Raw genomic sequence first — 56845 nt, forward strand, 5'->3', positions numbered from 1 at the left:
AAGAAATGCCGAAATTAGTTCGCAGGTTGACATTTATGAGATTGACCAATCCGATACCTTGATTTGGAAAGAGGAGAAATTAATTGAAAATGCTTATAAAATTCCCGACAATTTACATTTCGTTCCTGTGGACTTCGAAACTACGTCGTGGTGGACTGGGCTTTTAAAAAAAGGTTTTGATACGAACAAGAAAGCCGTTGTTTCTTGCACAGGCGTCACACTTTACTTGACAAAAAAAGCAATTACAGACACATTGAAAAAAATGACTTTGCTTGCTTCGGGTTCGACGATTGCAATAGCATTTTATTTACCGTTGGAGCAACTTGATGAAGAAGATAAACCAATGCAAGAAATAGCAATGAAAGGTGCAGCAGCTTCGGGAACGCCATTTGTAAGTTTTTTCAGTGTTGAAGACATTGTAAAACTTGCAGGCGAAATAGGTTTGAAAGAAATCCAAACCGTTTCAACAAAAGATATGATAGAAAAATATTTCAAGGGCAGAACAGACAATCTTGTTCCCGCAAGTGGCGAATTCTTCTTGGTTGCAAAAACATAATAAAAACTAACAGTCATATAGACTGCTGGCAGTTGCGGATCATTCTTCGCTGCGTGTAGGGCATATTGGGGGGTATAACGGGGAATATTATTGTGTTCGAAGAAGAATAATTGCGGGAGGAGTACCCTCCTGCAGTTATTAATAAAAAGTAAATGAGCTCAATAAGCCAGATCTTGAGATCCAGAGAGACTAATCCTATTGAAGGAATGCACCGTCAGATCCGAAAAATAAGGAAGTCTAAAGGTGCATTCAGTTCTGAGCAGGCTCTTATGAAGCTGATGTTTCTTATAATAAAGGACATCTCTAAAAAGTGGACAATGCCAGTGCATAACTGCGGCTTGACCATATCCCAACTTTACATTAAATTTGGGGATAGGCTCAAACTTGATAGAGGCTTTTAGATTTTGGTTAATTATCCAATGACACAGTTCAGTTTACACTCCCGCAACAAGAAATTAGGGTAAATAATACTTTTCTCATGTTAAACAACAAGATAGCAAAAATTTATACTAGTTATTCCAGATGTATTTTTTATTATAATCAATAACTTTAGCTTTTTGTTAACTCATATTTATGTCATAAACAGGCGAATATGATGTTGAATCATCTTTTTCCAAAGTATGCTTTATCTTTGCAGTATTGTTTGAAGATGAGATATGAAAAAGTAAAAAAGCTAGGTTGCTCTGGTTAATTGTGCTAATTATTTGTCTTTTGCAACTGTTTTTTAAGTTCTTCTCCGGAACTTGGTCTTTTTGCATCATTAGTAATCAGTGTTCCTTGTTTATCAACTATTGCATAAATGGGTATACCTCTAAATTGTTTTTTGTTGTCGAATAAAAGTAGGTTTTCCAAATCCGTTGCAAATTGATTAGGTTTTCCGTCCGGAGCCTGGTATGTTACAAAATATCCTTTGATGTTCTCGGTTTTTAGAATTTCTATCGCTTTATCTGTCTGTCCAAAATTGTCGATACTAATATAAAGTTTGACTATATTTTCCTTAGCGAAAAACTTATCAAGTCCTTTAGAAATTTTAAGTTCCTGAATACATGGTTTGCACCATGAGGCCATGATATCTATATAAATAACCTTCCCTTTAAACTGCTTAATCAAATCACTAAACGATGAGGGATGCTCCAAAATGGTGAGTGTATCTTCAGGTTTCGTAAAGTCTGTCTGTCCATGTAGCTTTCCTAGTATTAACATGAAGAGGAATAAGGAAGTTAGATATTTTTTCATTGTAGTAGTGCCAATAATTTTATTTTTCATTTTTTCTAATTTAATTGATTTACCTAATTATTCTCTTTGCTGTATATATCCTTTCAACAGCGTATATTTAAAAAACTTTATTATCTAATATATTTTTGTTGTCCTCCTTTCATAATTTAACTGTACTTCTTTGGTTTTGTTGACGCAAAACCTATTTTTTAACCCGCTTCAAAAGAAGGAATCTTATACTTAATCACCAAAAAAACGGTTGAATGAATTCTTTCTCAATTCTTTTTTGTTTGTTTCTGAAAAGTTGTACTTTAAAATAAAGAATACAGTCTATCCATAATAAAAATATAATAATGGGGGGCCTTTAAGGAGGTTATGAATTTAGATTATAAAGAGTTAAAAATCTGTCTTGGAATAATTCTACTATTCATTGGGATAGGTCAGGGAATGTGGGTTTACAATATGTATGAAACATATGAATCTCAGTTGTCAATTGGTGTAAACAGGTCTGTTGAAGAAGCAGTTCTAAAAGAAGTTTCTGAAAGGCACGAGAGTCTTGGTGGCACCATTGTTTCTGTTCCGTTTGTTAATAATACAGATACTACCAGATATATTACCAAAACAGTAAGGGCAGAAGATACCACTTTTCAGGTGACCATCGATAGACAGGATCCAAATTCTGAAAAAAAATTATTTCAATTTTTGTTAAAGGACATTTTACCTTTAAGCACAGAACGTCTTGACCAATTGTTTAAAGATGAACTGAAATTGCGAAAATTACCTGTTTCAGATTCCTACGTCGAATTACTGGATCTAAAAACTAATAAGATTTTGGGTAAATCCATGCCAAAGAGAGTTGGCAATAAGGAGTTTGTGTCCTCAGATTTGCTTTCGATAGATATCATGAATTCAATGGGAGTGAGAGGATATGTTTTTAGCAATGTCTTAGCAATTCTGAACATGATGGCCTTTCAATTGTTTCTTTCCCTGGGATTGATTGCTGTGTGTTGTTTTTTCCTCTTTGCTATCGTGAAAAGTCTTTTTTGGAAGGAAAGAATGGAAGAAATGAGACAGGATACAATAAGTGCAATGACCCATGAATTTAAGCGGCCAATTTCAAGTGCAGTAGCTCATGCCTCATTAATACCTCATTTTATCAGAAAGCTGGAGAATCATAAAGTATTAGAGTATTCTGATAATATACTCATAGAATTGAATAAGCTGAACTTATACATCGACAGGGTTCAAAAATTATCCAATAATAGCAGGGAAAGAATTGATCTTACTAAAGAAAGTATTGAAATAGAGGAGTTTTTCCGGCAATTGATACAACATAATTATAGTACCAAAGAAAAACAAGTCACCATTGAGCTCGAAATAAGGAACTGTCACCCGTACCTGTATGTTGATTTTTTGCATTTTTCCAATGTAATTGATAATATCATAGAAAATTCAATTAAGTATTCGAAAGATCACGTTAACATATCTATTGTGGTCTATGGAAATCAAAAGGGTATAAATATCAGTATATCCGATAACGGATTTGGAATTTCTGATAAGGATATTCCGAATATTTTCAATAAGTATTATAGAAGTAAAAATAGTATTGTTCAGAAAAAAGTTGGATTTGGCCTTGGGCTGACTTATGTCAAAACCTTGGTTGAGGCTCATCAGGGAATGGTTATTGTCAATAGTGTTTTAGGTAAAGGAACAGAATTTTGTATTATTTTTCCAATTAAAGATGAAAGTAAAGAAGATACTGATTATTGAAGATGATAGTAATTTAGCAATTCCTCTTAAAGATTTTTTTGAGAATCATGGATTGTCGGTGGAGGTAGCTTGCTCAGGAGAAGATGGACTGTTGCTTTTTGCAAAAGAGAATCCGGATATTGTATTGTTGGATGTGATATTGCCAAATATGGATGGATTTTCAGTAATTTCGGAGATTAGAGTTAAGAATTCCCATGTTCCTATCATTATGATTACTGGTACCGAATTTAGCGAAGAAAATCAAACCACGTTTTATACCTCAATAGAATGGAAATATTAGAACAAATATTAAAAGATAAAAATAATCGCAGTAGCCTAATCAAACAGTTCCAGGAACTAATATGGAACGATGAAAATGCAAATGAAATACTTTCAGAACTGGCTTACGATTTAGATTTTTATGAACCTAATGAAGAATGGCGAAAAAAAGAACCTAGTTATTATGGTGATGATAGATTGGAAGAAGAAATAAAATCAGCAATACAAAAATTACAAGAGCAAAGCCCGCAATAGCGGGCTTTTTCATTTATTAAAGGCTTTCTTAGTCTTATTGTTCTGGATAACGTTATCAATGAGGAAAAACAGGTATTGCTTAGTGACTTCGTCCAGTTTTTCAATATCCTCGATACGTTTTAATAAATCCTTGTCCAGGGTAGCTAGTTCACCCTTTCCGATAATGTAATCTACGCTTACATTAAACACCTTCGCCAGTTTTAATATATGCCTATGACGCGACAGGTGGAAAGCTGAGTAAATATTTTACGGTTGGTACTACTACAACCAATACTTATTATGCCGGAGGGGCTGAATATTCTTCAATAGGAACGGGAGCAAAAAGTCTGAAGCTGTTCCAATTTTCCGATGGAGAAGTGAGACCCAATGGAGCCGCATTTGATTATCTATATCATGTTAAAAATCAAACGGAGAGTCCATTGATGACGCTTGCTGTGAATGCTGCAACAAATGCTCATACGATGTCCCAGATCAATAACTATTATGCATTCGGTAATGCAGCTCCTTATGTTGAAGGTAATTTGGTTTCGGGAACAAAATATAATTATCTTTATGGAGAGAAGGAGATACAGGATGAAACGGGGTTGTATGATCATCACGCACGGATGTATGACCCTGCGATAGGCAAATGGAATATACCGGGCCCCTTAAGTGAATATTTTTCGAACAAGAGTCCTTATAATTATTCGAGTAATAATCCAATTAATTTTAGCGAACCAACCGGTTTGGAGTATTCTGATAATATACTCATTGAATTGAATAAGCTGAACTTATACATCGACAGGGTTCAAAAATTATCCAATAATAGCAGGGAAAGAATTGATCTTACTAAAGAAAGTATTGAAATAGAGGAGTTTTTCCGGCAATTGATACAACATAATTATAGTACCAAAGAAAAACAAGTCACCATTGAGCTCAAAATAAGGAACTGTTACCCGTACCTGTATGTTGATTTTTTGCATTTTTCCAATGTAATTGATAATATCATAGAAAATTCAATTAAGTATTCGAAAGATCACGTTAACATATCTATTGTGGTCTATGAAAATCAAAAGGGTATAAATATCAGTATATCCGATAACGGATTTGGAATTTCTGATAAGGATATTCCGAATATTTTCAATAAGTATTATAGAAGTAAAAATAGTATTGTTCAGAAAAAAGTTGGATTTGGCCTTGGGCTGACTTATGTCAAAACCTTGGTTGAGGCTCATCAGGGAATGGTTATTGTCAATAGTGTTTTAGGTAAAGGAACAGAATTTTGTATTATTTTTCCAATTAAAGATGAAAGTAAAGAAGGTACTGATTATTGAAGATGATAGTAATTTAGCAATTCCTCTTAAAGATTTTTTTGAGAATCATGGATTGTCGGTGGAGGTAGCTTGCTCAGGAGAAGATGGACTGTTGCTTTTTGCAAAAGAGAATCCGGATATTGTATTGTTGGATGTGATATTACCAAATATGGATGGATTTTCAGTAATTTCGGAGATTAGAGTTAAGAATTCCCATGTTCCTATCATTATGATGACTGGTACTGAATTTAGCGAAGAAAATCAAATCCGAGGGTATCAATTAGGTACGATAAATTATATGAAGAAACCTGTTATCCCTTATGCAATATTATCGTTAATCCAAAATCTATTGCTAATCCCTAGCGATGTCAGAAAATTTAATATTGGTACTAATTCAATCACTATTCAGGGGCAACTTGTAACCATAGGTGATTTAAGTTACGATGTTAGAGAGAAAGATTCGAAAGTGCTTTTGTTTCTATTGGAGCGAATTGGCCAGATAGTCAACCGTTCGATTATTTTGAATCATATTTGGTATGATGATCATCCTGATAAGAACAATCTGTTAGATAGCTCAATATTACGATTGAGAAAATTAGTCAAGGAAATTCCTGGAATGAAAATAAAGTCAATATATGGTTTTGGATATATGATAACTACAGAAAATGTAACATAAATGAGGCGAGTAAGATAAAACAGAAATTTAAAAAAAGCCAACTTACGCGTTAATTACTACAAAATTAAATCCTGTAAATAAGTTAATCATCAGTAAGTTGGCTTGTTCTATTTTACCTGTTTACTTTCCAATACAAAACTTGGAAAAGATATTATCCAATAAATCGTCTGTAGAAACGCTTCCCGTGATTTCACCAAGATGATATAAGGCTTGGCGTATATCCATCGCTAGGAAATCGGAAGTGACCGGATTGTCAATACCATAGATTACGCGTTCAAGTGAATCTGCTGTTTTTTGTAGCGCTTCTACGTGACGGATGTTGGTGACCATGACGTCGTCGGTATTTAAATTTCCTAAATGTACACGATTGATCAATTCGTCTTTCAGTTCCTCGACACCGATTTGTTCTTTCGCTGAAATGTAAAGTGGATTAAGAACATTGTAAACCTCTTTTTGCGCCTCAGAAAGCAAATCTGATTTATTGATAATGGTGACAAATGGAATTTGTAGGCGCTCGATTTCAGGTAATTGCGCTTGTACTTCTTCGACTTTGTCCTGTGTAGGGTCAAATAGGTAAATGATCAATCGCGCCTGTTTCATCTTTTCACGGGTACGCTCAACACCTTTTGCTTCAATAACATCTGCCGTCTCACGTATACCTGCTGTGTCAATAAATCGGAATGTGACGCCATGAATATTAATTTCATCTTCAATGGTATCGCGTGTTGTTCCTGCAATATCGGAAACAATGGCACGTTCTTCATTTAAGAAAGCATTCAATAGCGTTGATTTTCCTACATTTGGTTTTCCGGCAATGACAACAGGAACACCATTTTTTAGGACGTTACCCTGTTCAAAAGATTGCACTAATTTTTGAACAATAACCTGTATTTTGTTGATTAGATTTTTTAGCTGATCCCTGTTGGCAAATTCCACATCTTCTTCTGAAAAATCAAGCTCTAATTCAATCAGTGAAGCAAAGTGAATGAGATCTTCACGAAGGGATTTAAGCTGATTGGAAAAGCCGCCACGCATCTGCTGCATCGCCACTTGATGTGAGGCTGCAGAATTGGATGCAATTAAATCGGCAACTGCTTCTGCTTGGGATAAATCCATTCCGCCATTGAGAAATGCACGTAAGGTAAATTCTCCCGGACGGGCAGCGCGTGCTCCTTTTTTGATGAGTAAATTTACAACGCGCTCAATAATATATTTGGAGTTATGCGTTGATATTTCCACCGAATTTTCTCTCGTATAGGAGTTCGGGGCTACAAATAAGGAGACCAATACCTCGTCAATGATCTCTTCACCATCGCGTATGGTTCCGAAATGGATGGTATGTGATGCTTGTTGAAGTAGGTTCTTTCCTTTAAATATTTCGTTCGTAATTTTTATGGCGTTCTGGCCCGAAACACGTATGACAGCAATAGCGCCATTTGTTCCGGAAGATGTCGCTAATGCAACAATGGTATCTTCAGTGATATATCCTGTATTTGACATGGTACAAAGATACGTTAAATTGAAGTAATGGATTCTATATATTGCGGCACAAATTAAATTCGTCGCGATCGATTAAACCTTTGTTCAAACATTGAAGTCATACCCATAGAAACGCTTGTAAAAAAGAATGGAACACAGGCGGAGTGGAATTGATTTTTAAATTTAAATTATACTGTTATGAGAAAGATGATATACTTCGCGTTGGCAATTGGAGGACTGGTTTTAATCGCTCCTCAACAATCTTCGGCTCAGCATCGTGGACATGAACGTGAATGGAAACAGGACAAAGAGCGTAGAAAATATGAAGAGAAAAGGGATAAGGAATATCGAAAATATTTAGAAAAACGCGAAAAAGAAGACCGTAAGTATCATAAAGAAGTAGCTAAGTCATACCGAAAGGCATACCGTCATAGAGCACCGGCCTGGGCAAGCGCACATCGTTACGATAGTAGACACCATGTATACTTTAGAGATTACAAAACATTCTACGATCCTTACAGAGGAGGTTACGTGTATATGCGCAATGGTCGTTGGAATTTTTCATCAAACGTGCCTTCATTTATGCTGAATGTCAACTTGGGAGCAGCCAATATCCGGATTGTAAAAGATGTTGCAATTAGCAGACATCCGGAAGATTTTTACAACGACTACCGTTGGGATTAGAAAGAATTTATCTTGTTGTTTGAATAAAAAAGCCTCACTCCTTAGGGAGATGAGGCTTTTCTTTTTGCTAATCTTCTTCGAAACTGACTTTATTCACTTCTAGCGACCTTATCTGCGCTAGCGATTCTATTCTTAAATCGGGCAATTCTCGTAATCTTTTGCCACCTTCCTGGAAGGATTTTTCGATAATAAATCCCATGCCCAATACTGAAGCCCCCGATTGTTTAACGAGATCGAGCATACCAAAAGCAGCATTCCCATTGGCCAAAAAATCGTCTATAAAAAGAACATTGTCGCTCGGCGTAAGAAACTCTTTGCTGACACAGATGTCGTAGGTTCTATTCTTGGTAAATGAATGCACCTGGCTTACATACATATCAGCCATGGTGGTCGGTTTTGCTTTTTTTACAAATACAACCGGTAATTCCAAAAGGTAGCCAAGCATGATCGCTGGGGCTATTCCGCTCGCTTCAATTGTAATGATTTTATTGATCGGGAGGTCTGCAAAACGACGGACAAATTCCACCGCAATAGATTTCATCAATACGGGGTCCATCTGGTGATTGATGAAGTTGTCTACTTTAAGTATGCCTCCTGCAAGACTTTTACCGTCATGAAGGATTCTATCCTTTAATAATTTCATGTTTTACTCGTATAAATATAGCGCGCTATGTCAAAATTTTGATTTATTAAACCTTAATCCATCTCCATCTGATAGAGGTTATTGAACTCTTCTTGATGATGTTCGAGAATTACCTTTCGTTTCATTTTCAAGGTTGGTGTTAACTCTCCATTTTCAATAGTAAATTCATCTGTTAAAATAATTGGTTTCTTAATCTGCTCCCAGTTACCAAAGTGCTGGTTTGCACGACGTACCTCTTGATTAACTTTTTTTACTATGGCAGGGTCAGTCAGAAAATCATCCTTTGTCATGCTTGCAAGTTCAGGAGCATCTGTTCTGGCCCAATCCAACAAATGGGCATAGTTTGGTACAATAAAGGCAGAAGCAAACTTCATCCCGTCACCGATAACCATTGCCTGTTCAATAAATTTAGATTCAACAAGCTTGGTTTCGATAGGTTGTGGTATGACGTACTTCCCACCTGAAATTTTGAACATCTCTTTTTTTCGGTCAATGATTTTCAAGAATTTTTCATCTTCCCACTTTCCAATATCTCCGGTATGCAGCCATCCATCAATGATCGTTTTATCCGTTTCGGCCTTGTTCTTATAGTATCCCATCATGACATTAGGGCCTTTTACTAATATTTCTCCGTCTTCAGCAAGTTTTATTTCAACAAAACGGACAGGAAGGCCAACAGTGCCTATGCGTATTCCTTTGATATAGTGATTGACTGAAATGAGTGGGGAGGCTTCGGTCATGCCGTAACCCTCATATAATGGAATTCCTGCGGCTAAGAAAGCGCTTGTTAGTTTACCATGAAGAGAAGCTGATCCAGAGGCAACAGTAAGTAATTCGCCACCCAATGCTTCATACCATTTGTTAAGGACAAGTTTCTTGGCTAGCTTTAGTTTGAGATTATAGGATAGACTTCTTTTCTCAGGATTTGGATCATATTCTTCTGCAACTGAAACAGCCCAATCAAATACTTTGCGTTTGAAACCACTGAGATCATGACCTGTTTTCATAATTTTCTCATAGACTTTTTCAAGAATACGAGGGACAACGGTCATGATATGAGGTTTTACTTCCTTCAGATTATCACCAATCTTGTCAAAAGATTCTGCGATATAGATCGTAAAGCCAAGATACATATAGGTATATAAAACCATACGCTCGTAGGCGTGACAAGGAGGGAGGAAGGTCAGTCCGCGGTCATAAGCTTTACAAGGGGTAATTTCTGCTGCGCCCAATACATTGGAAAAGATATTATTGTGTGACAACATGACGCCTTTTGGTTTGCCCGTAGTACCGGAAGTGTAAATCAGGGTAGCGAGATCTTCAGGTTTAACCTGGTCACGTAGTGCTGCTAGTTTTTCTAGGGAGCAATTGGAACCTATATCATTCAGTTCTTTCCAGCTACGTGTGCCTTCCTGATCTGCGATACAAAAAATATACTTCAATGTATAGATTGAGTCGGTTAGATTCATTAGGCGATCGTACAGGCTTTTGTTGCTGACGATACAAACCCTGATTTCGGCATCATTAAAGATATATTGATAGTCTGTATCCGTAATATTTGGGTAGATGGCGACCACCACTGCACCAATTTGCTGGATTGCAAAGTCAATCAAATGCCATTCCATACTGCTACCGGCAATGAGACCAACTTTCTCGTTGGGTTTCACGCCAAGTTCAATCAGCCCTTTGGAGAGGCTGTCTACTTGTTCAAGAAAATCTGCTGTTTTGATATAATTCCACTTGCCGTCCACTTTGTGGGCAAACATATCAAGATCGGGGTATTTGCCCATCTGTTGACGTGCAAGATCAAATAATCTAAGTTTTTCTTCCATTTCAAATCGTATTCTTTTAAGCTCCGGGGGAGCACCCTTCCAGTATGAACTTTGTTTTAAGGGAAAAGTTTGCAAACATAAATAATAGTTTCAAGAATATGGAATGATTTTGTAATTAGCTTGTTTCAAAAGGACGAAGGGGAGGTGAGTGATAGGTAAAGTGCTTTTGTGCTTTTCAAAAGTAAAGTGTTTCCTGGAAACCATTTGAGCATAGTTCCTTGAGTAGATGGGCTTGATGCCCGCCAATTATAAAAAAAGCTAGTCGTTATCGACTAGCTTTTCTTCTTTGTTTTTCTTTGATCAAAAGCCCGAGCTCCCGACCTGTCGCTCCTGCGACGGAAGTATTTTCTTGTGCTCTACGGAAAAGATATGGCATCACCGCTTTAACCGGTCCATAAGGCATGTATTTAGCAACATTATAGCCATGTGCCGCCAAGTTAAAGCTAAGGTTGTCAGACATACCCAATAATTGCGCAAAGAAGATGCGATCGGTGGATCTATCGATACCACGTCTGTCAATTTCCTTCGCCAATAACATGCTACTGTCTTCATTGTGTGTACCCGCCATTAGCCCAAAGTTGTCCAGGTGGTCCAAGATAAATTCAATAGCTTCATTATAATCTCTATCTGAAGCTTCTTTATTTGGCTGGATAGGATCGGAATAACCTTTTTGCGCAGCGCGAGCACGTTCGATCTCCATGTAGGCACCACGGACGATCTTAGCACCCATGTGAAATCCTCTAACTTTTGCATATTCAAAGTCGGCTTTCAACGATGCCAGCTTATCACTACGGTACAATTGATAAGTATTATATACAATTGGTTTCTCCATATTGTATTTTTCCATCATTTCACGTGCAATATCATCGATCGCATCTTGAATCCATGAATGTTCAGCATCTACCAAAACTTTTACACCTGCGGCATGACATGCTTTACAGATACGGTCAGTACGATCCAACATGCGCTGGTATTCTCCTTGTTCTGCCGCTGTTAAAGTTTCTTTGGCATTGACCTTTTCAAATAACTCAAAACGTCCTAATCCAGTTGGTTTAAATACCGAAAATGGAATGTATTTGTTTTTACTTGCCGCAACTACGGTACGTAATACCTCTTCGCAACAGGCGTCAAATGCACTTTCTGTTTCCTCTCCTTCAACAGAATAATCCAGGATTGTCCCTACACCATTTTCTCCCAATTCGTTGATTGCTGCTTCGCAACCCGCGATGGTTTCTCCACCACAAAAATGTTTGAAAATTGTTTTACGGATGATACCTTGGATAGGCAGTCCTATGTTCAGGGCAAAGTTGGTCATTGACGGACCTACTTTTGTCAAGAAGTTATTCGCTATTATTTTGAATAACCAATACGCTCTTTCCAAATCCTTATCGCTTTTACTTTTAAAAGCAATCTCTGTATTATCAAAGGATAATGTTTTGGGCTCAGAATTCTCAATCATAATCTTTATTTGCAATAAGGCAAATGTAGCAATTTAGTAAGCATTAAAACGATGATAATTCTTGTATTCCTCAGTGAAACCACTATTTTTGTGAAATGCAAGAATTTAAAATCGAGGGCGAATATATCCAGCTTATACAGTTACTTAAAGCTTTAAATTGGGTAGAGCATGGTGCTATGGCTCAATGGGTTGTGGCGGAAGGGTATGTGAAGTATAATGGGCAGGTTGATTACCGGAAAAGACTCAAATTAAGACCGGGAGATGTTGTTGAATTTGATGGGATGCAAATAAAATTGGTGTAATATTAAACAATATTGGTAAATAGAAAACTTAAACCTTAAAGAATCGTAGAATGGAAGTCATAGAAAGTTTGGGCTATCAGGTGTATTTTGATGATACGTTGGCCTCTTTAGAGGCGTTTTTAGCTGAGCGCAATTACTCAAAGATCATCGTATTGGTGGATACCAATACCTTGGATAATTGTTTGCCGCTATTTCAGCAAGCTTTACCCAATTTAGCGAATTATGATGTGATAGAAGTAGATCCGGGCGAGGAAAATAAAAATATTGATTTCTGTATTGGTGTATGGCATAATATGCTCGATTTCGGAGCAGATAGACATTCATTGATGATCAATCTTGGCGGTGGTGTGGTGACTGATATGGGTGGATTTGCAGCATCAACTTTCAAAAGAGGGATGGATTTTATTCAAATTCCGACGACTTTACTTTCCCAGGTAGACGCATCAGTCGGAGGTAAAACCGGTATTGATATGGGAAGTGTGAAAAATATTATTGGAACTTTTGCACAACCCCAAGCTGTATTTATTTCAAGCCAGTTTTTGAAAACCTTAGATCAACGTCAGTTAATCTCAGGTTTTGCTGAAGTAATTAAACATGGACTGATCTTCGATCGGGCTTATTATGAGCGAGTGAAAACGTTGGAGATCGATCAAATCGACAATTCTTTAGTCAAACATTCTGTTTCGATCAAAAACCATGTTATCCTTGAGGATCCGAAAGAAAAAGGACTGCGTAAAATTTTAAATTTTGGCCATACAATTGGTCATGCTATTGAGGGCTACTCGTTGTTGAACGATGCTTCACCTTTATTACATGGAGAAGCTATTGCAGTAGGAATGATTTGTGAGGGGTACCTATCGCATAAATTGAATGGTTTGCCTTTGGATGAATTAAACGATTTGATCCAAACTTTTAGAAAATATTTCAACGACTACACATTTGATTCTTCCATTGATACAGCCCTGTTGGATCTGATGCGAAACGATAAGAAAAACCTGTCCAATCAGATCGGTTTCGCATTGCTTGACCAAATTGGCAGTTGTCAATATGATATCTACGTTTCTGAGGAAGATATTATTGAAAGTCTTGATTTTTACCGTGAGCTAATCACACAATAATAAAACAGAAAAGCCGTGTATCGGGAGAATGCACGGCTTTTCTTTACAGCTATTTTTATCGCAATTTCGTTGCGGAAAATAGTAAACCTAAACTTAAATCATCATAATAACCATTTATATCATGAATAGAATCTTCATTTTTCTGTTTCTCCTGTTGGGGATGTCAGCTGCTGTTCAGGCACAAAGGCAAGTATTGATCTTTAGCAAGACAAAAGGGTTTAGACACGGAAGCATCGAAAAGGGTGCAGCGATACTAAAACAGTTGCTAGATAACGAAAAGATAAAATCTGATCATTCGGAGGATGCTGCTCTGTTTACAGATCAGGGATTGAAAAAATATGACGCTGTTATCTTTCTGAGCACAACTGGCGATATTCTCGATAATGCGCAACAGGAAGCTTTTGTGCGGTATATCCAATCAGGAAAAGGGTTTGTGGGTATCCATGCAGCGACGGATACTGAATTTGATTGGCCATGGTATAACGGCCTTGTAGGGGCGTATTTTGCGTCTCATCCTGCCGTACAAAAAGCCAAAATTGATGTGCTGGACAGAAAACATCCGGCCACCAAGCACCTTGATCCGATCTGGTGGCACAAAGATGAATGGTATAATTTCAAGGACGTGAAGGACGGATTGCATGTGTTGATGAATTTGGATGAAAAAAGCTACCAAGGTGGAAAAATGGGGGATCAACATCCAATCTCCTGGACCCAGAGCTACGATGGAGGGAAAGTCTTCTATACCGGGCTTGGACATACCGATGAGTCCTATGACGAACCTGAGTTCCAAAAACATTTAATTGGAGGAATTTTATCTGTTCTTCCCAAGAAAAAGTAACTTATTTTATAGTTGGCGTTTTCTGAATTATGGCAGGGTACATGCTTCTATGTGGCAATAGCACAATGAAAAGTCCCAAATGGTCATTCCATTTGGGACTTTTTTATAATTGATGGCGAAATGGGAAGAGAACCGATTTTGCCATTTGATCGGGTTTAATAGTTCAGTTTATATTTTGCGCCGATACTAAACCAACGACCGGGCATTGGAACGGCGGCAGCTTCTATATAGCTCTTGTCAAATATATTCTGAACATCCACAAAGATGTTTAAGTCTTGAAGTTGGTACGATCCTCTTACGTCAGCGATGAAATAAGATTTGTAACTGATACGCTCATTAAAGCGGTTTGCAGAAGTTAACATCCAGTTCTTGTGGTTTATGGTAAAGTTGGCAATAACTTGATGCCTTAAGCTTTCAATAGCATATTTGGATAGTATCCCGTCTGCTAATGTTAGGCTTGGGTTGAGATAATTATAACTTAGCATTGTAAAGTATCGTGTCGTGGCACTGGGATCATTGATATTATATCGGAATGAAGCATTGAATCCATCAATTTTATTTTTTCCAATATTTATTGGTTTCCACGGAATGACCGTTCCACTTCCTGTAGTGGCATCCTCTTTTTGCCAGTCTATGAAATCGCTTATCCTTCGATGGAAATAACCCGCTTGAGCAATAATCCGATTGGATAAGTATTTTATACCACCTTCGATCTGATAGGCATTTTCAGAGCTCAGTGTGGGGTTTCCGACGTTGGCTGTCTGATTGGTGTAAAGATCCGTAAAGGAAGGGATCCGCTGGCTAGAACCTGCGTTGACTACAATCTTCCAATGTTCGGTAATATCATAGCCCAAATCTAGACCCGGGAATACCTGCCAGCCAAATTTTGAGTTATAATTGATGTAGGCACCTGAGTTGATCATCAGTTTTTCGATCGCCTCTGTTTTGAATTCAAGGTAGCCACCGTAATTCTCCCGGGTATGGTCGCCAATACTGGTGCTATTGATGCGTTCAAATCGACTTTCCAGTCCTAAGCCAAATGTACCATAACTTTGCTCCAATGTGGCATTAATTTCTGCTCCGAAGACGTTGCTGTAATGTTTGGATCTACCTTTGGTTGTTTCTCGGCCTAAATACCAATATTCATCTTCATTGTAGCGATTACTGAGGCGTGGACTGATGGAAAATGCCTGTGTTAATTGATGCTTGGACTGCAGGGAAGCGAAAGCCGTTTTAACCTGTTCATAAGCTTCCTTGTCACTCGGTGCAGCGTAGTAACCATTGGCTCCAAATTGATTGTTGATATAGCCAACATTGGCTTTTATCATATTAGCTGTATTCGGTTGATATGTCCCGTCGTAATAAAGTTTATTATTGTTGGAGGCTGTATTGTAACGTTGCCCATTGGAGTCTTCGTGGCCAAAATATAAACCGTGGCTTGTTTGCTTGGTTAAAAACTGTGAGCCAAGCTGAACACCTTTACCATAATACTTGCCTGTACTTGTCTGCTCATTATCTTTGAATGAAGAACCACTGTACAACTGGGCACTAATTTGATTTGATTCAATTTTCTTTGTTACGATGTTGATGGCACCCGTTAGTGCATTAATACCGAAAATTCGTGAAGCTGGCCCCCGAATGATTTCGATACGCTCGATGGCCTCCAGCGGAACCGGAAGGTTCATGTTGTGATGGGCACTCTGTGGATCGGTGATTTTAACCCCGTTGAGTAGTATCGCCGTCTGTTCAAAAGACCCACCGTCGATGCTTATATCTGCCTGCGAACCAAATGGTCCACGTTGACGAATATCAACTCCCGGGATATTGCTCAGCAATTCGTTGATTGATCGATTTGGGAGCCTCTGTATATCTTCCTGCGTCAATATTTGGATATTCTTGCTTTGTTTTGAAAAAGGGATCTGTAAGCGGTTTTGATTAATGATGACTTCGCCTAAAGTGGTTGTATCTTTAATCTGAGCAGTCGCAGCTCCAATACTCAGTACTAATGCAAGGTTTGTTAACGTAATATTCTTATTCAACATGCTTTCCTAGATTTTACGCTGCAAAAGTAGCTTAGCTGACTAAAAAATAAATAGTCCGGAGTGAATAATACTGGTAGTCCGGATGATGTTTTGTTACTTCTTACATCCACTCTTCTCGGCCGATACGCTTTTTTCCCGTTATATCGATGTGCTCTTGCTTGTCTGTGCCTTTTATTTTTTCGATGTTGGTCAAGTCGGGTTGGCCGGATTCGAGCCAGGCTGAATACCAATAGGAAGCAACGCGTAAGATGGTTTTTTGCATTCTCCTTTCAACCATACCGTTCATGGCTTCATGATAAGCTCTAGCATAACTGTCGGAATAGGTCCACACCAGTTGATTGTTTCGCTCAATAAAAGATTTTTTTTGTGATGCTTTAAATTGACGATTGAGCCGGGCTTCAATGCTCAATACAGAATCCACAAGGCGATTGCTTTCATGGACGATAGTCCAGGCCTCCGCTAAGGGATCTTTGATATAGTTGGCTTTTCCAACCCGGAGGTTGTATTTTTCTGAAAACATTTCCGGTAAACGGCTTTCCCAGAATGCGTGTATACCTTGTTGATGCGTAAGCTGTCCATTATAATTTTTAGTCGTGTGTAATGGAACATGGGCATCAGCAATATAATGCCCGAGTTCTGCTGAGTGTTTGATAATCCGTTTATAATCTTTTGCTTGAAAAGCTCTAACAAGCTTTTGATAGGTAAAGTTGATTTGCCAGGGCACAATGCCATTTTTTAACAATTGCTTTTCTTGAAATTTCTCTTTGGCCTGTGACCAATGTATCGGTATGGAGTCAACTGTACTTTCCTTGCGGTAGTCCTCTAAATCTATAAAGTGTCTTGGGCCTTCAGCGCTGTCTGTGAAGCAGCGTTTATCTGGATCAACAGCTTTTTCGGTAATAAGGTCAATATTGGATTTGTAGAACTTAGCCAACTGAGCGGGGAGCGCAAAGACGGCATAATGATTAATTTTTTTATGAGCAAAAAATCCCCACGATGTTAAAATTAGCATGGCGACTATGCAAAGCATCCGATAAAATAGAGACTTCATGGGGTATTAAACTGGCTATTAATTAATTGTTGATATTAAATATACGTAAAGGAAAATTAAAAATGGATTAACGATTTTTTTTATTGATGTTAATTTATATTTTCTTAACATAACTAAACAATAAAATAATATTGATACTCGTTAAAATTGATTAATTTGCCGACACAAAATGCAGTCGTTATGAAGATATTGTATGCCGTACAAGGGACAGGAAATGGACATCTGAGCCGGGCAATGGATATTGTCCCCTGTTTGAGGGAGTTAGGGGAAGTCGATGTTTTGGTTAGTGGAATTCAAGCAGATCTATCATTACCTTTCGAAGTGAAATACCGTTTTCACGGGCTGAGTTTTATCTTTGGTAAATCCGGCGGAGTAGATCTGTGGAAAACATTTATGAGTTCGACGATCCGTAAATTTACGAATGAAATTAAGAGCTTGCCCATAGAAAACTATGATTTGGTGATCAATGATTTTGAACCAATTTCTGCTTGGGCTTGTCATTCAAAAGATTTGGAATGCATTGGGTTGAGCCATCAGATCGCTGCCTTAGATCCATCGAGTCCTAAGCCAGAAGATAGTGATATGCTGGGCAAATTTATTATGAAAAATTATGCGCCGTCTACCCATTCCTATGGTTTCCATTTCAAGCGGTACGCCAAGAATATTTATCAACCGGTTATCCGTAATGCTGTTCGTGAATTGAATGTCACAGATCAGGGACATTATACGGTTTACCTCCCGGCATATGATGATGCGCATCTTTTAAAGCATTTGATGAAGTTTCCGGACGTAAAGTGGGATGTTTTTAGCAAACATAATTCAAAGGCATTTGACATGAAAAATGTAACGATAAGACCGATCAATAACCAATCTTTTATTGATAGTATGGCATCTTCTTCTGGAGTTTTATGTGGGGCAGGTTTTGAAACACCGGCAGAAGCGTTATATTTGAAAAAGAAACTGTTAGTTATCCCGATGAAGAACCAATATGAGCAGCATTTGAATGCAGCGTCATTGGAAGAGATGGGGGTGCCTGTAATTTCGAGCTTAAAGCAGAAAAACATGCTGGCGATAGAAGCCTGGCTCAACAGTAAATCTAGGGTTGAAGTTGATTACCCTAATATCACGCAGGAAATTATAAATGAAATCGTGCAGAAGCACCGTTAAACAAACATGAAGTATATTGCATTAGCCCTATTATCCTTGACAACAGTCACAGGATTTGCCCAACAAAAAAAAACGAAAACGACGGCCAAGAAGAAAGTCGTCGCAACGAAATCAAGTGCAACAAATCAACTGAAAACGAAGGCCGATTCTGTGTCTTATGCATTTGGTGCCGATATCGGAAATTCACTAAAATCTATTGAGATTGATTACTTGAAGTCAGATGTTATTGCAAAAGCAATTTCGGATGTCTTGAAAGGGGAGAAATCGCTATTGGAAGAAGGTCAAGGAAGAACGGTTATTCAGCAGGCAATCATGGACGTTCGTGCTAAAAAAGAGGCTGCTAGCCGTGCTGAAGAAGACAAATTTTTTGCAGAAAATGCAAAGGTTGCTGGGATGAAATCTACAGCCGAAGGAATTCAATATCTTGTTCTCAATGAGGCTGAAGGTCCAAAGCCAAAAAGTGACGATGAGGTAACCGTGCATTATAAAGGTACCTTACTCAATGGAAAGCAATTTGATAGCTCATACGACCGTAAGGAGCCATTGAAACTATCCTTGGGTCAGGTGATCAAAGGGTGGCAGATTGGAATCCCGTTAATGTCCAAAGGTGCAAAGTATAAATTTTTTATACCAAGCAGATTAGCCTATGGCGAACGGGCGACAGGTGAAATTCCTGCAAACAGCACATTGGTGTTTGAGGTAGAATTGCTTGATATTGGTGCAGATGGAACAACGTAAATTAGGAAATACAAGCTTAATCGTTTCGGAAATAGGTTTGGGCTGCATGTCTTTAAAAAGCAATCAGTCCAAACAATCCAAAGATATTATCCAAAAAGCTTACGAGAACGGGATCACCTTCTTTGATACCGCTGATCTCTACGATAAAGGCCTAAACGAGATGATCGTCGGGGAGAGTGTGCAAAGCTTTCGCAAGCATATTGTTTTGGCGTCGAAAGTTGGTAACCTTTGGCGTGCAGATGGATCCGGCTGGGATTGGAAGGCTTCGAAAGACTATATTATCAAGGCTGTGGAAGGTTCGTTGTCACGTTTAAAAACGGATTACATCGACCTCTATCAGTTACATGGTGGTACGATAGAAGATCCGATAGAAGAGATTGTTGAAGCGTTTGAGCTGTTGAAGCAACAGGGGAAAATCCGTGCTTACGGTCTTTCATCAATTCGCCCAAATGTTATCAAGGCATTTTTGCCCAAATCTGACATTGCTTCAGTAATGATGCAATACAGTCTATTGGATAGAAGACCAGAAGAAGAAATCAGTGGCATGTTGGAAGAACAGGGTGTAAGTATCGTCGTACGCGGTGTATTAGCCAAAGGCGTTCTCATCAACAAGCCAATAGAACCTTTTCTTCAGTATAGTTCGGGAGAGGTGGCCCATATTGTGAGAAACTTGGCAAATCTTTCCAAACGTATCGGAAAAGACAATATGGTTGTTGCACTTTCTTATGTGCTTTCTAACGCAGCTGTTGCTACAGCACTCGTTGGTGTGAGTACCAAATTGCAATTGGATGAATTGATCAGAGCAAAAGCGCAGATGATCAAATTAAGTGATTTGGATAAGCAGGTTCTATTGGAAGGTGTCCGGTCGTTATATTATACCGAACACCGGTAAGCTTTACTATTTATTGAAAAATAGTCTTAATATTTTAGCGAGGTCTTCTTTTGTATCTACGGCGACAGTTTCATGCGTTGTAATTGCCGTTTGAATGGCGTAGCCATTTTCTAACCAGCGTAGCTGTTCCAGAGCCTCTGCTTCTTCTAGCATAGAAATAGGAAGTTGTGTCAGGGCTTTTAATGTATCTACTTGGTAAGCATATATTCCGATATGTTTATAGAATGTTTGCCTTTGTAACCATTGGTCTTTTTCCACAGCTCTTAAAAAAGGAATGGTCTGCCTACTAAAGTAGATGGCTTCTCCTTTGGTGTTTCGGACAACTTTAGGGATGTTTACATTAAATAGTTCCTCCTCCGCAGTAATTTCCTTGATTAGGGTCGCTATCTGCGTAGTGGTATCTTCAAAACAATTTGCTAAAAGATCAATTTGTGCGGGGTCTATAAAGGGTTCGTCACCCTGTATATTGATGGCAACATCATAACCTTCGATATTGGTGATGACTTCAGCACAACGATCTGTTCCCGATTGATGGTGCTCTGCGGTCATGACAACTTCGCCACCAAAAGAACGTACAGTTTCTGCGATGCGCTGGTCGTCAGTTGCTACAACAACATCGTTTAATTTTGTTGATTTTTTGACCTGTTCGTAGACCCGCTGAATCATCGTTTTTCCTTCAATGTCGATCAGCGGTTTTCCAGGGAATCTGCTCGATGCATATCGGGCAGGAATAATACCTAAAAATTTCATTTTTTACTATTTATCGTTGGCTGAGGAAATGCAAGTTTATCAAAAAGCCTGTAAAATTAAGTGTCTTACAGGCTTTTGATATCGCAATTATTCGAATAATCCGTATAATTCGGCTTCGATTTTTTGAATGATATTGCCGAGGTCCTCTGGGTTTGTGGTGAAATCCAGGTTGTCCTTGTCCAGAATCATGACCTTACCTTCTTTGTAATTATTGATCCATTTATCATATTTATCGTTCAGCTTCGACAGATAATCCAAGCGAATTGCGGATTCATAGTCACGGCCCCTTTTTTGGATATTATTCACCAGGGTAGGGACAGAGGCTTTGAGGTAAATCAATAAATCTGGCGGTTTGATATAATGGATAATGCTTTGAAAAATATTACTATAGTTTTCAAAATCACGTGCGCTCATTAAACCCATATCATACAAGTTTTCGGCAAAGATATAAGCATCTTCATAAATGGTACGATCCTGAATCATATCAATGCCAGTTTCCTGCAATTTTACAATATGTCTAAAGCGACTGTTGAGGAAAAAAATCTGAAGATTGAATGCCCAGCGTTTCATGTCCGAATAAAAATCTTCCAGATAAGGATTGTTGTCTACAGCTTCAAACTGAGGTTCAAATTTAAAGTGACTGGCCAACATTTCGGTCAATGTTGTTTTGCCGGCACCTATATTTCCAACGATAGCGATGTGCATATTATTTCTAGCTTAATAAAATCTTTTAATACCAATAATCTCACGAACTTCTTTCAGCGTCTTGTGCGCGGATTCGCTTGCTTTTTCAGCGCCCATTTTTGCAACTTTAGCAATGTATGCATCATCGTTTGATATATCCTCTATACGGGAGCGTACATCGTTGGTTGCAAGGACCATATCTTCTGCCAATTGTTTTTTGAAATCACCATAACGAATTTCACATTTGTTATAGAGTTCATCAAAATGCTGTAACGTATCTGCAGTAGATACGACCTTCATTAAATCAAAAAGATTTTGGATAGCTTCAGGCTTAGGCTGGTTCATTTCCGTCGGACCAGAATCGGATACAGCACGCATCACTTTTTTACGAATTACAGTTTCACTGTCCGATAGATAAATACAATCTGCTTCACCATTGGATTTACCCATTTTTCCCTGGCCTGAAAGTCCGGGAACTTTCACCAATTTGTCAGCGTAGGAGAACGCAAACGCTTCTTTAAAATAATCTACGTTGTATAAGCGATTGAAGCGATTGCCAAAAGTCCGCGTCATCTCCAAATGCTGTTCCTGATCTTTTCCTACAGGCACTTTTGTGCCATGGTGAATCAATATATCAGAGGCCATCAAGACCGGATAGGTCAATAAACCTGCGTTAACATTGTCTGGACTGCTTCTAACTTTATCTTTAAATGCTGTAGCGCGTTCAAGCTCGCCGAGATAGGCGTTCATATTCATATATAGATAGAGTTCCGCAACTTCTGGAACATCTGATTGAACGTAAATAGTCGATTTTTCGGGGTCTATTCCCGCAGCTAAATATTCAACAATAACTTGACGAACCGTTCCCTGAAGTCCATGAGGAGTGGGGTGGGTCGTTAGTGAATGTAAATCCGCAATGAAAAAAAAGCAATTATATTCGTTTTGCATTTTCACAAAATTGCTCAATGCGCCGTAGTAATTTCCTAAATGTAATTTTCCGGTACTTCTGATACCGCTAACAACTGTTTCCATATTCCTGCGAATTTACGGATAAATTTGACAAAGTCGAATTAAATTCGGTCCGTGACTCCCTTTTTAGGGATTGCGTTATTTTTTTAATTTTTTAGCTTCATTCCAATAAACGTCCATTTCTTCTAGACTCATTTCCTGCAGTTGTTGCTTATTTTCAGCGGCTTTTTGTTCTAAATAGGTAAACCGTTCAATGAATTTTTTGTTGGTGCGTTCAAGTGCATTTTCGGGGTTTATGCCAATATGCCGTGCATAATTTATTAAGGAGAATAAAAGGTCGCCAAATTCGCCTTCCGCTTTTTCCTGATCCATTGGAAGCGCTGTTTCCAGATTAAATTCGGCTTTAAATTCGGCAAGCTCTTCCTCTACTTTTTCCCATACTTGTTTCTTATCTTCCCAGTCAAAGCCGACACCGCGAACTTTATCTTGGATACGATAGGCCTTTACCAAAGCGGGTAGGCCTTTTGGGACACCAGCAAGAACAGATGTATTGCCTTCTTTGAGCTTGATTGTTTCCCAATTGGACTTGACTTGATCTTCTGTATCAGCATTGGTGTCGCCATAGATGTGGGGATGGCGCGTAATCAATTTATCACAGATTGCATTAAGTACGTCGACGATGTTGAAATGTCCTTCTTCTTCGGCAATGCGGGCATAGAATACCAGATGCATCAAGACGTCGCCAAGTTCTTTTTTGATTTCTGGATAATCTTTTTCCAAAATGGCGTCGGTTAATTCATACATTTCCTCCATAGTCAAATGTCGAAGGGATTCCATAGTCTGTTTTTTATCCCAGGGACATTCAACCCGTAAGGTATATAAGACATCGAGTAATCGTTGAAAAGCGAGTTGAGGTGTATGCTGATACGCTGGTGCTGCTAGATTTGCCATATTTCATCGTGTTTGGTAGCACAAAAGTAGAAATATGATTTTGAATAAACTATTTCAACTTGCGGAAAACAAAACTCTTTTGTCAATCGTTTTATAATAAAAATTAGAATTTAGATCGGATTTAGAACAATCAACTATGGAAAGAATGCATGGATACTCCTCTGCAAGTGTTGCCTTGGAAAAGTTAAACGACTTAGGCTATACAATAGACTATAATATTGAATTTGACGATTTGTTGGCTCATGCAGATCAGTACAGAATTGACTACTTATTTCGCTATGAAGGTGCATCAGATCCTGATGATGAATCATCAGTGTATGGTATTAGCAAAAATTCGGGACAGAAAGGTGTTTTTGTTGCGGGCAATTTATCTTTAATCGAAGGTAAGAAACGGGATATTCTATTGCAATTGGAACTCAAAGAGCGGGAGCGATAGTCTTATGGAAAAAAATGGTATGGAAACAACAGAACGGCTTGAGCAGCTTAAGCTTTGGGCCTTGAAACGTGATGGTAAAGAGGTAGAGACGGAATATCATGATCTAGCTTCGGATCGTTGGTTGCAGGTTTATAGAAATGAAGCATTAAACCTCATGAAAGCGGGATTCTACAATAAAGGTTCGGCTTTGTTTGAGTCTTATGTTGAGGATCATTATCCACATGAACTGGAAAAATTGATCGGCAAATTGGAACGTAGTTATGACAGTTTACAGCGTTTTAGTCCGGGATTGCTTGAAGATGGTTTTTATAATCTCGTTTTAGGCGATATCCCCTTGCTTATGGCTGGTACGATCGTTGTTTTGCTTAGGGCCAAAGAGTCTGATTTTCCATCCATTTACAATAATGATGCCGATGCCGACATGCGAAGCTCTCCAAATTGGCTTATACAGCAGTCAAACAAGGATATTTGGGTTGATATGCACCAGACTGCTTTAAATAATATTCACTACCCGGATAAAATTCTTTAGTCTGGCAAAATTTTTGTAGTCGATCGTACCAGAGAGAGAAAGCCTAAATAGGTTGTTCACTTTCTGGATTTTTTATTGAATTATAAACCCATTCTAAATTTTATTTTATGATGTTGTACATTGGTATTTTTGCCGTTATCGTTGTGGCTTGTGTATTCATTTCTCTTATGATGATGAAAAAGCAAAAGGAGACGGCCAAAAAGTATGAAGGCGAATCCGGGATCGCCCTAGCTCCAGGCGTAAAGGATGAATTGTTAAGTGATGAATTTAGTGAATTAAGAAAACAGTTGAACGGCGCTCCGATCGACGCCTTTACGCAATGCGCGTATATCGCAACGGTGGGGGACAAAGTTGCTTCAGCTGCAGCTACGGCAGCCAAGACTGTTGCCTGGGCGGCTGTAGGTGTAAAGGCTCGTTATAATGAGCGGGATAACGCTTCTTATCTCGTGCTGAGCAACAACGAATTGCATTACGTATTTTTCGATGATGGGGAGGTGAGAGACCATTTGGTTTTTGATCATGAAACCTTGCTCGATGCGCGAACTGCGCAGATTACTAATTCTGAAAAAGTAACACGCATGGGCTCTGTCATGGGCTTGAAACCTAAGAAAATGCATCTTGACGTCAACGGAAATGGGCTCGATATTATTTATTATGGTACTGTTCAGCGTATGCCACATGGTATTATTTCTCCAGGTTCAGGTATGTTTGAAACACAGGCGAGGCTTCAGTTGATGGGGCGTTTGTTTTTGGACAGATTATATAAAAAATATCCGCAGCTACAGAACTAACCCGTCGAGAAATGTCATTTTAGTTTCGTTTTAATTGAAGTAAGTGGCCTTTTTGACTTGATTCCGCATTGCATTTAGTAAATTGTCTGTATCATAAAATTTATATCATATGAAAATTTTAGCAGATAAAGTAGCTTTAGTAACAGGTGCGGGTTCGGGGATCGGACTGGCAGTTGCATTGGCTTATGGTAAAGAAGGTGCAAAGGTCGTTGTCTCGGATATCAACGAGCAAGCGGGGAATGAAACCGTAAAACAAATTGAATCTCTAGGAGGAGAAGCTGTGTTTTTCAAAGCAGATAGCTCATCTCCCGCTGACAATGAAGCCTTGGTTGGTTACGCTGTCAAGACATTTGGCCGGCTTGATATTGCATGCAATAATGCTGGTATTGGTGGAGAGGCTGCACTAACGGGAGATTACAGTCTCGATGGATGGAAAAAAGTAATTGATATTAATTTCAATGGCGTATTTTATGGATGTAAATATCAGATAGAGGCCATGGAGCGGAATGGAGGTGGTGTTATTGTCAATATGGCTTCTATTCATGGTACCGTGGCTGCGCCTATGTCAAGTGCTTATACTTCAGCCAAACATGCTGTAGTGGGACTGACAAAAAACATCGGCGCAGAATATGGTCAAAAAAATATTCGTTGTAATGCAGTTGGACCTGGTTATATTGATACACCGTTATTGGCTAAGTTGGATAAAGAGCATATCAATGCGTTAATCAGTAAACACCCTATTGGACGTTTGGGAAAGGCAGAGGAAGTCGCTGAGCTGGTTCTTTTTTTAAGTTCGGATAAATCGTCTTTTATGACCGGAGGGTATTACTTAGTTGATGGTGGTTATACTGCTGTTTAACAGCTCAGTTTAAGAAAAAAGGGATCAAATTTGTCGTGTTGGATCCCTTTTTTTTGCACTATAACTGTGCTGCTGGACGTATTTCAGTCCCTTGCATGTTATTTAATCCGTCACCCAACGTGCGACAATATTTATCTGCTACCTGTTGGAGTTGTTTGACAATTTCGGGATATTGATCTTTTTGGTCTCTATCTTCACCGGGATCAATTGCAAGATTATATAATGCCAACAGGACTTTTACTGTAGCATATTTTCCTGGATACCGATCGTCCCTTATGGTTGCCGGAGCGATAAGTTTTCTTGTTTGAGAACCTGCTGAAAAGCTGGTCTTGTTGCATCATCATCGCCTGCTTCAGCTTTAAGTTTAGCCAACTTTTTCTTTAACCGATCAATTTCTTTGACATATTTTTTGTCTAGAATGGCATTGTGTGTTTCCATGGGATCCTGTTGTAGATCGTAGAATTCCCAGGCGGGTGCTGTTGTTTTAGGCTCGCTACCTGTCATTTCCAAAGGTTGTCCGTAAAAATAGATCAGTTTGTAGCGTTCATCACGAACGCCAAGGTGGGCTGGGCGTATTGGAGCATGTTGCCAATAGCGGTAATACACAGCAGACCGCCATGTTTTGGAAGTATTTCCTTTGAGGTTATTCCGGAAGCTTTCGCCTTGGATGTAGGCAGGTTTTTTGATGCCGGCATAGTCTGCAAATAGTGCAGCGAAATCGATATTTAGAATCATGTCGTCTAATCGACTACCGGCTTTGATTTCTTTGGGGTAGCTGATCACAAAAGGCATGCGCAGTGATTCTTCGTACATGAGACGTTTATCCATAAAATTGTGTTCACCTAAAAAGTATCCTTGATCGGAAGCCAGGATCACAACAGTATTTTCGTCCAATTTTGCCGTTTCAAGATAGTGCATAATTTTCCCGAGATTATCATCGATTCCAGCAACGCAACGCAGATAATCTTTGATGAACTTTTGGTAGATCTTTTTGCGGGCTTCCAAAGGGGCCATTCCTTTTGTTGAAAAGGGAAGCTCAGGATAAGATGTCCAAAAGGGGCCTACCGAAGCTTGCTCATAACGGCGGCCAAGCTCTTCCAAAGGCTGCCCTTCAAAAGAGCGTCCAGTCGTGATTGCTCCTGAATCCAAAAATGTCGGGGGATAAGGAAACTCCACATCTTTGTAGTAATCTTTGAATCGCTCGGCAAAATCAAAGGGTTCATGCGTCGCTTTGTAATGACACATTAAGAAGAAGGGTTTGTCGGGATTGCGTGATTTTAACCAGTCCAGACTCATCGTTGTGGTGATATCATCTACATAGCCTTCATAAGGTGTACCAGCCTCTTCCTTATCATTCCAGTTGTCTTTAGAGAGGTAAGTCGGATTATGATAAACACCGTGGCCAGGAAGAACTTTAAAATCGTCAAATCCACTCGGCCTTTTTTTCAGATGCCATTTTCCAAAAACAGCAGTTTGGTAGCCCGCATTATGCAGATCCTTGGCGATATTTTCCTTATCGGGATCCAACGCATCTTCCAGTGTGTAGACTTGGTTTTTATTACTGTACTGTCCTGTCAGTATGGTTGCACGGCTAGGGGTGCAAATTGAATTGGTACAGAATGTATTATGGAGTACCGCCCCTTGGCTGGCTAATTTTTCAATATTCGGATTTTTGACAAAATCTTTTAAAATACCGCCATATACGCCCCATGCTTGGGCCGTGAAATCGTCCGTTAGGATAAAGACGATATTGGGGCGTTGTGTTGCGTTGTTCTTTTTCTGTGCTTGTGAAAAAATGGGCAATAAGCCGCAGATGAGCAATACTAATTTTTTATTCATGTGAATTCAGCTATACATTAGTCGACGAATTGACTATATCGGATTGCAATAATAGCTATAATCATTCGTCTTGGTCTGGTTCTGTCTATTTGATTGTAGACAAATCTACTCTTTATAGATAAATATATAACGGATAAACTGTAAAAAATAGGTTAGTCATCGATACCTTTTCCATCTAGAATATGCTGGTAATATTTTTCGATTCTCGCCTCACGTGTTTTCACTTGTTTTGCCTGGTTAAAGTAGAATAGGTAACCTTTTTGTCGACCTGGCGTAAGTGATTGAAAAGCTTTTTGAAGGAAAGGGTCTTCAAGTAAGGCACGCTTAAATTCTTCCGGTACAGGGTAATCGGCAGCTTTTCGCAGGTCAACTTTCTTGCCTGATTCTTCAATTTCGATGGCCTCCTGAATATATGCCGATATCACCTCCCGTAATGATGCTATCTGCTCAAGAGTGGTGAATCTAAGCTGTCTGGCCGACTGAACATTTTCAGTTTGCTGGATCAGTATATTTTTGGGATCTTTTAATAATGCACCTTTGTGAAATAAAAGCGCACAGTATTCTTTAAAGCCGTGTATCAATACGACATTTTTACCTTCCAGTGTATAACACGGATGCATCCATTTATAATCTTCTTGCAGTGTTTTATTGCCACGGACAATTTCTCTCAACAGATTGAATTCTTCGTTCCATCTCGTCGCATTTTCAAAAAAATGTTCAATTTTTAGATTCATCATGTAGGGTTTTAGGTAAGTTTAGCAAGAATTTCCTGTAATCTATTGTGCGCCATATTGATTCCTTGCGCAAAAGGCATCTGTAACAGCTGGTTCCGAAAGGCGACCGACTGAAATATAATATGGATGTGAAGACTACTGCGTTCTGCACTTAATTTTTCAAATGTTAAATATTCCAACTGTACGGGGAATGCGCTGTTTTCCATTTCAAAAGTCCGTGTGATGCGTTGATTGGGGAGGAATTCATGTATCGCTCCATTTGCTTTGAACATGACCTGGCCATTATGCGAAGTTTCCAATGCATAGGAGCCATGCTTTTTATTTTCCAATTTCAGGACTTTGGTTCCCATCCACTGTTCGAAAATTTCGGGATCTTCGTATGCTTTGAAGAGTAGTTCAACTGGTAAATCGAATTCCCTTGTAATGATAATCTCCTGTTTATTGTCCTCTGCCTGGACCTTAGTTTTTGGCTCCATATTATTTGTTCTTGTAGTTTTGCATAATAGCTTCCAATTTGTTGAATCTGTCGTCCCACATTTGACGGAAAGGTTCGATAAAATCCGCAATTTCTTTCATCTTTGCTGGGTTCAGTTGGTAGTATATCTCACGTCCATTTTGTTGAGACTTTAATAATTCACATTCCGTCAATATTTGCAAATGCTTTGAAACGGTCGGTCTTGCCGTATTGAAATTGGCTGCAATTGCACCTGCAGTCATGGCTTGTGAGGCTAGAAGAAGTAAAATTGCTCTTCTGGTTGGGTCTGCTATAGCTTGGAAAACATCTCGTCTTAAGTTCATATTGATTTATTTGATTACGAATATAAGTGTAGTTATTTGGCTACGCAAATTTTTTATAAATTATTTATAAGGAAGTAGGTGGGGTGGGGCTAACGTGGATCAACGAATAAAAATTTTTTCCTAGCGGATTTAAAATGAAAGCGATCGGGAATTAAACCTATGGATCAATGTTTGGTGAATAATGCTAAATTAGAGTAATTAATTTTAACAGGATGAAAACGCAGTTATCGTATTTAAAAAAATTGAGCGTATTGGGGACAAAAAGCTTAGTCAAATATTATTTGCTGGCTATTGTTTCGACTTTACTGTATTTGGTGGTTGGCAGTTTACAGTTTAAGGCTAGCCATGAAGCTTTCTTTTCGACGGTCAGTCCTGCGCAAGCCGCAGCTAGATTCATTTGGTTGATTGGATTGATCCTGCTCCCTGTACTACTTTTTATTTTTAGCAACAAATATGTGCTTTCAAAGATTGCAAGTCTTGTTGTAGAGGAAAGGCAGGATGATCTCATTCTTCCAGCATTTGATAAAGCGATGTTGGTTTTTCAATCGAATCAGCCCGACGTAATACAAAATGTCGCTGATTATTCTTTTGCGAAACTTAAATTGATCAATGACGTGAAAAATACCAAAATTGAGAACCCTTGGGTGAAACGAATTGTCGTTTTTGACCTGAATAAAGTGAAATTTGATGCACTCGATTTAGACAAGAACGATAGCTTTTATGCGATCCTAAGATCGAAGTTTATGCAGGTACTCGAAATCTTAACAGAACCAAGTAGCAAATCCTTTTGGTTATGTATCTTTGTGCAATGGCTTATTTTGCTTGTTGTTTGGTTTAGCTATTAGCGCGTGGCCTTATCGCATGAACATCCTGGGAATGGAAAAAAGTTCAAATAGATAAAACCATAAAATAGTTTAATAATGAGATAAACTAATCTATGAAGTTTGAATCCGATCTTTGTGAGGATATATAATTTGATAGTTTTGGGAGGAAGATTGAGCTGTAAACTAAAATTGCGTCAGTTTCAGTATCCAATGGAATCCCAGGGTAAAAATGGATGTAAAGGTCGGGCGCAAGTCCGACCTTTACTTTTTTATCTATTCCTGGAAAAAAATCGACTATATCCTTTTCCAATGAATTTGCTGTGCTTATGCAAAAGTCCTGTGACCATGATGTCGGGATTTCGGTGGCTGACCTAACAGCATTTGATCAATATAGCGAATTTTAACAATTCTTGATAGAATTCTCATAATCCTAGCCAGAAAGATGTGCTGTAAATTTGCAACGATTTTTTTATTTAAACATACTTAAAAAACAACGCCACAAATGAAAACACATCAAAAAGGACAAAAACTGAAATATGTTGCACCAAAAGTAGAAGCCTTTCAAATTGAATTTGAACAGTCTATTGCAGCCGGATCAGGTAATGTAAATACTGGGGGAGAAGGACATGGAGCAAACGGACAATCAGTCATGGAGCAATCGTACGATGCGGGCTGGTCCAATAACAAAGATTTTGATCTATAAGTATTATGGCAAAGGTTCTTAAAAATTTTAACTTCGGTGTCCTTTTGGGGGCACTGCTTTTTATTTCCACATCCTGTGCAAATAAGGATAATCAAGAACAAGCGTTAAGTGGCAATTTGATTATTCGTTCGGCCCGGTTTATTGCCGATGGGCAAATCAATAGGATCAATGAAGCCGAAAATAGAACCGGTGAAAAATTGGCTTCTATCTCAAAATCAACCCCAGCACCACTCCTTATCCATGGCGGAAAGGATTTTGATTTTACAACAACTGTGCAGAGTAATGCCAGTGCAGCACAAACAAACGGTCTAAAGGCTGCTTCCGCTACTTCGCCGCTGCGAGCAGCAGATGTTCCTCTTAATAACAGCATTAAATTTAGGTTGGTTTTTATGAAAGACGGCAATTCGACGCCGATTTATAATGAAGTACTCACTGCTGATCAGGATCCGAATTTAAGGATTGCTGTTAATACCGCGTATCACTGGTATGCCATTTCAGTCAATGACCAAAGTACAGCCCCTGACATCGATGGATCGGGTTCCATTCAAGGTGCTGATCTTGCCAACAAGGATTTTATGTTTGCGTCCGGAGCGATCACGGGGCAAGAAGGTGAAAATTATCTTGACATCTTGTTTTTACGTCAGATGGCGGCTATCGAATTAAGTTTAAATACACGTGGCTTGTTTGGCGGGCTGACGGATAATTCGGTTCTGAGCATAGGACAGGGGACAGGAGGCTCTTTTAGTAATATTGTTCAGACAGGTGATTTTAATATTTTTAATGGCACTTTCGCCAATCTCCGTGATGCTGATCCGCTTCGGGGCGACCAAATGCAGATCGTCGATAACCGCTGGGGAAATGCCGAAAAAATCGGCCGTTTCTTTACAGCCAGTAATACGACCATTCCTGCAAATAATCTATGTGTGAAGCTAAATGCACTTCAGATTACGCTCGACGATAATACGACCCGTACATTTGCCGCCAATACGATAGTTCCCATTGCACATAGCAATGCCTTGAACCTTACAAAGGGAACTTTATCGAGCACGAGTATTAGATTGATCGAGTCAGGAATTAACATCAATGGACTCATTTGGGCTAGAACAAATCTGATTTATGATGTGAATAAATTGTATGGCGGATCCTATAGTGCCGGTAATTCGGATGCCTATCGTTTCCGGCCAAACAATAACTATGCTTATGCGAATGTAAATACGGAGTATTGGAACTTTGGAACAACGGTTCCTAGTGGTACAGATTATGGCTCTGTAGATGAGTGTAGGCGCGTTTATCCGGAGGGAACTTGGAGATTACCGCAAGAACTTAACAATCCAAAGGAAATGACGCAGCTGTCACAAAATACAAACCGTACTGTATCTATGTTGCAGGTGGCGGATGGCTATCGCTATAGTATTGCGTGGTTTAGTTCTCAGCCGGCAAATTCCGCCTATCCAGATAACAATTTGGTACTATCATTTTACGGCTACCGGGATGCGAATGGTAATATTCAGGAAATTCCTTCTGGAAGTTCCAATGGAACCGGAACAATTCAATATCGTAGTAACCAGTTTAATACAGCAAATAACAATAACTACGTGCTATATGCACAAGTTAATAATGGCACCTATGGAAATACGTCTATTATACAGACTGCACCCAGCTTGGGTACTGTTATACGCTGTGTACGTAACGTTGTGAACAATTAAAATGGTGGTAAGGTGATGCAACAACATCGGCAACCGTTTAACTTTATATTTTCCATGTAATGAACGAAGGGCAGGTCACTTAATGGACTTGTCCTTCTTGATTATTCGGAGACGAGCTGTGACTGTGCAGGCCCGTTGCTCTCCGCTTGCTGCTGACGGATTTCTTTTGGGCTATTTCCAGTCATATGCTTGATAAAAGACGAAAAATTAGCCATATCGGTAAACCCAAGTTTGTATGCGATTTCCTTAACGGAATAATTGGTGCCCAGTAATAATCTTTTTGCCTCCAGGAGCAGTCTTTCATTAATAATAGTTTTCGCACTTTTGCCAAAAATACGCTTGCATAATATTCCCAGGTAATTGGCACTAACAAATAATTCATCCGAATAGAAATGTACTGAACGTGTCTCTCTAATGTGCTTGTTGAGCAGTGCTTTGAAATTGTCTGCTATAGTAATGATGTTGCTGTTGCTTGTTTTTTTAGACGAATGAAGCTCAGCTGAAATCTTCGCGTTAAGAATTAGCAATATCAAACGAACACGTAGGTTGACAATCTGCCAATTGATTTGTGGTCGCGCGAGTTCCCGCGCGATAACTTTCAGGTTAGCCACTAAATCTTTAAAATCAAAATTTGAGACCTTTATTACCGGAAATTTGTTGGTGGCATAATTAAACTGATCAGCCTCATTCATCAATTGTGCAATAAAGGCATTACTGACGATGAGCCTGTGTCCAATGCAGTCGGTCTGAAAGATCCACGATTGCACTTGATTGGGAAATGTAATGTGAACTTCCGAAGATTTTACCGGATAATCCAGATAATCGATGCTATGCAGGCCGTCACCCTTTTCAAAGAAAAAGAAAACATAGGCATCGGAAGATTGAAATTCCTCTGCTGCACTTGCACCAAATAAGGGTAAGTAGACGATATGGTCTTTCACGTCGACATTCTGATCGGGCCCATTTAAAATACTTGTCCGTAATTGCATTAGTATGTTATTATCTCTATCTATAATTTATATTATCTTGTGCATTCGTAAATCGCCTCATCAAAAGGATAGAAAACTTCGAACACTGCTCGTTCGTTTTATCCTTTTTTATGTGTGTCTATAGCCAAGTCTCGTTCTTGCAGATAAAGGCAGGAGGTTATTAGAGCCTGTTTTAACACTGAAAAAGATCGAACATTCAAAATTAAGGAAAGGGGTAGGAGAAAAAGTTTTCCTAATCATGGAAGTAGTTTTCCTAATCCTCGATTGAGAAGACAAGATTTCATTTTATTGAAAAATTTATTGCAGCGGGGATTGCTTTGGAGCAACATCAGGTAGTTTCGAGGAAAGGGCAGTTACTGCGTGACAAAAACAAGCGATAGTGTTAAAAAGAATTGTTGGTTTTCTTCCTTCTCTTGTTAAAACTCTAACAAAAAAAAGCGAAAATGATCTATTTTACCAATTGATTTCAAGCGTTCTTTTTTATTTAAACACTTGGTTTTTAGTTTTTTATTCTTTTTTTTGAAAAGTATTTTCTTTGGTTTAGGTCAAGTTTTCGATAAGGTGAGGCCGATTGGTACAATAAAGAAATATCCGATAAATTTAGATAATCTGACTTGGCAACCCTTATGGAAGAAGCAATTTTTTGCAACGATAAGGCTGCTATTTGGAATAAAAAAATAAAGTCCAATTATCTTTTGAATACGATTAATTATGAAAACTGAAAACAAAAAGAAATCATTTTATGAAGCCCCGCAAATGGAGGTTATCAAAATTATGATGGAAGAAGGTATCGGAGCAGGATCAACACCCACGCAACCAACAAGTGAATCGAATGAGGTGAAAGACCAGTGGGAAAATAAAGCCGACGACAACCGTAACCTGGGCTGGTAATAAAAAAAGAGATGAATAAGTAAGATTATGAAAGATGTAAAAATGAGTTTATCGATTGGATTTATTGGCGTGATGTTGTTCCTGTTAGCGGGTATGGTGTCCTCCTGTAAAAAAGATAAAGGGCAAGTCGCTTTGGGGACGATGGAAGTAAAAATTACGGCATCTGTTGCACAATTTGCTGATGTCTCTGCAAATCGAGCTACTGCTGATCATTTAACCACTTCTCGGCAGGCAAATGCTGCTCAGCGACGTCGTCTCCCTATTGATAAAGACTTCGATTTGACCGTTACTTGGAGTCCGGTGACCACACAGGTGACGAAAGCGGAGTCGATGGTTTCCGGGAAAAAAGCGCGTACTATAAGCGATATGAAGCCTAATACCCAGTATAAACTATTGGTCTACGATGCTACCGGACATTATGTGGCCGAAAGAGATTACACGCGCGGGCTTGAATCCAATACCGCGGCTTTGCTGCTTCAAGGTGGGGCAACGTATAAATTTGTTGCATATTCGATCAACAGTACGTCGGCTAATGCAGCTGTAAACTTCCAGGACGACAATAATAAAACGTTGGATGGATCATCGATCTCGTCGTTGGAAGGGACTGCCGACTTCATGTATTTTCGAAAAGACATGCTTATTTCATCTTCTGCTGATAATTACCTAAATATCGTTTTTGTCCACGAGTTCAGCGAGATTACAACAACAGTAGATGCGTCTGCAACAGGTAAACCTATTAAAGAACTCGAGGCGGCCTTCGATTCACATTATCCAAATGCGTCTATAGCACTGTCTGATGGTACAATAACCCGAATAGGTACAGCAGGAAATCTTGCGGTCGGATTTACTGGCTTTAACACAGCATCGGTTACCGGAATCAATATCTTGAACGGTCAATCTACGACCGCTACGTTAACCTTTTCGAAATTAACAATCGGTACATTGACACGTACGGATATGCCTCCAATTACCAATTTGAACATTACGCCAGGCGTAGCTTACAGACTCAACCTGACCATCGAACCTAGGGATGGCAACCTGGTGTACCTCGGGCAGTATGCGACAAAGATCGGCGACCAAATTTGGATGAGACATAATTTAGGGGCAGATACAAGCCTTAATCCTGACCAAAATCCAAGTCCGGCAGCGTTACTTGGAAACTATTACCAGTACGGACGTTCGGCTGTTGTAGCCACCTCTTCTACAGGGAATGGCGCAATTTCAGGTTGGAATACCAGTGTTGCTACTGATAATGCCTGGAATAGTGGAACGGAGGCGTCGCCGACAAAAACTGCAACAGATCCTTGTCCAAGTGGTTATCGTGTCCCTACTGCACAGGAATACCAACATCTGATCGATAATTCTTCGGCAAGCAATATTGGAACGTGGGCCAATAATTCGACGGCGAATACTGTTGGTGCGGCAAAGGTCATGACAAGTAAGACCGATCCAAACGTCAAATTAACTTTTCCGGCGGCGGGATATCGTAATGCCGCACAAGGCATTCTTTACTGGCGTGGCGGAAATGGAGCCTATTGGACTTCCTCTGTATCTGGGAGTAACCTCACTCGCTTTTCTGCACTGCAAAATAGTGCTTCCATCGATCAGAGCAACAATAGCCAGCCAGCTAACCTTAGCAAAGCAACTGGGATGACGATACGCTGTATTGCGATCCAAAAATAATACTTCAGGATTAATGGACTGCTATAGGAAGTCTGATTAGGGATGCAAATTTTAACGCTCGTCGTTAATTAATGCATCCGAATAGCTTCTTTTTACGGTACTAACTTCGGTTGCTTGGACCGGGTTGGTGGTCCTGTGTTTTATCAAGATTTTGCTTCATCGATCAAGAAAAAATTATTTTTAAATCAGGTCAATTGACGGATGACTTAAGCGGGGATATTGAATGAGAAAAAGGAATTACGAAATAGAATTATTTAGTGATTTTCAACGGAAAAAAAGAGTCGATGGAGAGATCATCTGTTTCGATGTTGACAAACCCTTGTTTCGGAAAGAGCTTACGGGATTGGATTTTTTTTCAATTTTACTGATCGAACAGGGTACTGGGGTTCACAAAATTGATCAGCTCACTTATCCCATTGTGGACCGGCAAATTCATTTTCTTTTCCCTGGGCAATTGCATAGTTGGGATATCAAAGGGGAGAAGGTCAAGATACAGCTGATTTTTGTGTCGGCTAAGATGTTTAAAATGCTGGAAGGTTTTCTCGTTTATCCCGTTGAATATTACAAGAGAAATCCAGTGATACATTTGGATGTCTCTACCTTCTACAAGGTGAGATATGAGTTTGACGACATAAAAAGAGAAGTTACTGACAGTAATGGTTTGCAGGAAATTGTCTTATCGCGGATCCGAATCGTGACCATGCTGATTCTCCGTAAAATGCTAGGCGAAGTGGACCATCCGGTCTTTGATAAACCGGATTTGTTTTTTAATAAACTTTCTCTGTTGATCATGACGCATTGGCGAGAAAATAGAAGCGTTGCCTTTTATGCCGAAAAAGTGGGATTGACAGCCAATTACATAAATGTACTCTGCAAAAAACATTTAAATATAACTGCCATTTCGTTTATTGCCAAAACAGTACTTAATGAAGTTATTCATGAAATGAAAATTTCGAGAAAAAAAATAAAGGATATTGCCGAAGAAATGCAGTTTAACGATGTGGCCAGTTTCTCCAATTACTTTAAGCGCCATAAGGGTATATCGCCACGTGAATTTCTTCTTGATGAAGTATAAACGTTTTAAAATTGGATGGTATTTGTCAGACTGAATAATTTCTTGTCATAGATTAAGCCTATTATTCTGTCATTGTGTTAATTTCGACATAGCTGACATGGCTTCTTGTTTGTGTTTTGAATTCCTCATTAATTAAAAACCGGCGAGACGTCAAATCGGTTATTTAACACATAAGGAGTATAATTACAGCATGAATAGCATGGTATCGGCCAGTACTTTTCAACATGATGAGGTTATTTTTAAAGAAATAATTGGTCAGGAAAACTATAATAAAACAATCAGTTGCACTAATTTCTTAATCGTTCTATTTATCCGCGGGAGTGGGACACATTATGTAGATTCATTTGCTTATCCAATTCGAAACAAACAATTACATTTTTTATTTCCGGGACAGGTTCACCATTGGCAGACAGGCCCTGAAACTATCGCCCGAAAAATTGTGGTTGGAAAAAAGCTGTTTGATTCATTTTCACGTGTCGCTGAGTTTTATTTTACCCAAAATAATCTACGCCCCACATTTGCGCTTTCAGACTCCCTTTTTGATATGGTCAATCGAGAAATGGATCGTATCCAACTTGATTTATTGGAAAATGAGACTAACGGAAATTGGGCCGATATTATCGCACTAAGAATCGAAATTTTGTCTTCCATCATACGAAAGGAGGCCGGCATTTATCTGGCACAAAATCCAGGTAACGGACAGCGCGACATCATTGAAGCATTTTGTGAGCTTGTCGATATACATTTTAAATCCCAACAGCGTGTCGCTTGGTATGCCGATCATTTAAATCTGTCAAGTAACTACTTAAACACGTTGTGTCAAAATCAGCTCAAAACAACTGCATCAAACGTTATATTACAACGTAAACTACGCGAAGCGAAACAGCAATTGCGGTTTTCGACCCAATCTATCCAATCTATTGGGTTTGACCTTGGTTATGAAACGTCTGCTGCATTTTCAACATTCTTTAGAAAGCAGACCGGGGATTCTCCAAGAGTTTATCGGAAACAATAGATTATTTTAAAAGAAAGATATTTCCCAATATATTCGTGCCTTGAAATATGCAGTCGGACTTAATAAATATTAAGTTAAATACTTAATCAATGTTATTGGACTGAATGGACTATCCATACTAGCTTTGCCTATCACAAAGGTCATTCTTTATTGGTTAAGGACTAATTGCCATGTTAACCCAGAAAGAAGTAGATCATTCATAAACATTAAGGTAAAAAACTAACAGTATGAAGAGCTTTGAAACATTAGTAGATGCTATTGCAGACCTTCGTGGCCGAGGGTACATTCAGGATTTTGAATTATTAGAAAATGGGTTGAGTTGTATTGCGTTACAGCTCCTGCTAGGTCCCGAGGAATTTATGGTGGATGAGTATTACCGATTTGAAGGTTTCTCTGATCCCGACGACAGTAGTATCATCTATGCCATTACATCCACAGCAGGCATAAAAGGAACCCTAGTAGACGCCTATGGGACATATGCTGAGAATCTGAGTAGCGATATGCTCGAAAAAATGAGGTTTACCTATCGGTCTTAATCTTTTTTTTTGCATGAGAATTTGTGTACCGATGTATATTTAACCAAGAGCATAGCATGATCAAAATACTTACAGCAATCAGCATCATTGTCGTTTTTTCGGTGTTGCTTGTTTTGAAAAGAGCCTTATCTATCCTGCAGGAAAAACAATACCACCAGGCTGTAGAACATCATTTTTTTATGGAGGTATTGGATAAGATTTTTAATCATTTCCTGATTTGGACCCTTTGGAGGAAAATATTAACTAAAACGACTGTGGTCTTATTGGTTATGTTTGGCAGCCTATTTCTTTACGTCCGTTATGAATTACCTGTTGTGCCGAAGGTCCCGGATGTGTTGATCGACCATAATGATACAGTTTTGTTAAAGCGTGGAGCATACCTCGTCGAAAATGTCGCGACATGTACGGATTGTCACAGCCCCCGTGATGTCCATTTTTATTCGTGGCCTTTAGTAGATGAGCAAAAGGGGGCTGGGGGCGAGTTTCTTTCTAAAAGTAAGGGCTTTGATTTTCCTGGAGAGTCTTTCACGCCTAATATTACACCAACTAATCTCGGAAATTGGACGGATGGCGAAGTGTACCGCCTCTTGACGACCGGTATTCGTAAAGATGGTAGTACTGTATATCATGCCATGCCATTTATGGCTTTCTCACATGCAGATCCGAATGATATCAAGGCCATTATCGCCTACATCAGAACACTTAAACCTCAGCCTAAAAATCCGGCGAGTGTTACTAAAGTGGATTACTTGACCACATTATACAACCGGGCTATCTCCAGAAAACCATCGCCGGTTTATTTAAAGGACCTAAAAACGAAAATTGATTCGGGGCGTTATCTTGTCAACATGGCGGGCTGCAACGATTGCCATTCGCCTAAAAAATTTGGCGATGTTTTCGATAAAGAAAAGCTTTTGAGTGGTGGTATTGAGTTTCCGATGCCCACCGGTGGTTATACCCATTCTGCTAATCTAACGCCAGACGAAAGCGGGCTTGGCCCCTGGAGTGAGGAGGCATTTGTTGCCAAATTTAAAAGCTATAACGATGCTGGGATGATCCAGAAAATCGAGCCGGGGATGTATAGTTCCCTAATGCCTTGGTACGCTTTTCGAAAGATGACTGATCGGGATCTTAAAAGTATATATGCTTATCTCAGGACAATTAAACCAATTTATAATCCAGTTGTGAAATTTACTAAACAGAGTACAAAGGGAAAGGTCGATCCGGAATAAGTAGATTGTTCAGATTTTTTCATTTGCAACAGACGTTTCAAGGGTAAATCCAAATGAATTTTTCAATTTAGCGGATTACCTACTAAACATTCTGTTGTTGCAGCTATTTGCCGATTGGTTAAGTTTTCTTTAGGTTTTTGCAGTGAAATATCAGACTATCACGACAGTATAAGTTTTATTTTGTATTTTAACTGAAAGAATAAAACCATGGAGTTTTAAATGGATGTTATGATGAAAAATATTTTTTTTACTGTTGTTCAGCTTTTGGTTGCATCATTTGTTTTCGCACAAATGCCTCAGGTTAAGGTTGAAGAGGGGGTACTCGAAGGAATTACCTTGTCAAGCGGGGTAGAGTCCTTTCGAGGAATTCCCTTTGCAAAACCGCCAGTAGGCGACCTGAGGTGGAAAGAACCGCAAGCTGCCGAACATTGGTCTGGTATTCGTAAGGCAGATCATTTTGGTTATTCTCCGATGCAGAAACCGATCTATGGGGACATGCGATTTCGGTCACCCGGCATCAGTGAAGACTGTCTCTACCTGAATGTATGGCGTCCAAAGACCCTTGGTTCGGGCAAACTTCCTGTTTTAGTTTATTTTTACGGCGGAGGTTTCAATGCTGGTGATGGATCGGAAAATCGCTATGATGGTGAAAGTTTTGCCAAAGAAGGTCTTATTGTCGTTACAGTCAACTATCGCCTTGGAATCTTTGGCTTTTTTGCGCATCCAGCATTAACCGAGGAATCTCCGAAACATGCTTCCGGAAATTATGGACTGCTGGATCAGCATGCAGCTTTGGTTTGGGTCAAAAAAAATATTGCTGCATTTGGTGGGGATCCAGATGCCGTCACCATCGGTGGTGAGTCGGCAGGGAGTATGTCGGTTTCTGCCCAGATGACGAGTCCGTTGTCCAAAGGACTATTTAAACGTGCTATCGGTCAGAGCGGAAGTGTTTTTAACTTGCGGTATGGCACGGCCTCTATTACTGAGCAAGAGCAACAAGGGACTACATTTGCAACGCGCATAAATGCCGAGGGGCTTGATAAGCTACGTGAAATTCCTGCGGCCGAACTCCTTGATAAAGCCAGCGAGCCGGGGGCCTTTGCGACCCGTTTGATTGTCGATGGCTATTTTCTGCCGAAATCTCCTTTGGCTATTTTTAAGGCCGGGGAACAGTCTAAAGTCCCCCTACTTGCAGGCTGGACGTCTACGGAAGCTCCATATACCGCCTACATGGGTAAATTGTATCCATCTCCGGAGAATTATGAAAAATTAGTAAGAGCACAATATGACCTTCAGGCTGACGAATTGCTCAAGCTTTATCCTGGAAAGACAGAGGCGGAAGTCATTCGGTCAGCAACTGCCTTAGGTAGCGATAATTTTATCGTTTATAGTACCTGGAAATGGCTTGATCTGCAACGAAAGAATAGCGGTCAGCCAGTCTACGTTTATATATTCGGTAAACCGCGGCCGCCCATGCAACCGGCATACCGCGATGCTCAAACTGGGCTCGCGGGAGGAATTACTAAGAAATCTGCGCAGGAAGCCAAGGAAAAAAGCCCACAGCCCCTACCGGGTGCTTTCCATGCGAGTGATATTGAATATTTATTGGGAAATCTGCAGAGCAATGATGTCTTTGCATGGACGAAAGACGATTACAAGGTATCAAAACTTGGTCAGCAGTACTTTATTAATTTTATCAAGACGGGCGATCCAAATGGAAAAGGGCTCGCAACCTGGCCGAAAACAACAGCAAAAGATAAACGCATGAATATTCTGAATTTGAATATTGAGGTGAAGGCGTCTGCTGAAGAATTTCGGAACAGATATCTTTTTCTGGATAAATTGTTTGTCGACCGTGAAGATAAATTCAGATAGACGCCTTCTTTATTCAACTTACCACAGTGGTTAAGCCGTTTGTCTATCAGGTAAATTAAAGTGCTTTTTTATTTTACACCCAAATAAAAACTATTTATTGCAAAAGGCTGTTATCAGATAGACTTTTGATAAAAGCGTATGGACGATATTGCCCTATGCAGGGAGATGTTAGACCGAGGACAGGTTTATTAAGAATCGTTTATTGAATAGTGGGGGCAACCAATTTAGGAGGCTGAAGCACAATGTATGTATAGCGTTGATCTTTTGTAGATGATACTCATATAGAGCAAACTTGGATATATGGCAATAAATCCTGATGTGATTATTATAGGTGGTGGTTTGGCTGGACTTACAAGTGCATTGCATCTGTCTAAACAAGGATTAAATGTGACGTTAATCGAAAAACATGATTTTCCTCGTCATAAGGTTTGCGGCGAATATGTTTCGAACGAAATTTTGGCCTACCTCCATTGGCTACAAGTGGATGTTGAATCGCTAGGTCCAACACATATTCAGGAGCTTGAGTTCACGACAGAAGATGGACAGGTGAATAGGGTCAGGCTGCCCTTGGGTGGGATTGGTGTCAGTCGTTATGCGTTGGATAATCTGTTGTATCAGCAAGCAAAAGGTAAAGGTTGTACAATTGTGATTGCGACTGTAACTGGTATTTCCTTTAGCAGAGATACATTTGCTGTTTCGTTTCAAGATCAGGTATTAAGATCAAAAATTGTACTGGGCGCGTATGGAAAACGCAGTAATATGGATCAGCTCTTATCTCGTGATTTTATAACGAAAACCTCTCCCTGGATGGCTGTTAAGGCACACTATTCGGGCGATTTTCCGAATGACCTAATTGCCTTGCATCATTTTGAAGGAGGCTATTGTGGGATTTCCAAGGTCGAAGATGACCGGATAAATTTATGCTATCTGGCCGATGTAAAAACGTTCAAGAGGTACAAAAACATCGATGATTATCAGCAGTATGTTTTGTCTAAAAATAAGCATCTTAAGTATTTTTTTGAGCACAGTAGGCTACTTTTTGACAAGCCGTTTACGATCAGTCAATTGTCGTTTGATAAGAAATCAGCGGTAGAAAACCATATTCTTATGATTGGTGACACAGCCGGTCTTATTCATCCATTCTGCGGAAATGGGATGGCGATGGCGATACACAGCGCAAAAATAGCTTCTGAGCTTGTCCTGGAATATTACCGGGGCCATATTCATTCACGAAAGCAATTGGAAAAGGCTTATGTCAAGCAATGGAATCGAACGTTTAAAAAACGCCTCTTATTCGGACGACTTCTGTCGAGCCTGTTAAGCTATAAAATGGGAACCGCAGTTTTAATGAAGACTGCCTCATTTTTTCCGAAAATGCTCAGCTGGATTATTAAACAAACTCATGGAAATGCAAGGTCAATAAAATGGGAATAAACACAAAACAGAGAACATCGGAGCATGAGATCATGGACGATTTTCTGCTCGAAGGAGAAGAACTTCGTACCACGTTGGACAAGATCGCAAAGATTAATCGTTTTTTAGGCGGAAATAACATTACGCTGAATGGTGTGAAAAAATTACTTTCAACCAGCTGCAAGAATGAAACAATAACGATTGTGGATATCGGTTGTGGGAATGGGGACATGCTTCGCATGTTGAGTGATTATGGCAATAGACATCATATTAAGCTTTCAATGCTCGGTATAGATGCCAACCCCTATACAATAAATTATGCGGGGGATTTGTCGAAAGATTATAGTAATATATCCTATTTGTGTGCGGATATCTTTGAAGAGAATTTTGAAGATGTCAAGTATGATATTATTCTGTGTACACTTACTATACACCATTTCGACAATGAAGAGATCCTTCGTTTGTTAGGTAGTCTGGTCAACGTATCAAAACTGGGGGTGGTCATCAACGATTTACAAAGGAGTAAACTGGCTTACCGGCTTTTTCAAACCATTGCTGTTCTTTTTAGGTTAAATAGAATGACAAAAGTGGATGGGCTTGTTTCAATACTGCGTGGGTTTAAAAAGGAGGAACTTACCCAATTCTCCAATAAACTGAAATTAGAAAATTATAGCATCCAATGGAAATGGGCCTTTCGTTACCAGTGGATAATTTCCAAGATATGAACGTAAAGATAGTAAGTGTTGCGAAGCAACTCCCTAAATATTCTTGTGCTACGGCAGAGATCCTTCCGCTATTGGATATCTGGCTCCATCACCAAGAGCCTCGTTTTATTAAAAAGATCAAGAAACTTTTCGAAGGCTCTGCTGTGGAAAGACGATATGCTATTATGGATCCGAAAGAGGTCTTCACAGCGACGTCTTTTGAAGAAAAAAATAATGTGTACTGTCGGGAGGCAACGGTCCTAGGGGAGCAAGCGCTTCGTAAGGCCCTTGGGCAAACGGGATGGGATCCGCAGTCCCTGGATTATATCATTACAGTGAGTTGTACTGGAATTATGATCCCTTCGCTAGACGCGTATCTCATCAATACGATGAAACTCCGACAGGACATTGTGCGGTTACCAGTTACCGAAATGGGTTGTGTTGCTGGTGTTTCAGGTATTATTTATGCTAAAAATTTTCTTCAGGCCAACCCAGGCAAACGTGCTGCGGTAATTGCCGTCGAAGCGCCAACAGCAACTTTTCAGCTGGAAGATTTCTCCATGTCAAACATGGTCAGTGCCGCAATATTTGGAGATGGTGCAGCTTGCTGTCTACTTTCCTCCGACGAGTCAGACAATGGTCCGGTGATTCTTGATCAGGAGATGTACCATTTTTATGATGCGGAAGATATTATGGGATTTAAGCTGACAAACAGCGGTATGCAGATGATACTGGATGTTGAAGTGCCGAATGTGATCGCGTCTCATTTTGATGCCGTTATACATCCATTTTTGAAGAAGAACCAGCTTGAAATTAAAGATATTGATTACATGATTTTTCATCCAGGTGGAAAAAAGATAGTCGCTACAATCGAAGATATTTTTGCTGAATTTGATAAGGATATTGCGGATACTAAGGCTGTGCTGGCACAGTATGGTAATATGTCGAGCGCTACGGTGTTATATGTCCTCGAACGTATTATGAAACGTAGTCCTCAGGTCGGTGAATTGGGGCTAATGCTGAGTTTTGGTCCTGGATTTTCGGCACAGCGCGTTTTATTACAATGGTAACCTACTAAATTTGAATGATGGATCTGAATTCTATATTAGCCAAATTGCCTTACAGTGCCCCGTTTTTATTTGTTGACGCATTGATTCACGTCGATGCGGAAGGTGTTGTAGGTACCTATACCTTTGATGAAAATCTGGATTTTTATAGGGGTCATTTTAATGAAAAAGCGATCACTCCAGGAGTTATTCTGATCGAAACAATGGCCCAAATAGGTTTAGCTTGTTTGGGAATTTTTCTGCTCAATAAAGACTTTATACAGGGCTCTTCTATTGCATTGACTTCTACTGAAATACAATTTTTAAAACCCGTGTTTCCAAAGGAAAAAGTGACGGTAATTTCAAAAAAAATATATTTTAGGTTTGGAAAGTTAAAATGTGCGGTTACGATGAAAAATGAAGCTGGACAGGAAGTTTGTAAAGGAATATTGGCAGGTATGATTACCGAGGAGCTATGAAGAGAGTTGTTATTACAGGATTAGGGGTCGTTGCACCCAATGGAGTGGGCGTACCGGCCTTTACACAGGCGCTAAAAGAGGGTGTCTCCGGTGTTAGACATGATGTGCAGTTGGAAAAATTGCAGTTTTCCTGTCAGATTGCTGGAATGCCACAAGTATCGGATGATCTCAAAAGACAATGTTTCACGGAACTTGAGCTTAGAGGTTTTAACAGTACAGGCATATTATACGGTGTCATAGCTGGAATGGAGGCTTGGACAAATGCAGGTTTTCCTATTGCCTTAAATTCGCTCCCCGATTGGGATAGTGGAACAGTCTTTGGTTCAGGCACCTCAGGTATCGATAAGTTTCGGGAGAGTATCTATAAAATTGATGAGCTGCAAACACGTAGGCTAGGCAGTACAGCCGTTGCCCAAACGATGAACAGTGGTGTCAGTGCATATTTAGGTGGGAAATTAGGGCTCGGAAATCAGGTCACCACCAATTCCTCTGCCTGTGCTACCGGGACCGAAGCAATTCTAATGGCCTATGACCGGATTAGGTCCGGAAGAGCAAAGCGCATGCTAGCAGGTAGTACTGGAGATAGTGGGCCTTATATTTGGGGCGGTTTTGATGCACTTCGTGTCTGTAGCTCGCAATATAATGACCGCCCTGCGGAAGGTTCTCGCCCAATGAGTGCAACAGCCGCAGGATTCGTACCGGGTAGCGGAGCTGGAGCCCTACTACTGGAAGATTTGGAAAGTGCCTTAGAACGCAAGGCCATGATATATGGCGAGTTATTGGGCGGTCAAGTAAATTCTGGAGGGCAACGTGGAACGGGCAGTATGACAGCTCCAAATGCTGATGCTGTACGCCGATGTATTGCGGAAGCCCTAAAAAATTCGGGCGTCTCCGGATGGGATGTCGATGCCATAAACGGTCATTTAACGGCAACGGCCAAAGATGCTTTTGAAATAGAAAACTGGACTGAGGCCCTTGGGCGTAAAGGGAAAGATTTTCCATTGATAAACTCGCTAAAAGGAATGACTGGGCATTGTCTCAGTGCGGCAGGTAGCATAGAATGCGTGGCCACAGTTTTGCAGTTATATCATGGATTTGTATTTGGAAACAGTAATTGTACTGATTTACATCCTGAGATTACAGCAATGATAGATCCATCAAGAATACCATTACATCAAGTTGATGTCAAACCTTATATTATAGCCAAAGCGAGTTTCGGATTTGGGGATGTAAATGCCTGTTTAATATTTAAAAAATTTGATAACTAAACCTATGAACAGAGAAGAATTGATCGGTGCTTTAAAGCCAATTATAGCACCTTACACAACAAACGAAGAAGCATTTGGACAGCTTACAGAAAAGACTGATTTTATGCGTGATCTACAAATCAATTCAGCAAATTTGGTTGATATTGTCCTGGATATCGAAGATCAATTTGGGATCGTTATTGAAAATTCCGATATGGAGCGTATGCTTAATGTCGGAGCTGCAGTCGAAATAATCGAAAGCAAGTTACAAGAAAAATGATTGGTAATGACGTTATCGACCTGGTTCAGTCCAGAAAAGATAGTAATTGGAGACGTAGAGGCTTTGTTTCTAAGCTATTTAATGAGCATGAACAACTGTTGATTGTGAACAGTCCTGATCCCGAAATTGTTGTTTGGCTCTTATGGAGCATGAAAGAGGCTGCCTATAAAATATGGAATAGACAGACAGGAATTCGGAAATATATGCCTAAAAGATTGCTATGTTCAGTTATTGAACGGTCTTCTTGCAGCGCAAGGGGAGAAGTCATCTGCGAAGGGAAGAGGTATTACACTAAGACTATTGTTTGCCCTGATTTTATACATACCATCGCAGTTGGCGAATTAGTTCATTTAGGCAATATTGTAGAAATCGAAAAAGGTGAAATTGTTAAAGATGCTCAGGGGATACCAAGCATCATTGTGAAAGATAGCGGCACACACTTACCCGTTTCTGTAAGTAACCATGGCCGTTTTGAGAGAATAGTTTCGATTCATAGCTTGTTGACTTAATTAGCGAGTAAACATCTTATTGCACTTGGATTGATTCTTCCCGAAGCATCTGTTTGAATTTAGGGTCTCGGATATAACGACTAAAATCATGGCTTGACATTCCTGTGAAATCAGTCATAGAAAAGATGCTGTAATTTTTCTTAAGGGCGTTATAACTTTCCTCTTTGTATCCAAGATCAGTTGGATTAAGTTTGTTCGATAAGAATCCAAAAAACTTCTTCAACATCTTGTCCGTTCCGTTGATAGTGATGTGTATTTTCTTGACTTGTGAGCTGAGATTTACAAATTTTTTTGTATTACTTACCGTATCCGTATATTGAAACTCGGAAAGTCCTATCGCTGGAGCCAGCATAATGCAGGTAATTCTATTTTTGTTTTCTAACAATGGCTTTGCCCGCTCGATATCAACATTGTGAACGTCTTTTGCTTGTGCTGAAAATGAGCTATTGTATTCAGGATTTGAAATAGCGCTCATAACCACAGATGCTCCACGACTATGTGATATGATGAAGACATCCTTATCGGCCATATTGTTCAGTATACGTCTTAATCCAAATTCACCGGCCATCTGGCTAAAAGAGGCCGCTGAAAACCAGTTTTTGGCGGAACGAAAAGGGGAGGTAGATCGTAGACCATCCCAATAAAATCGAATGATTTCATCGTTTTTAGGGTTTGTAACGATATGATCGGAAATATATTTATATTGTTTTACAACAGATTCTTCATCAGCATTAAAGCCATGGACTAAAATGAACACACGTTTTTTTGGAGCAATACGTTTTGACAGACGCAGCATGTTACTGCGTTCAAAAGCGAGTAATTGTTCACGGTCGCCTCTATCGGTGGCAATTTTCATAAGCGAATAGGGATCTCGGGCCGCTTTATTGGAAGGAATGCCATAGTTTTTCTTCCAATTGTCGGGGTAGAAATTACCATTTTGATCCACAAATGAGTACCACAGGTTAGGATCTACGCCGGTATTGGGGGAAGCCGAATCGGGAAGATTATGGATAAGGCCACACGAAGTGAACAAGCTGATAACGATGATAATATAGAAAAAATACCTTTTGTTCATATGATTTATTTCCTACTATTCCAGAATTTAATTTTTAACTAGGATCCAATGGCTGTTAAATTGGATATATTTTCACAAAAAAGCGATTTGTTCTAATATAGTCATTATTTTGGACAGCGAAAAGTAGGTTTGTATTTTGAACGCTTCATGTTTGCCGAAATTTAGCGGCACCAAGCTACAAATCACTTCTTTGTAATTAAATAAAGTTTGTTGCGTTGGTTGGTGAAAAGTTGAAAATTTAAAGCTGGATTTGCATAATAGTCATATGCATTAAATTGGTCGGTATTCTCAAAGGTTAGTGTGCCGATGTTTTTATTGTTGATGTCTACTTGAGACCAATGCCATTTTTCGTCCAGGTATAAGCTGTCTTTAAATCTTAAGGTGTCATTTTCGACAATAAGCTGTGAGAATAGGCAGCCTTGCCAAAGGTCTCCTTTTTCACATTTCCCCGTTTTGACGTCATGTCTATTGCGAACACGTTTGATTTTCTGATAATAAACTGATCTAATGTTAGGGGGAGTAGTATTCGTTACCCATTCATTCTTATCCCAGTGACCGAAAAGATCATTTACGGTACGGCCCTTAGATGAGCTTTGTGGGACTAAATTATTATCATCTGATATGTTTTCGTAGAATACATACCAGTTATCGTCTATAAAATAAGTTCGCTTCGTATAGCTTTTCGAATTGCTTTGATCGGAATGATAGATTTTCTCTGACAGCAGATAAATGGCTTTACTTTCAATATCATTTAGTTTTTGGCCTTGTTGATATGCGGGCCAGTTGAGGTTTGCGTTGAATACTTCAATTGTTTTTTTTGTAGTATCTCCGTTCAATGGCCAGCTGCGAAAGTAATGTTTGGAAACGTTGATCAAATACCCTTCAAATAAAACTTCTGAATCGTCATCCTTGTCCTGCTTAAAGGAGTATTCATCAATCTGATTGCCATCTTTATCCAGTTTATAGAATGTATGAATAACTGTTGATGGACTGTCAGTGTCGGTTACACCGGTTAAACAATGAATGATTAATTCATTGTTTTTAGTCAAAAACTGATCTATAGGGTGGTCACTTGCCTTGAAGAGTATGATTTCATGTTTCCCAAACTGGTTTTTTAGCTTGTTAATGTCATCATATTTGCTGTATTCATTTGGCAGTTTTGAGGAGTGGAAAAAGTTTTGAAGCCTAATATCGATATCAAAAATACCATTTGTATAAATAATAGTGCATGCGATCAGGGCACATCCCAGTAAGTAGTACTTCAAATTACGTGTATCCTTTACCAGCAAAAAGAAATGAAAAAATATCCAGCTCAGTACGCAAACAAAAGGTGAAAAAATAATATAACTCAACTTTTCACTGCTGCTTAGATCAAAAACGAAAAAACTGATGAGATATGCCGTCATAAAGATTAGGCATAATATAAAAGACTTCGATAACAGTTTCTTTTTGGCTTTCTTCGGTTCCTGATCTATCTGTTGCAATATCTTATAATTTAGTATACGCTATATCCGATCTAACGCTGGACCGATATAGGTGTAATTTAACTTTTTTCTTTAAGGTTTCAAATAATAGATTAAAATCGTTATTCCAGCAGCATGCATAGCGTTTCATTCATTTCTATTGGATCGTGGGAAAACTTCCTTAACTCCACCTTTTGTTAAAATAATGGAATTGTAGCCATCTGTTTTGTCTTCAACAAACTCGATCGTTCTGTCGTTGTCGTCTGCTCTGAAAAATTTTGTTTTAGACTCCGGAATGAGTTCAATATCCGCATCATTATAATAGAGTTTGCCACCAATTTTTAATATCCGTATTTTTCCATAATCACCCACATAGTTATTGTATATGGTCGTATCTATTTTGGCGCGATGATGTTTGTAGGGCATTTCTACTTCTTTACCAAAGGCAATTGCAGAAAGTCCATAACCTATGATATGGGAGGCTGAGCCGTTATTAGAAAGGACAGTGACAAAGAGTTTGTCTTCAGTAAATCGATTAAAAGAAGTCATAGTCCCAAAGAATCCGCCGTCATGTGCAATCAAATAATGTCCGTGATTATAAAATGGATTGATGATAAATCCATAGCCCCAATTTTCGGAGTTATATGGTGTAAACATTTTTTTCTTCATCGCCGCTGATAGGATCGATGTTCCATAAAGAGCTTGGTCCCAAATGGCTAGATCTTCAACGGTTGAATAAATACCGTCGTGACCTAGGTTAATCTCCCAGTTGATATAGGGGTTATGGATAAAACCTTGGTCATTATGATAATATACTTTTGCTTGTTTCGTTACGATGGATTCATTGTTACTAACTCCGGTGTTCTTCATCCCAGCTTTATCAAATATATTTTTCTTTAAAAAAGTAGCGTAATGCTCACCGGAGACTTTTTCAATAATCTTTGCTAACAAATAATAACCGATATTACTATAGGCGCTCTTTGCTCCCGGTGAGAATTCGAAAGGAATTTTCTTGATGGCGGCATAAGCAGAATCGCGACTTATGCTGCTTAATGCGATTTCTTTGAAACCCATAGCAAGTCCGGAGCTGTGTGACAGCAACATGTGGATGCTGATACTATCGGCTTTTGGATAATCGGGGAAAAATTTACTGAGTTTATCATTTAGGGATAACCGCCCATTGTCGACGAGCTGTAAAATCGCGGCTGCGGTAAATTGTTTTGTGACCGATGCCAACTGGAATTTAGTATCTAACGTGTTTTTTATATTCCATTCATAATCTGCCAAACCATAGGCTTTTTTTAATAAAATAGCGCCATTTTTCATGACAAGAACTGTTCCACTGAAATTATTTACATCAGCTTGTGCCTGCATATAGGCTGCAAGCTTAGCTGATGTTTTTTCTTGGGCTACAAGAAAAACTGGGCAAAGCATAAGTAGGATTAAAAGCTTCATAACGTATTGTATAAATAATTATGGAGCAATGTTACTGTTTAATAAAATAGTGTGATTGTATTTTTGTAAACCTGCTAAATAAAAATCCATTTTATCTGGCTCCGTTCGAGATTAGCTATTTTGGAAAAGAAAACTTTTGGCGTAAATCCTGTTAATTTTTTAAAATCTCTAATCATGTGGGATTGATCGAAATAATCCAGGTTATAAGACAGACCTATTTTGCTGCTATCTTCGAGGTGGCTTTGAATTGCAGCTCGAAATCTGATGATTTTTTTGAATTGAGAGGGTGTTTTACAGAGATGTTGATCAAATTGCTTATTTATGGTTGTTCTCGATCTTCTTGTTTTTAGCGAAAATTCTGACATCGATTGATTGACGTTGCGTGTATCTAACATTTCGGTCATTATGTTTTCGAGCAACGCATTTTCAAATGGCCAAAATTTTGATATCCAATAGTGTTCTAATGCCTTGATCCGCTCGTCCTGGTCATCTATGGACAGGATGGATCTCATAGCATCTTTATAATCCAGGTGTGGGTTAAAATCGGGAAATGTTCCGCTGTTATAATCGCTTAAATCATTGGGTATAAAAGCATTTATCCCAAGAGGTTTGAAGTAAGTGGTTATTTCATTTATTTTCCCCTCGTAACTCACTAAAACAGGTTCATTAAAATTGCATACAAGGTTTGTTTCTATCGAATTGGATGGACAATGCTTCGTAATCACCTTGTTTGGGCTTACCATCGTTTGGGTCTGCTCACTTATCGTCACAATGGTGTAAATACTCGGAAATGTAAAATATGCCGTCGCTTTTTCTGCGTCAGTTTTCTCAAGTATATAGAAGCATTCAATATATTTTTTTAGGAGTAAGCTCTCTGGTCTATATATTTTTATCGTCATCTCTTTTCTTCATATAAATAGGCTTTGTTCTTGCCTCATCCTTTTAAACTTGAACGTATTTGATAATCGATTTAAATATAGACAACCTTTATGATAATTTTCACCAAGCTTTATTTCTTAAAACACATATTTTTAGATTGAGGAAAGGATGAATCCGATAGAAATTAATTTTTATTGTAATTTAGTGGCTAATTAACCGTTTAATTAAAAAACAAAATGAACGATTTGAACCCGGAAGAGAATTACATCGCAATAAACAAACACTCGTGGAATAACAGAACGGATACGCATTTAAAATCAGATTTTTACAATCTAACAGGATTTTTAAAAGGGGAGACTTCGCTGAATTCAATTGAGTTAGCATTATTGGGTGATATCAGTGGGAAAAAAATATTACACTTACAATGTCATTTCGGACAGGATACAATTTCTTTGAGTAGACTTGGCGCAAAAGTTACTGGTGTTGACCTATCTGACAAGGCTATAGAAAGTGCGCGCGAAATTGCGAAAGATACGCATGCTGATGTGCAGTTTATCTGTTGTGATCTATATGAGCTTGAGAGTCATCTTGATGAACAATTTGATCTAGTCTTTACAAGTTACGGAACGATTACTTGGTTACCTGATTTAGATAAATGGGCGAAAATAATTTCACGTTTCTTGAAACCGAAAGGGAAGTTTATTTTTGTCGAGTTTCATCCAGTTGTTTGGATGTTCGATGACAATTTTGATAAAGTTGGTTATAATTATTTTAATATTGCTCCAATTGTTGAGACAGAGCAGGGAACCTATGCCGATAAAGATGCCGCTATTTCGCAGTCCTATGTCACCTGGAATCATAGTATGAGTGAGGTCGTTGGTGCTTTACTTCATAATGGGCTGAACATTCAAGACCTGAACGAATTTGACTATTCACCTTATCCTATTTTTAAACACATGACAGAGCTAGATCCTAAAAAATTCAGAATAGCCCATTTGGGAAATAAGATTCCGATGGTCTATGCTATTGTTGCGCGTAAAAGTGAATAAATAAAATTCTGGGAATCGACCTGGTACTTATTTCTTTTTCAAATAACGATTTATCATGGGGCTAAAATCTATTTTGGATGAAACCTGAATATGTTCTGTTAATACTGAGGCGGGAAATTCATCCAAAGTTTTGAAATTAATACAGCCTTTTTGAAACTTGGCCTTTGGTATTTTTAATTTTAGTTCTTCCATTAATTCGGGGTTAGTATAGATGACCAAGGAATGGAATGAAATATAATTCTTCGCGACTGTTAACCCGTATTTAAATACGCCTTGTTCACTAAAGCTGATTGCATTTGGGTTTGACATGAATTTTCCAAAGTTTTCCGAAACGGTATTGTCATTTTCTGATATTGCTTTCCGAAATTGACGAATTATTTGTTGCTCAGTGTCTGAAAGTGTATCAATATATTGATCTATTTCCATTAATTTTTTATTGTCCATAAAAGCTGTAGCTGTTCACTAAAAGTATTAAATTTTCTTTTATATCGATGTAGGTTGACATAAAAAGATCCGACAATTTATTTTCGATAGATTTTGATCTGTCTTTAAAATTTTACCCCTCTTTATTTGTGATTTTACCCCTTGTGGTTGATGGGTTATTTATAATTTAATGTTATTAATCAAATTATAAAATTCGTATTCGTCGGAATTAGAATACGTCTGTAAAAATTATAACAAATTATAAAACTAAAAACAACATTATGAGAAAATTTATGATGGCGATTTCTATTGGAGTCATTGGGCTACTGAGCTGCCAAAAATCCGTTCAACTAGATTCTCCGACATCGCTAAAAATAAAAGCGAAGGTGAATCTGGCAAGTATGGGCAATACTTACTACATAGATCCAAGCGGAAACGATGATAGCACAGGAATGAGCACAACTACAGCATGGAGAACATTGGCCAAAATTAATGCCTCGGTTTTTGGCCCCGGCGACCGTATCTTATTCAAGAGCGGAGGTGTATGGAATGACACTTTGCATATGAAAAATTCGGGAACGGCTGAAGCTCCCATTATCATAGATAAATATGGCGGTGATGTTCGTCCGATTATCAACGGCGGAGGAAAGAGGAATGGATCAAATGCGCTATACCTTAATAAAGTATCCTATTTTGAAGTAAATAACCTCGAACTGACGAATACAATCGCAAGCGGGACAAGTTATGCTGCCACGGGGATCCGCGTGATTGGAGGCAGTTCTGCAGGAACAGCAATCAGCAATGTCTCCATTAGAAATTGTTATGTCCATGACGTCAATGGTGCTATCGATGGACAGACCAATTATAACAAAAGTTCTGGCGGGATTATCTTAGACGGTAAAATATACGGGGCTTTGGTACAAAGTTGTCATGTCGCCAATTGTTCCGTTGAAGGGATAAGGACCACTGGCGATAGGGCTATGGCAGCAAGATCAAAAGATATTATTATCGATAACAATTTGATTGAATATATCTATGGCGACGGTATCGTTATGTCTGGCGTGACGGGAGGAAGTAAAATTACACACAATACGGTGTATAAGGCATGTATGAACACAGGCTCTGAAAATTATGCCGGTATTTGGACAATTGGCAGCTTGAATACGCTGGTGGCTTATAATGAGGTTTACGGTATGACAGGCGGAGGGGCCAACGATGGAGTCGCGTTCGATGCCGATGGCTATGATACCAATTCAGTAACCGATGGAGATATCTTCGAATACAATTATTCGCATGATAATAACGGCGGATTTATGCTTTTTATGAACCAGTCTAAGAATATTAAAGTCCGCTACAACGTTTCTGTCAACGATATCGGTACAACAAGGTTAAAGAAGCTCTTTTTGATCGAAAAAACAACATACGATTCCCGTGAGATTTATAATAATGTATTCTTTATCAAAAATCCGACCGCCAGCCTGTTTAACGTCATGAATGGCGTGAGTTCAGGAAAGCCTTATGCAACATTTTCAAATAATATTTTTTACACGACCTCGACCATTAGTAGTCTGTCTACCCAGGCCGATAACGGATTGAAGTTTAACAATAATTGTTTATTTCCGTCAAGTACATTTACATCATTGAACTGGGGAACTACAGTGCGGAACAACAATTTCTATGAAGATCCGGTATTTGTAAATCCAATTGGTGGAAACGGCCTTGACGCTGCAAAAGGTTATGATGTCGGTTCCGGTTCGGCTGCCCTTAATGCTGGTGTATTTATAAGTAACAATGGGGGTGAGGATTTTGCTGGAAATGCGCTGCCATTGGGTAATCCAGATGTTGGAGCGTTTCAGCATGTTGTTGTAGCCAATGCCGGAAGTTCTCTTGCCGATGCCTATGTCCGTAACGGTACCTATGCGGGTACAAATTATGGAACTACAGCTGATCTTGTCATCAAATCCGACGCTACATCTTACGCGCGTAAAGCATACGCTAAATTTGATATTGCGATGATTACTAAACCTAAAGTGAGTTCGGCAAAATTAAAAATGTATGTTGCAGGAGTGAATACAGCACCACAACGGACTATTAATATTTATACGACCTCCACGACATCATGGTTAGAAAATAGCATTAATTGGAACAATGCACCAATGGATACGGTACTTGTCGGTAAGATTTCTGTTTCAGGGATAGGTTTACAGACCATCGACGTCACCTCGGCCATTAACAGATTGCTTACCGGTACTGATCGTAAAGTATCCTTTCTATTTTTAAATACAGCTGCGGCTTCTTCTACAAATGATATGTCTTTTAGTAGCAGGGAAGCAACCGCCAATAAGCCAACGTTGGAACTGCTTTATTAACCCGGTACTTATTTCAGGCATAATTCTCTTGTATTTAGAATAACCGGATCAAAAAGCCGCAAGGAATACCAATTCTTTGCGGCTTTTGACTAGAGAGCGTAAAGGCCTGAAACTAATTCCTCATTGGAAGTTGTCGCTCGTGCGTCATACTATAGCCAGTTTTTAAAGTTAAATGGACATAAGGTGCTCACAAAAATTATTATTTCGTAAATTCATGCTATGAAGCATCCGATACACTATTTGGATAGCTTCGTCATACTAATAAAAGGAATGCATGAAAAGCACGAAACTAAATAAAGGTTTTATCTTCAAACAATA

61 protein-coding genes (2 of these 61 running past the window's edge) are annotated in these 56845 nt (G+C 39.1%); 38 read left to right on the forward strand and 23 right to left on the reverse strand.

Translation table 11 applies throughout. The features are described from left to right. Together ACLCDV_RS10065 and ACLCDV_RS10070 are read left to right on the forward strand one after the other, a co-directional pair. A protein-coding gene (locus ACLCDV_RS10065; protein WP_411973581.1) for a class I SAM-dependent methyltransferase crosses the window boundary here: on the forward strand, window positions 1-556 show its 3' portion. Its footprint begins 284 nt before the window's first position; the window shows 556 of its 840 coding nt (coding positions 285-840); the start codon falls outside the window, past its left edge; it ends in the stop codon at window positions 554-556. 152 nt (window positions 557-708) lie between these two features. Further along, complete coding sequence (locus ACLCDV_RS10070) at window positions 709-957, forward strand: transposase (protein ID WP_411567682.1); 249 nt, start codon at window positions 709-711, stop codon at window positions 955-957. A 295-nt stretch (window positions 958-1252) separates the two neighbouring features. On the opposite strand, the gene ACLCDV_RS10075 is transcribed toward ACLCDV_RS10070, so the two are convergent. Further along, entirely contained in the window at window positions 1253-1822 is a 570-nt protein-coding gene (locus ACLCDV_RS10075; RefSeq protein WP_411973582.1) for a TlpA family protein disulfide reductase, read from the reverse strand. Between the two features lie 324 nt (window positions 1823-2146). On the opposite strand from ACLCDV_RS10075, the gene ACLCDV_RS10080 reads away from it, so the two are divergent. From ACLCDV_RS10080 to ACLCDV_RS10090, 3 genes are read left to right on the forward strand one after another with little or no spacing between them, the layout of a single operon-like run. Then, window positions 2147-3541, forward strand: coding sequence for a sensor histidine kinase (locus tag ACLCDV_RS10080; protein ID WP_411973583.1), 1395 nt, complete (start codon window positions 2147-2149; stop codon window positions 3539-3541). Further along, the gene (locus ACLCDV_RS10085) at window positions 3513-3821 is read left to right on the forward strand and encodes a response regulator transcription factor (RefSeq protein ID WP_411973584.1); all 309 of its coding nucleotides are present in this window, start codon (window positions 3513-3515) and stop codon (window positions 3819-3821) included. Before ACLCDV_RS10080 ends, ACLCDV_RS10085 begins: the two co-directional genes overlap by 29 nt. After that, window positions 3809-4054 carry a hypothetical protein gene (locus tag ACLCDV_RS10090; RefSeq protein WP_411973585.1) on the forward strand — a complete coding sequence of 82 codons (246 nt, stop codon included), beginning with the start codon at window positions 3809-3811 and terminating at the stop codon, window positions 4052-4054. The genes ACLCDV_RS10085 and ACLCDV_RS10090 overlap by 13 nt, the downstream gene beginning before the upstream one ends. A gap of 9 nt (window positions 4055-4063) precedes the next feature. On the opposite strand, the gene ACLCDV_RS10095 is transcribed toward ACLCDV_RS10090, so the two are convergent. Next, entirely contained in the window at window positions 4064-4243 is a 180-nt protein-coding gene (locus ACLCDV_RS10095; RefSeq protein WP_411973586.1) for a hypothetical protein, read from the reverse strand. A gap of 167 nt (window positions 4244-4410) precedes the next feature. Between ACLCDV_RS10095 and ACLCDV_RS10100 the strand changes: the two genes are divergently transcribed. Both ACLCDV_RS10100 and ACLCDV_RS10105 read left to right on the forward strand, forming a co-directional pair. Further along, window positions 4411-5367, forward strand: coding sequence for an ATP-binding protein (locus ACLCDV_RS10100; protein WP_411973587.1), 957 nt, complete (start codon window positions 4411-4413; stop codon window positions 5365-5367). Then, a complete protein-coding gene (locus ACLCDV_RS10105) occupies window positions 5339-6022 on the forward strand; it encodes a response regulator transcription factor (protein ID WP_411973588.1) in 684 nt (227 codons plus the stop codon). The genes ACLCDV_RS10100 and ACLCDV_RS10105 overlap by 29 nt, the downstream gene beginning before the upstream one ends. Window positions 6023-6142: 120 nt before the next feature. Here the strand turns inward: ACLCDV_RS10105 and mnmE are convergent, their stop codons facing one another. Further along, complete coding sequence (gene mnmE, locus ACLCDV_RS10110) at window positions 6143-7522, reverse strand: tRNA uridine-5-carboxymethylaminomethyl(34) synthesis GTPase MnmE (RefSeq protein ID WP_120334635.1); 1380 nt, start codon at window positions 7520-7522, stop codon at window positions 6143-6145. A 177-nt stretch (window positions 7523-7699) separates the two neighbouring features. Here mnmE and ACLCDV_RS10115 point away from each other — a divergent pair, with 177 nt between their 5' ends. Beyond that, window positions 7700-8185 (forward strand): hypothetical protein, encoded by a 486-nt coding sequence (locus ACLCDV_RS10115; protein ID WP_317667232.1) that lies wholly within the window; start codon window positions 7700-7702, stop codon window positions 8183-8185. A gap of 67 nt (window positions 8186-8252) precedes the next feature. On the opposite strand, the gene xpt is transcribed toward ACLCDV_RS10115, so the two are convergent. From xpt to ACLCDV_RS10130, 3 genes are all read right to left on the reverse strand, one after another. After that, a complete protein-coding gene (gene xpt / locus ACLCDV_RS10120; RefSeq protein WP_411973589.1) occupies window positions 8253-8828 on the reverse strand; it encodes a xanthine phosphoribosyltransferase in 576 nt (191 codons plus the stop codon). 53 nt (window positions 8829-8881) lie between these two features. Beyond that, window positions 8882-10660 carry an AMP-dependent synthetase/ligase gene (locus tag ACLCDV_RS10125; RefSeq protein ID WP_411973590.1) on the reverse strand — a complete coding sequence of 593 codons (1779 nt, stop codon included), beginning with the start codon at window positions 10658-10660 and terminating at the stop codon, window positions 8882-8884. 265 nt (window positions 10661-10925) lie between these two features. After that, window positions 10926-12119 carry a proline dehydrogenase family protein gene (locus ACLCDV_RS10130; protein ID WP_182332650.1) on the reverse strand — a complete coding sequence of 398 codons (1194 nt, stop codon included), beginning with the start codon at window positions 12117-12119 and terminating at the stop codon, window positions 10926-10928. A 95-nt stretch (window positions 12120-12214) separates the two neighbouring features. Between ACLCDV_RS10130 and ACLCDV_RS10135 the strand changes: the two genes are divergently transcribed. The 3 genes from ACLCDV_RS10135 to ACLCDV_RS10145 all read left to right on the forward strand — a co-directional run bounded on the left by ACLCDV_RS10135 (window position 12215) and on the right by ACLCDV_RS10145 (window position 14377). Then, window positions 12215-12421 (forward strand): RNA-binding S4 domain-containing protein, encoded by a 207-nt coding sequence (locus ACLCDV_RS10135; RefSeq protein ID WP_070568728.1) that lies wholly within the window; start codon window positions 12215-12217, stop codon window positions 12419-12421. Between the two features lie 50 nt (window positions 12422-12471). Then, on the forward strand, window positions 12472-13539 hold the full coding sequence (gene aroB / locus ACLCDV_RS10140) for a 3-dehydroquinate synthase (protein WP_336834754.1): 1068 nt from the start codon (window positions 12472-12474) through the stop codon (window positions 13537-13539). 121 nt (window positions 13540-13660) lie between these two features. Then, a complete protein-coding gene (locus ACLCDV_RS10145) occupies window positions 13661-14377 on the forward strand; it encodes a ThuA domain-containing protein (protein WP_411973591.1) in 717 nt (238 codons plus the stop codon). 155 nt (window positions 14378-14532) lie between these two features. Here the strand turns inward: ACLCDV_RS10145 and ACLCDV_RS10150 are convergent, their stop codons facing one another. Continuing rightward, entirely contained in the window at window positions 14533-16419 is a 1887-nt protein-coding gene (locus tag ACLCDV_RS10150) for a TonB-dependent receptor plug domain-containing protein (RefSeq protein WP_411973592.1), read from the reverse strand. A gap of 100 nt (window positions 16420-16519) precedes the next feature. After that, window positions 16520-17431, reverse strand: a complete 912-nt coding sequence (locus ACLCDV_RS10155; protein ID WP_411973593.1) for a zinc dependent phospholipase C family protein — start codon at window positions 17429-17431, stop codon at window positions 16520-16522. Between the two features lie 219 nt (window positions 17432-17650). Between ACLCDV_RS10155 and ACLCDV_RS10160 the strand changes: the two genes are divergently transcribed. From ACLCDV_RS10160 to ACLCDV_RS10170, 3 genes are read left to right on the forward strand one after another with little or no spacing between them, the layout of a single operon-like run. Further along, a complete protein-coding gene (locus ACLCDV_RS10160; RefSeq protein ID WP_120334628.1) occupies window positions 17651-18637 on the forward strand; it encodes a glycosyltransferase family protein in 987 nt (328 codons plus the stop codon). A gap of 6 nt (window positions 18638-18643) precedes the next feature. Further along, a complete protein-coding gene (locus tag ACLCDV_RS10165; protein ID WP_411973594.1) occupies window positions 18644-19375 on the forward strand; it encodes an FKBP-type peptidyl-prolyl cis-trans isomerase in 732 nt (243 codons plus the stop codon). Beyond that, window positions 19362-20267: an aldo/keto reductase gene (locus ACLCDV_RS10170; RefSeq protein WP_411973595.1), complete on the forward strand. Its 906-nt coding sequence runs from the start codon at window positions 19362-19364 to the stop codon at window positions 20265-20267. Before ACLCDV_RS10165 ends, ACLCDV_RS10170 begins: the two co-directional genes overlap by 14 nt. A gap of 6 nt (window positions 20268-20273) precedes the next feature. Here ACLCDV_RS10170 and kdsB read toward each other — a convergent pair whose 3' ends face one another. The 4 genes from kdsB to mazG all read right to left on the reverse strand — a co-directional run bounded on the left by kdsB (window position 20274) and on the right by mazG (window position 23621). Continuing rightward, complete coding sequence (gene kdsB / locus ACLCDV_RS10175; RefSeq protein ID WP_317667221.1) at window positions 20274-21017, reverse strand: 3-deoxy-manno-octulosonate cytidylyltransferase; 744 nt, start codon at window positions 21015-21017, stop codon at window positions 20274-20276. 87 nt (window positions 21018-21104) lie between these two features. Continuing rightward, window positions 21105-21722 carry a deoxynucleoside kinase gene (locus ACLCDV_RS10180; protein WP_145327418.1) on the reverse strand — a complete coding sequence of 206 codons (618 nt, stop codon included), beginning with the start codon at window positions 21720-21722 and terminating at the stop codon, window positions 21105-21107. A gap of 12 nt (window positions 21723-21734) precedes the next feature. Further along, window positions 21735-22733: a tryptophan--tRNA ligase gene (trpS, locus tag ACLCDV_RS10185; RefSeq protein ID WP_145327417.1), complete on the reverse strand. Its 999-nt coding sequence runs from the start codon at window positions 22731-22733 to the stop codon at window positions 21735-21737. Window positions 22734-22808: 75 nt separating this feature from the next. Beyond that, entirely contained in the window at window positions 22809-23621 is an 813-nt protein-coding gene (mazG, locus tag ACLCDV_RS10190) for a nucleoside triphosphate pyrophosphohydrolase (protein WP_317667219.1), read from the reverse strand. 136 nt (window positions 23622-23757) lie between these two features. Between mazG and ACLCDV_RS10195 the strand changes: the two genes are divergently transcribed. From ACLCDV_RS10195 to ACLCDV_RS10210, 4 genes are all read left to right on the forward strand, one after another. Next, window positions 23758-24057 (forward strand): hypothetical protein, encoded by a 300-nt coding sequence (locus ACLCDV_RS10195; RefSeq protein ID WP_411973596.1) that lies wholly within the window; start codon window positions 23758-23760, stop codon window positions 24055-24057. A gap of 19 nt (window positions 24058-24076) precedes the next feature. Further along, window positions 24077-24586, forward strand: a complete 510-nt coding sequence (locus tag ACLCDV_RS10200; RefSeq protein ID WP_411973597.1) for a hypothetical protein — start codon at window positions 24077-24079, stop codon at window positions 24584-24586. 107 nt (window positions 24587-24693) lie between these two features. Beyond that, a complete protein-coding gene (locus ACLCDV_RS10205; protein WP_317667217.1) occupies window positions 24694-25377 on the forward strand; it encodes a hypothetical protein in 684 nt (227 codons plus the stop codon). Window positions 25378-25486: 109 nt separating this feature from the next. Next, on the forward strand, window positions 25487-26236 hold the full coding sequence (locus ACLCDV_RS10210) for an SDR family NAD(P)-dependent oxidoreductase (protein ID WP_075992070.1): 750 nt from the start codon (window positions 25487-25489) through the stop codon (window positions 26234-26236). A gap of 58 nt (window positions 26237-26294) precedes the next feature. On the opposite strand, the gene ACLCDV_RS10215 is transcribed toward ACLCDV_RS10210, so the two are convergent. The 5 genes from ACLCDV_RS10215 to ACLCDV_RS10235 form a co-directional block, all read right to left on the reverse strand. Further along, complete coding sequence (locus tag ACLCDV_RS10215) at window positions 26295-26465, reverse strand: hypothetical protein (RefSeq protein WP_411973598.1); 171 nt, start codon at window positions 26463-26465, stop codon at window positions 26295-26297. A 44-nt stretch (window positions 26466-26509) separates the two neighbouring features. Further along, window positions 26510-28075 (reverse strand): sulfatase, encoded by a 1566-nt coding sequence (locus ACLCDV_RS10220; RefSeq protein ID WP_411973599.1) that lies wholly within the window; start codon window positions 28073-28075, stop codon window positions 26510-26512. 152 nt (window positions 28076-28227) lie between these two features. Then, window positions 28228-28812, reverse strand: coding sequence for a YdeI/OmpD-associated family protein (locus ACLCDV_RS10225; RefSeq protein ID WP_411973600.1), 585 nt, complete (start codon window positions 28810-28812; stop codon window positions 28228-28230). 8 nt (window positions 28813-28820) lie between these two features. Beyond that, window positions 28821-29285: an SRPBCC domain-containing protein gene (locus ACLCDV_RS10230; RefSeq protein WP_317667213.1), complete on the reverse strand. Its 465-nt coding sequence runs from the start codon at window positions 29283-29285 to the stop codon at window positions 28821-28823. Window position 29286: 1 nt separating this feature from the next. Then, a complete protein-coding gene (locus tag ACLCDV_RS10235; RefSeq protein ID WP_317667212.1) occupies window positions 29287-29607 on the reverse strand; it encodes a metalloregulator ArsR/SmtB family transcription factor in 321 nt (106 codons plus the stop codon). A 212-nt stretch (window positions 29608-29819) separates the two neighbouring features. Between ACLCDV_RS10235 and ACLCDV_RS10240 the strand changes: the two genes are divergently transcribed. The 3 genes from ACLCDV_RS10240 to ACLCDV_RS10250 all read left to right on the forward strand — a co-directional run bounded on the left by ACLCDV_RS10240 (window position 29820) and on the right by ACLCDV_RS10250 (window position 32840). Continuing rightward, window positions 29820-30452: a hypothetical protein gene (locus ACLCDV_RS10240; protein WP_411973601.1), complete on the forward strand. Its 633-nt coding sequence runs from the start codon at window positions 29820-29822 to the stop codon at window positions 30450-30452. Window positions 30453-30933: 481 nt separating this feature from the next. Next, window positions 30934-31134, forward strand: a complete 201-nt coding sequence (locus ACLCDV_RS10245) for a hypothetical protein (protein WP_317667210.1) — start codon at window positions 30934-30936, stop codon at window positions 31132-31134. A 5-nt stretch (window positions 31135-31139) separates the two neighbouring features. Beyond that, window positions 31140-32840, forward strand: a complete 1701-nt coding sequence (locus tag ACLCDV_RS10250; protein WP_411973602.1) for a hypothetical protein — start codon at window positions 31140-31142, stop codon at window positions 32838-32840. A gap of 101 nt (window positions 32841-32941) precedes the next feature. Here the strand turns inward: ACLCDV_RS10250 and ACLCDV_RS10255 are convergent, their stop codons facing one another. Continuing rightward, entirely contained in the window at window positions 32942-33829 is an 888-nt protein-coding gene (locus ACLCDV_RS10255; protein ID WP_411973603.1) for a helix-turn-helix domain-containing protein, read from the reverse strand. 711 nt (window positions 33830-34540) lie between these two features. On the opposite strand from ACLCDV_RS10255, the gene ACLCDV_RS10260 reads away from it, so the two are divergent. The 14 genes from ACLCDV_RS10260 to ACLCDV_RS10325 all read left to right on the forward strand — a co-directional run bounded on the left by ACLCDV_RS10260 (window position 34541) and on the right by ACLCDV_RS10325 (window position 47814). Continuing rightward, window positions 34541-34720, forward strand: a complete 180-nt coding sequence (locus tag ACLCDV_RS10260; RefSeq protein ID WP_317667206.1) for a hypothetical protein — start codon at window positions 34541-34543, stop codon at window positions 34718-34720. Window positions 34721-34762: 42 nt separating this feature from the next. Beyond that, the gene (locus ACLCDV_RS10265) at window positions 34763-36403 is read left to right on the forward strand and encodes an FISUMP domain-containing protein (RefSeq protein ID WP_411973604.1); all 1641 of its coding nucleotides are present in this window, start codon (window positions 34763-34765) and stop codon (window positions 36401-36403) included. Between the two features lie 223 nt (window positions 36404-36626). Continuing rightward, window positions 36627-37478 (forward strand): helix-turn-helix transcriptional regulator, encoded by an 852-nt coding sequence (locus ACLCDV_RS10270; protein WP_317667202.1) that lies wholly within the window; start codon window positions 36627-36629, stop codon window positions 37476-37478. 190 nt (window positions 37479-37668) lie between these two features. After that, window positions 37669-38493, forward strand: coding sequence for a helix-turn-helix domain-containing protein (locus ACLCDV_RS10275; protein ID WP_411973605.1), 825 nt, complete (start codon window positions 37669-37671; stop codon window positions 38491-38493). A gap of 227 nt (window positions 38494-38720) precedes the next feature. Beyond that, complete coding sequence (locus ACLCDV_RS10280; protein WP_317667200.1) at window positions 38721-39029, forward strand: phosphoribosylpyrophosphate synthetase; 309 nt, start codon at window positions 38721-38723, stop codon at window positions 39027-39029. A 56-nt stretch (window positions 39030-39085) separates the two neighbouring features. Next, entirely contained in the window at window positions 39086-40261 is a 1176-nt protein-coding gene (locus ACLCDV_RS10285; protein ID WP_411973606.1) for a c-type cytochrome, read from the forward strand. A gap of 228 nt (window positions 40262-40489) precedes the next feature. Next, window positions 40490-42136, forward strand: coding sequence for a carboxylesterase/lipase family protein (locus ACLCDV_RS10290; RefSeq protein ID WP_411973607.1), 1647 nt, complete (start codon window positions 40490-40492; stop codon window positions 42134-42136). 300 nt (window positions 42137-42436) lie between these two features. Continuing rightward, the gene (locus ACLCDV_RS10295; RefSeq protein ID WP_411973608.1) at window positions 42437-43570 is read left to right on the forward strand and encodes an NAD(P)/FAD-dependent oxidoreductase; all 1134 of its coding nucleotides are present in this window, start codon (window positions 42437-42439) and stop codon (window positions 43568-43570) included. Further along, window positions 43561-44274, forward strand: coding sequence for a methyltransferase domain-containing protein (locus ACLCDV_RS10300; protein WP_411973609.1), 714 nt, complete (start codon window positions 43561-43563; stop codon window positions 44272-44274). Before ACLCDV_RS10295 ends, ACLCDV_RS10300 begins: the two co-directional genes overlap by 10 nt. Continuing rightward, window positions 44271-45323, forward strand: coding sequence for a type III polyketide synthase (locus ACLCDV_RS10305; RefSeq protein WP_411973610.1), 1053 nt, complete (start codon window positions 44271-44273; stop codon window positions 45321-45323). Before ACLCDV_RS10300 ends, ACLCDV_RS10305 begins: the two co-directional genes overlap by 4 nt. Before the next feature lie 14 nt (window positions 45324-45337). Then, on the forward strand, window positions 45338-45778 hold the full coding sequence (locus ACLCDV_RS10310) for a 3-hydroxyacyl-ACP dehydratase FabZ family protein (protein WP_317667192.1): 441 nt from the start codon (window positions 45338-45340) through the stop codon (window positions 45776-45778). Continuing rightward, window positions 45775-47046 (forward strand): beta-ketoacyl-[acyl-carrier-protein] synthase family protein, encoded by a 1272-nt coding sequence (locus ACLCDV_RS10315; protein ID WP_411973611.1) that lies wholly within the window; start codon window positions 45775-45777, stop codon window positions 47044-47046. The genes ACLCDV_RS10310 and ACLCDV_RS10315 overlap by 4 nt, the downstream gene beginning before the upstream one ends. Window positions 47047-47050: 4 nt before the next feature. After that, window positions 47051-47305 (forward strand): acyl carrier protein, encoded by a 255-nt coding sequence (locus tag ACLCDV_RS10320; protein WP_182981180.1) that lies wholly within the window; start codon window positions 47051-47053, stop codon window positions 47303-47305. Beyond that, window positions 47302-47814 carry a 4'-phosphopantetheinyl transferase superfamily protein gene (locus ACLCDV_RS10325; RefSeq protein WP_411973612.1) on the forward strand — a complete coding sequence of 171 codons (513 nt, stop codon included), beginning with the start codon at window positions 47302-47304 and terminating at the stop codon, window positions 47812-47814. Before ACLCDV_RS10320 ends, ACLCDV_RS10325 begins: the two co-directional genes overlap by 4 nt. A gap of 16 nt (window positions 47815-47830) precedes the next feature. Here the strand turns inward: ACLCDV_RS10325 and ACLCDV_RS10330 are convergent, their stop codons facing one another. The 4 genes from ACLCDV_RS10330 to ACLCDV_RS10345 all read right to left on the reverse strand — a co-directional run bounded on the left by ACLCDV_RS10330 (window position 47831) and on the right by ACLCDV_RS10345 (window position 52706). Continuing rightward, a complete protein-coding gene (locus tag ACLCDV_RS10330; RefSeq protein WP_317667185.1) occupies window positions 47831-48889 on the reverse strand; it encodes an alpha/beta hydrolase in 1059 nt (352 codons plus the stop codon). Window positions 48890-49071: 182 nt separating this feature from the next. Beyond that, on the reverse strand, window positions 49072-50295 hold the full coding sequence (locus tag ACLCDV_RS10335; protein ID WP_411973613.1) for a hypothetical protein: 1224 nt from the start codon (window positions 50293-50295) through the stop codon (window positions 49072-49074). Between the two features lie 204 nt (window positions 50296-50499). Further along, window positions 50500-51807 (reverse strand): serine hydrolase domain-containing protein, encoded by a 1308-nt coding sequence (locus tag ACLCDV_RS10340; protein WP_411973614.1) that lies wholly within the window; start codon window positions 51805-51807, stop codon window positions 50500-50502. Between the two features lie 74 nt (window positions 51808-51881). Then, window positions 51882-52706, reverse strand: a complete 825-nt coding sequence (locus tag ACLCDV_RS10345; protein WP_317667182.1) for an AraC family transcriptional regulator — start codon at window positions 52704-52706, stop codon at window positions 51882-51884. A 216-nt stretch (window positions 52707-52922) separates the two neighbouring features. Between ACLCDV_RS10345 and ACLCDV_RS10350 the strand changes: the two genes are divergently transcribed. After that, a complete protein-coding gene (locus ACLCDV_RS10350) occupies window positions 52923-53735 on the forward strand; it encodes a class I SAM-dependent methyltransferase (protein ID WP_411973615.1) in 813 nt (270 codons plus the stop codon). A gap of 27 nt (window positions 53736-53762) precedes the next feature. Here ACLCDV_RS10350 and ACLCDV_RS10355 read toward each other — a convergent pair whose 3' ends face one another. Further along, window positions 53763-54179 (reverse strand): hypothetical protein, encoded by a 417-nt coding sequence (locus tag ACLCDV_RS10355; RefSeq protein ID WP_411973616.1) that lies wholly within the window; start codon window positions 54177-54179, stop codon window positions 53763-53765. A 260-nt stretch (window positions 54180-54439) separates the two neighbouring features. Here ACLCDV_RS10355 and ACLCDV_RS10360 point away from each other — a divergent pair, with 260 nt between their 5' ends. Further along, window positions 54440-56527, forward strand: a complete 2088-nt coding sequence (locus ACLCDV_RS10360) for a DNRLRE domain-containing protein (protein ID WP_411973617.1) — start codon at window positions 54440-54442, stop codon at window positions 56525-56527. Window positions 56528-56801: 274 nt separating this feature from the next. Then, window positions 56802-56845, forward strand: the beginning of a protein-coding gene (locus ACLCDV_RS10365; RefSeq protein ID WP_411973618.1) for a vWA domain-containing protein. The gene runs 1078 nt beyond the window's last position; 44 of the gene's 1122 nt are visible here — the first part of the coding sequence; the start codon lies at window positions 56802-56804; the stop codon falls past the right edge of the window.

This window comes from Sphingobacterium sp. Lzh-3 (assembly GCF_046764375.1).
Classification (GTDB): Bacteria; Bacteroidota; Bacteroidia; order Sphingobacteriales; family Sphingobacteriaceae; genus Sphingobacterium.

Bases quoted from the DNA above. Each gene is read 5' to 3' on its own strand.
- ACLCDV_RS10070 (WP_411567682.1), top strand. From the start codon at position 709: ATGAGCTCAATAAGCCAGATCTTGAGATCCAGAGAGACTAATCCTATT.
- ACLCDV_RS10075 (WP_411973582.1), bottom strand. From the start codon at position 1,822: ATGAAAAATAAAATTATTGGCACTACTACAATGAAAAAATATCTAACT.
- ACLCDV_RS10080 (WP_411973583.1), top strand. From the start codon at position 2,147: ATGAATTTAGATTATAAAGAGTTAAAAATCTGTCTTGGAATAATTCTA.
- ACLCDV_RS10085 (WP_411973584.1), top strand. From the start codon at position 3,513: ATGAAAGTAAAGAAGATACTGATTATTGAAGATGATAGTAATTTAGCA.
- ACLCDV_RS10090 (WP_411973585.1), top strand. From the start codon at position 3,809: ATGGAAATATTAGAACAAATATTAAAAGATAAAAATAATCGCAGTAGC.
- ACLCDV_RS10105 (WP_411973588.1), top strand. From the start codon at position 5,339: ATGAAAGTAAAGAAGGTACTGATTATTGAAGATGATAGTAATTTAGCA.
- mnmE (WP_120334635.1), bottom strand. From the start codon at position 7,522: ATGTCAAATACAGGATATATCACTGAAGATACCATTGTTGCATTAGCG.
- ACLCDV_RS10115 (WP_317667232.1), top strand. From the start codon at position 7,700: ATGAGAAAGATGATATACTTCGCGTTGGCAATTGGAGGACTGGTTTTA.
- xpt (WP_411973589.1), bottom strand. From the start codon at position 8,828: ATGAAATTATTAAAGGATAGAATCCTTCATGACGGTAAAAGTCTTGCA.
- ACLCDV_RS10125 (WP_411973590.1), bottom strand. From the start codon at position 10,660: ATGGAAGAAAAACTTAGATTATTTGATCTTGCACGTCAACAGATGGGC.
- ACLCDV_RS10130 (WP_182332650.1), bottom strand. From the start codon at position 12,119: ATGATTGAGAATTCTGAGCCCAAAACATTATCCTTTGATAATACAGAG.
- ACLCDV_RS10135 (WP_070568728.1), top strand. From the start codon at position 12,215: ATGCAAGAATTTAAAATCGAGGGCGAATATATCCAGCTTATACAGTTA.
- aroB (WP_336834754.1), top strand. From the start codon at position 12,472: ATGGAAGTCATAGAAAGTTTGGGCTATCAGGTGTATTTTGATGATACG.
- ACLCDV_RS10145 (WP_411973591.1), top strand. From the start codon at position 13,661: ATGAATAGAATCTTCATTTTTCTGTTTCTCCTGTTGGGGATGTCAGCT.
- ACLCDV_RS10150 (WP_411973592.1), bottom strand. From the start codon at position 16,419: ATGTTGAATAAGAATATTACGTTAACAAACCTTGCATTAGTACTGAGT.
- ACLCDV_RS10155 (WP_411973593.1), bottom strand. From the start codon at position 17,431: ATGCTAATTTTAACATCGTGGGGATTTTTTGCTCATAAAAAAATTAAT.
- ACLCDV_RS10160 (WP_120334628.1), top strand. From the start codon at position 17,651: ATGAAGATATTGTATGCCGTACAAGGGACAGGAAATGGACATCTGAGC.
- ACLCDV_RS10165 (WP_411973594.1), top strand. From the start codon at position 18,644: ATGAAGTATATTGCATTAGCCCTATTATCCTTGACAACAGTCACAGGA.
- ACLCDV_RS10170 (WP_411973595.1), top strand. From the start codon at position 19,362: ATGGAACAACGTAAATTAGGAAATACAAGCTTAATCGTTTCGGAAATA.
- kdsB (WP_317667221.1), bottom strand. From the start codon at position 21,017: ATGAAATTTTTAGGTATTATTCCTGCCCGATATGCATCGAGCAGATTC.
- ACLCDV_RS10180 (WP_145327418.1), bottom strand. From the start codon at position 21,722: ATGCACATCGCTATCGTTGGAAATATAGGTGCCGGCAAAACAACATTG.
- trpS (WP_145327417.1), bottom strand. From the start codon at position 22,733: ATGGAAACAGTTGTTAGCGGTATCAGAAGTACCGGAAAATTACATTTA.
- mazG (WP_317667219.1), bottom strand. From the start codon at position 23,621: ATGGCAAATCTAGCAGCACCAGCGTATCAGCATACACCTCAACTCGCT.
- ACLCDV_RS10195 (WP_411973596.1), top strand. From the start codon at position 23,758: ATGGAAAGAATGCATGGATACTCCTCTGCAAGTGTTGCCTTGGAAAAG.
- ACLCDV_RS10200 (WP_411973597.1), top strand. From the start codon at position 24,077: ATGGAAACAACAGAACGGCTTGAGCAGCTTAAGCTTTGGGCCTTGAAA.
- ACLCDV_RS10205 (WP_317667217.1), top strand. From the start codon at position 24,694: ATGATGTTGTACATTGGTATTTTTGCCGTTATCGTTGTGGCTTGTGTA.
- ACLCDV_RS10210 (WP_075992070.1), top strand. From the start codon at position 25,487: ATGAAAATTTTAGCAGATAAAGTAGCTTTAGTAACAGGTGCGGGTTCG.
- ACLCDV_RS10220 (WP_411973599.1), bottom strand. From the start codon at position 28,075: ATGAATAAAAAATTAGTATTGCTCATCTGCGGCTTATTGCCCATTTTT.
- ACLCDV_RS10225 (WP_411973600.1), bottom strand. From the start codon at position 28,812: ATGATGAATCTAAAAATTGAACATTTTTTTGAAAATGCGACGAGATGG.
- ACLCDV_RS10230 (WP_317667213.1), bottom strand. From the start codon at position 29,285: ATGGAGCCAAAAACTAAGGTCCAGGCAGAGGACAATAAACAGGAGATT.
- ACLCDV_RS10235 (WP_317667212.1), bottom strand. From the start codon at position 29,607: ATGAACTTAAGACGAGATGTTTTCCAAGCTATAGCAGACCCAACCAGA.
- ACLCDV_RS10240 (WP_411973601.1), top strand. From the start codon at position 29,820: ATGAAAACGCAGTTATCGTATTTAAAAAAATTGAGCGTATTGGGGACA.
- ACLCDV_RS10245 (WP_317667210.1), top strand. From the start codon at position 30,934: ATGAAAACACATCAAAAAGGACAAAAACTGAAATATGTTGCACCAAAA.
- ACLCDV_RS10250 (WP_411973602.1), top strand. From the start codon at position 31,140: ATGGCAAAGGTTCTTAAAAATTTTAACTTCGGTGTCCTTTTGGGGGCA.
- ACLCDV_RS10255 (WP_411973603.1), bottom strand. From the start codon at position 33,829: ATGCAATTACGGACAAGTATTTTAAATGGGCCCGATCAGAATGTCGAC.
- ACLCDV_RS10260 (WP_317667206.1), top strand. From the start codon at position 34,541: ATGAAAACTGAAAACAAAAAGAAATCATTTTATGAAGCCCCGCAAATG.
- ACLCDV_RS10265 (WP_411973604.1), top strand. From the start codon at position 34,763: ATGAGTTTATCGATTGGATTTATTGGCGTGATGTTGTTCCTGTTAGCG.
- ACLCDV_RS10270 (WP_317667202.1), top strand. From the start codon at position 36,627: ATGAGAAAAAGGAATTACGAAATAGAATTATTTAGTGATTTTCAACGG.
- ACLCDV_RS10275 (WP_411973605.1), top strand. From the start codon at position 37,669: ATGAATAGCATGGTATCGGCCAGTACTTTTCAACATGATGAGGTTATT.
- ACLCDV_RS10280 (WP_317667200.1), top strand. From the start codon at position 38,721: ATGAAGAGCTTTGAAACATTAGTAGATGCTATTGCAGACCTTCGTGGC.
- ACLCDV_RS10285 (WP_411973606.1), top strand. From the start codon at position 39,086: ATGATCAAAATACTTACAGCAATCAGCATCATTGTCGTTTTTTCGGTG.
- ACLCDV_RS10290 (WP_411973607.1), top strand. From the start codon at position 40,490: ATGATGAAAAATATTTTTTTTACTGTTGTTCAGCTTTTGGTTGCATCA.
- ACLCDV_RS10295 (WP_411973608.1), top strand. From the start codon at position 42,437: ATGGCAATAAATCCTGATGTGATTATTATAGGTGGTGGTTTGGCTGGA.
- ACLCDV_RS10300 (WP_411973609.1), top strand. From the start codon at position 43,561: ATGGGAATAAACACAAAACAGAGAACATCGGAGCATGAGATCATGGAC.
- ACLCDV_RS10305 (WP_411973610.1), top strand. From the start codon at position 44,271: ATGAACGTAAAGATAGTAAGTGTTGCGAAGCAACTCCCTAAATATTCT.
- ACLCDV_RS10310 (WP_317667192.1), top strand. From the start codon at position 45,338: ATGATGGATCTGAATTCTATATTAGCCAAATTGCCTTACAGTGCCCCG.
- ACLCDV_RS10315 (WP_411973611.1), top strand. From the start codon at position 45,775: ATGAAGAGAGTTGTTATTACAGGATTAGGGGTCGTTGCACCCAATGGA.
- ACLCDV_RS10320 (WP_182981180.1), top strand. From the start codon at position 47,051: ATGAACAGAGAAGAATTGATCGGTGCTTTAAAGCCAATTATAGCACCT.
- ACLCDV_RS10325 (WP_411973612.1), top strand. From the start codon at position 47,302: ATGATTGGTAATGACGTTATCGACCTGGTTCAGTCCAGAAAAGATAGT.
- ACLCDV_RS10330 (WP_317667185.1), bottom strand. From the start codon at position 48,889: ATGAACAAAAGGTATTTTTTCTATATTATCATCGTTATCAGCTTGTTC.
- ACLCDV_RS10335 (WP_411973613.1), bottom strand. From the start codon at position 50,295: ATGACGGCATATCTCATCAGTTTTTTCGTTTTTGATCTAAGCAGCAGT.
- ACLCDV_RS10340 (WP_411973614.1), bottom strand. From the start codon at position 51,807: ATGAAGCTTTTAATCCTACTTATGCTTTGCCCAGTTTTTCTTGTAGCC.
- ACLCDV_RS10345 (WP_317667182.1), bottom strand. From the start codon at position 52,706: ATGACGATAAAAATATATAGACCAGAGAGCTTACTCCTAAAAAAATAT.
- ACLCDV_RS10350 (WP_411973615.1), top strand. From the start codon at position 52,923: ATGAACGATTTGAACCCGGAAGAGAATTACATCGCAATAAACAAACAC.
- ACLCDV_RS10355 (WP_411973616.1), bottom strand. From the start codon at position 54,179: ATGGACAATAAAAAATTAATGGAAATAGATCAATATATTGATACACTT.
- ACLCDV_RS10360 (WP_411973617.1), top strand. From the start codon at position 54,440: ATGAGAAAATTTATGATGGCGATTTCTATTGGAGTCATTGGGCTACTG.